This is a genomic window from Streptomyces sp. NPDC104367 (assembly GCF_055583825.1).
The window spans coordinates 22,040-69,413 of record NZ_JBVJND010000045.1 but is presented as its reverse complement, the minus strand read 5'-3'; the positions used below and the strand labels follow the sequence as shown (position 1 = coordinate 69,413).

The following is a 47,374-nucleotide window of genomic DNA, read 5'->3' as shown; positions in this document are numbered from 1 at the left end:
GGCTGCACACCTACAATCACCACCGCGGACACACCGCGCTCGCAGGCAAACCACCCGCCAGCCGCGTCCCCAACCTCACAGGGCAATACACCTAGCCCCGCTCCGCCTCCAGGACGCGGGTGCCCGGTGCGCAGCTCTTCTCCAGTTCGGCGCGTTCGGCTGCCGGAAGCCTTCGGGCTGAGCCGCGGCGGCTGTGGTCGAGGAGGGCGCAGGCGTCCCGCAGCCAGAGCGGGTGGGGAGCGACGCCGACGAACCCGGCCAGGCGGGTCAGTTCCTCGGCGGGACGGTCGAGGAGGTTCTCGTAGGAGAGTGTGGCGCGCCGGTCCGCGGGCAGTCCGGCGAGGAACCGCGAGCCCTCGGTGACCAGTTCGGACCACAGGGCGCCGAACGTGCGCAGCGGGATGTCCCGGTCGCGGACGAGGGCGGGGTCGAAGCGGTCGGCGAGCAGCGGGGCCAGGTCGGCGGGCAGCGCGCGTACGTGGTCGTCGGTCAGGTCGGCGAAACTGCCGATGCCGGCCCGTGCCTTGATCTCGCGGAGCAGGGAGATCGTGCGGTATCCGGGGTGGCGGCTCATGGACAGGGCGCAGTCCGGTCCGTCCCTGAACATATGCACGAACCCGGCGTGGGGGAACGCGGCCCGCAGCCCGGGTGCCCAGCCCGTCGAGTAGCCGGACCGTTCCACGACGGCGGTCCGTCCGAACCGGTCGCACAGCAGGCCGAAGAGGGCGCGGTGGTGTTCGGGGGCGGTCCGCTCGGGCCAGCGGACCACCCGTGCGCCGAGTTCGTCGAGCAGGGCGTCCGGGTCGTCCGTGAGGTGGGGCAGCACCATCAGGGAGAGCGCGGGGATGCCGGTGGTATCCGCCGCGTATCTGCCCGGGCGGCGCGTGTAGAGGAACTCCGGCAGCGGCAGCCCGCTGCGGATCATCCGCTCGAAGTGCGGGGCGGGCCGGACGAGCGTCTGCCAGAACTCGCCGCCGGACACCCTCCCGTCCGGGAAGGCCGCGTCGCCCACCGAGGCCATGAACTCGTTGAGGCTCAGCACGTCCGGGTGGGCGTTGAGGATCCGCGACAACGCGGTCGAGCCGCTGCGTCCCGTACCGACGACAAAGGTCAAGGCCCCCACGATCGCCTCCCACACTCCACCGGCCCCACTCGGCCGCCCACCGTACGCCCTGCCCAACTCCACCGGGGCGCATCAGGTTGCGCACCCGGCCGGCCGACCGGGGCGTCGGTGTGCGGGAAGTGCAAGGGGCGGATGTCCGTGTCCGTCTGAAGCGGCCTTGGCGGCCCTGCCGATTTCATACGTCGTGCTGAAAGCGCGTCGGCTCTCCGAGCACCAGACGGGCACTCTCGAAATCGGCCAGCCGGACGGCAACCGTGGCTACGGCAAGGCGTTCGGGAAGAGCAGCGGAGAACTTCAGGCCGCGTACGGCGCGGCGGTCCACGTCGGGCAGGACGAGGTTCTCGCCGACATTCTCACAGGCCACCCGCCAAGCGGCCGGAGTGAGGTTCTCACGCAGACGGAGCCAGCTGTCGGTGGGCCGTTGCAGGGGGTCGGTGACGGACTGGAGGGTGGCCGCCAGCGTGGCGTTGGCGCGGTAGCCGGCCCAGGTCCACCAGCGGACGTCGGAGCCGACGCGAGTGATCAACGTACCGCCCGGATGGACGGTGTCAGGTGCGTCGCTTTCGCGCTGTTCGGCCAGGCATGCCTCCGCACGCCGGGTGAGGGACACCGGCGGCATCGCACCCAGCAGGACCTCACGCATCGCCCGGGTCAGTGCGTACGACAGTCCGGCGACACCGCCGTTCATCCACTTGGCGATTCCACCACCGTCGGCCGGCTCGACGAAGACGCGTTTGCGGAGCCAGTCGATGTAGGTGACCTGCCAACTGCGTCCGCCGAGCAGCAACCGTCTGGGGCCGGGGCGCTCCTCCGTGAGCACACTCGGGTCGGTGCGCCCGATCTCCGTACGTCCGGACAGGACGGTGAACTGCGGTGGTGCGGTGAAGGAGGCGGTGAGTTCGATGAAGTGGCGTTTGCCGAAGCGGCGTTCTGCCTCGGGGCCGACGAACAGCAAGCCGCCGTCGGTGTCGAGGAAACCCTCCTCCGTGAGAAAGCGCAGGATCGGGGCGGCCGACCTGTCGAAGGGGGCGAGCCCGTTCCATTCCCGGTCCCACAACTGGTCTCCGAGCTTGTGCTGTTGCAGGGTGACGGCGAGCAGTTGCTGGGCCACCAGGTGGCGCGGCTCGGGAGGCGGGACGACGGGCTCCACCCAGCCTCGTGACCACAGCAGCAGCAGACCCGCCGCCTGCAGCAGCGTGTCCTTCCGCGTGGCCAGGAACAGACAGTTGCGTACCGTGCCCGCGCGCCGACCGGTGCGTCCGATGCGTTGGAGGAAGGAGGCCACCGAAGCCGGTGAGTCGATCTGGATGACCCGGTCCAGATCGCCGACGTCGATGCCGAGTTCGAGAGTGGACGTGGAGACGATGACGCAGTCTCGTGCCTCGGCGAAGGCTTGTTCTGAGCGGGTGCGTTCGTCGACCGAGAGGGAGGCGTGGGAGAGGAAGACGGTCACCTCGCGTGCCCGGAGCGCGGCGCCCAGTTCCTCGACCTGGCGCCGCGAGTCGCAGAAGACGAGCCGTTTCTCCCCCCGGTGCAGCGCCGCGATGAGTTTGGCCGCGTTGTCGAGCGAGCCGACGTAGTCGAGTTCCACTTCGCCCGCAGGCCTGCTGGACGGTTCGGGACTCGGTTCGTCCTCGTCTCCGCTGCCGCCGGTGACCGGCAGGTGCACCCCGGGGGCGATCACCTGACCGGTGCGGCTGCCGAAGCCCGCGCCTTGCAGCCAGTGCAGCAGCTCCGTCGGGTTGCCGACGGTCGCCGAGAGCCCTACGCGCTGGATGGCGCGCCCGGTGACCCGTTCCAACCGTTCGAGCACGGCGAGCAGGTGCCATCCCCGGTCGTCCCCCGCGAACGCGTGCACTTCGTCGACGACCACGGTCCGTAGGCCCCCCAACAAACGGGCGTGATCGGTCTTCACACCGATCAGCATCGCTTCGAGCGACTCGGGCGTCGTCAGCAGGATGTCCGGCGCTTCGGCCCGGATCCGTTGCCGTTGGGATTCCTTGGTGTCGCCGTGCCAGAGGGCGGCGCTCCGCCCCAGCCACTGAGCGTATGCGTCGACGCGGCCGACCAGGTTGTTGAGGAGTGCCTTGAGCGGGCAGAGGTACAGCACGGATGTGCCGGTCCACCGCTGCTCGGCCATCGCCGACAGCAGAGGGAAGCAGGCCGCCTCGGTCTTGCCGCCGGCCGTCGGGGCCAGCAGCACGGCGTCCCGTCCCTCCATCAGCGGCGTGATCGCCGCCCGCTGAAGGGGGCGCAGGTCCGGCCAGCCGAGAGTGTTGACGATGTGGTGCAGGACGACAGGATCGAGCCGGTCGAGTACGTCGGCATCCCCGTCACCCGGTTCGTTGCCGACCGGGAGTCCCGCATCCGCCATCACAGCTCCAGGTCGATGTCGTCGGCCGACGCCGTGCCCCCGGCGGACGCGGCGGCCAGATTCCGCTCGACGTCGGTGAGTTCGCTGCCGGTGACGGTGAGCCGGTAGTGCTGCCGGGGGTCGAAGTCGTCGAACTGATCCACGCGGTCGAGCACGTCCCCGACGAGCTTCTTCAGGAACAGCCGAGGAGCCACACCCACCTTCCCGCCCAGCGCTCCGCCGACGGCCTCCGCGAGATCGGCGACGTATGCGTCGTCGACGACCTTCCTTACGCGCTCTGGTGATTCCGCGGCATCGGCGTACAGGTCACGGATGGTGATGCCGAGCCCGACCAGCGACTCCTGGTTGAAACCGGGGAGCCTGATCTGCACGGCGCGAGGATTGTCGAAGCGCGGGTCGGTGGTGAAGTCGGTGGCCAGCCGCTGGGCGAGCGGGGCCAGCCGCTGCACACCTTGCTGACCGTCGTAGAAGGCCGGGGTCCCCGTGATGACGAGATAGAGACCGGGGAAGCGGCCGGAGTGCACTTCGTCGATGAGCTGCCGCAGCGCGTTGAGCGCCTTGTCGCGGGCGTCCGACCGGACCCGCTGCAGCGTCTCCACCTCGTCGAGGACGACGAACAGCCCGGTGTGCCCGGAGTCGCGCAGCACGGTGAGGAGCCCCTGCAGGAAGCCGAGGGCTCCGAAGTGGTCGAGGTCGCCGCGCACCCCGGCGGCCCGGCGGGCGGAGGCCGCGACGTGCGGCTGGCCACCGAGCCAGGCCAGGACGGCCGCGGCGGTCGCCTCGTCGCCGTCCGTGAGGGCGGCCCGGTAGCCGCGCAGAGCCGTGGCGAAGAACGGAGCGTGCCGGGAGACCTCGGCGAGCCGTGCGACGAGCAGTTCCTCCACCGCGCCCGGGAGTTCGTCCTCGGTCGCGCCGGCCGCGAGGGCGTCTTCCTCCAGCGCGTAGAACCAGGCGTCGACCACGGGCCGCAGCGCGCTGGGCGGAAAGCTGGAGGTGGCGAGCCGTTCGGTGAGCCGCCGGTATACCGTCTCCAGCCGATGCAGTGGTGTCTCGTTCTCCGAGATCTGGATCTCGGCCACAGCGAAGTTGCGGCGCTTGGCCCGCTCACCCAGCCAACGGGTGAAGAACGTCTTGCCGGACCCGTACTCGCCTCTCACCGCCTTGAACACGGAACCGCCGGACGCCACGGCGTCCAGTTCCGCGTCCAAGGCTGCCTCGAACCGGTCAAGTCCGGTGGCCAGCAGATCGAGCCCGCTGTCGGGCACGGCACCTCGCCGCAGCGCGTCGACGACGGTACGGCGGCGGGCGGCGCTCACCTGAGCGGGGCGCTGGGATCCGGTGGTGCTCACGGCGACCAGTCTTCCATTTCCGCGGACCCCGTTGAATCGGTTGACGGTCACCCGGACGCACTGCTGGAATCACTCTCCGTACATACGCCAGGGTGGAGAGTGGGACGAACGTGGCGGCACTGGACAATGTGAAACTGAAGGACGTACTAGCGGACGTGGCTTCGGGCTCCTTACAGTTGCCCGACTTCCAGCGGAACTGGAAATGGGACGACGACCGGATCCGCGCGATCATCGCGACGGTCACGCTGGACTATCCGCTCGGCGTGGTGATGACGTTGCAGACCGGCGGCGCCACCCGGTTCCGTTCCCGGACGCTCACCGGGGCGCGGCCGGACGGGGACCCGGCCGCGGACCTCCTCCTGCTGGACGGGCAGCAGCGCCTCACCTCCCTCTTCCAGGCCTTGTGGCTGGACGCCCCCGTGGAGACCGCGGATGCCCGCGGCAAGGCCATCGAGCGGTGGTACTACGTCGACATCGCGAAGGCCGTCGGTCCGTCCGCGGACCGCGACGAGGCCATCCTGTCCGTCCCGGCGGACAAGGTGCTCCGCACCGATTTCAATCGCACGGTGGTGCTGGACCTGACCACCACGGAGAACGAGTGCGCGGCCGGGCTCTTCCCCCTGCACCTCGTCTTCGACGCACAGCGTGTGAACCAGTGGATGATGTCGTACATCAAGGCGGACGAGGACCGGAACTGGAATCTGTGGGGCCAGTTCGACGAGTCGGTGCTCCAGCAGGTCCGGGCCTTCCAGGTACCGATGATCCGGCTGGCCGCCACCACCTCGATGGACGCCGTCTGCGCGGTGTTCGAGCGGGTCAACACCGGTGGCGTACCCCTGAACGTCTTCGAACTCCTCACCGCGACCTACGCCGGGGATCGCGAGTACGTGGAGCGGACCGGGGACTACTACCAACTCCCCGAGGTATGGCGGGAGATCAAGCAGCAGCTGGCGGCCAAGTATCCGGTCTTCGGCCGTCTGGACAGCGGCATCGAGAACGGGCTGAGCAGTATCGATTTCCTGCAGGCCATCGCCCTGGTACGCACTTGGGAGCGGAAGCAGACGCGCGCGGGGGCGACGGTGTCGTGCAAGCGGCGGGACCTGCTGGACCTTCCGCTGGACGACTTCGTACGCCTGGCACCGAAACTCGCCGACGCCTTCGCCTGGGTGGGCGACTTCCTGGAACGGCAGTGCATCGTCCGCCCGAGTGACCTGCCGTACAAGACGCAACTCGTCCCGCTCGCGGCCGTCCGCGCCATCCTCGACACCGCGTTGGACGGGCTGGGCGCGGAGGAGAAGACCGAGCAGTGGTACTGGTGCGGGGTCCTCGGCGAGATGTACGGCGGCTCCACCGAGACCCGCTTCACCCGTGACGTCGAACAGTTCGTCCCCTGGATCGCACAGGACGACCGGGCTCCCGACACCGTCACGGACGCGTTCTTCTTCGCCGACCGACTCGACAGTCTCACCACCCGCAACAGCGCCGCCTACAAGGGGATCTACGCCCTCTTGATCAAGCAGGGGGCGGTCGACTGGCACTACACGGACAGCCCGCTCAAGCCGGGCAGGCTGGACGAGTACGGTGTGGACGTCCGGCAGATCTTCCCCAGGACCTGGTTCCGGCGTGGCAACAGTGGCGGCCTGCCCACGAACTCCATCGTGAACAAGACCCCCCTGTCCTACCGCGCGGCGATGGACATGACGGGGGCGCCGGCGTCCTACCTGTCCACCATGGTCGCCGCCTCCGACATGCGACCCGAGTGGTTCGACGACGTGCTCACCACGCACCTCATCGATCCGGACGCGCTCCGCGACAACGACTACGAACGGTTCTACAACGACCGTTCCAGGCAGTTGCAGGACCTTGTGCATGCAGCCATGGGCAAGCGGACCATGCTCCGTGACCTCTCGGAGGGCGACGCCCGATGACCGCCACACCGGGTGGGCAGGATCTTGCCGCGCTGAAGGGCAGGACCGTGCCGGTGCAGGACATCCTGGACCTGTTCCAGGTCAGAGTCCGCGACCACCGGACGGTGCACCGCATCTCACAGGCGCTCACGGACGCCGGACTGACGACGCTGCCGGACTTCGCCGTCTGCGGCCCGCGCAGCAACGTCGACGTGGTACCCCTCGCGTCGATCCCGGCACAGGCCACCCCCGCCGACGCGGAGGAGGACGAGACCGAGGAAGCCCTGCCGTCGACAGCCCTTCCGCAGCGACTGCTGCTCGGCGACATCCCCGCGGCGCGGCGCGGCCTGGTCTCCGTCGGCCCTGGTACGCCCCTGGCGCAGACCACGTTCCTGATGCGCACGAAGAGCATCGCGCAGGTCCCGGTGACCACCGGCATGGCGCAGATCCACGGGGTGGTCACCTGGGGGTCCGTCGCCAAGATGTACGAGGCGGGCAAGCCGCCGACGCTGGACAACGCGATGGAGAAGGACTCCCTTCCGGTCGCGGACGCCCGCCAGGAGTTCTTCTCCGCTCTGCCGGTCATCCGCGAGCACGGCTACCTCCTGGTCCGCGGCGACGACGGCTGTCTCTCGGGCCTCGTCACCGCGGCGGACGTCACGGACCGCTTCGAGGGCTCGGCCCGGCCCTTCTTCATCGTCGGGGAGATCGAGTCCCTGCTGCGCCGGTGTCTGGGTGCGGCACTGGACCAGGAGGCCATCAAGGCCGTCCAGACGAACAAGAAGCCCGAGCGGCGCACCGGCCAGGTCTCCGACCTCATGTTCGGCGACTACCTGAGGCTCCTGGACGGCGACCAGCCGAAGACATCGCTGGCGCAAGCGGCCGACGCCAACTGGGAAGCCCTGAAGTGGCCCAACATGCCCAGGGAACAGTTCATCGGCCGCCTGGAGCGAGTGAAGGACATCCGCAACCGGATCGCCCACTTCGACGAGAAGCCGCTTCCCCAAGACATGCTCGACGAGCTGACGACCTTCGCGAAGCTGCTACGGGCGTTCGTGTCGTAGGGATACAACCGGAGAGCATCCAACTACGTTGCTGCAAAAGCAAGTTGATGGATACTCTCTCGCCTTCCTGCGGTTCTCGGTTCCCGGAGGCCCTCTTTGACCGACTCGCTGCACACGCGCACATCAGCAACCAGCTGGTTGCGGGCTCCGTAGGACCCGCACGTTCGCGACTCTCACGACCAGCGGAGCCACGTTCATGGCCGTCCTCGCGGCGGGCCTGAACGTGCTCAAGCACGTCAGGCGCGACGCGTAGTGTCCTCGGGGCGGGCCCGCTTCACAGCGGGGCCGCCCCGAGCTGTCAGCCGCTTCCGAGGGCGAACTGTTCGCGCAGCAGCGCCTCGTGAAGCCGTACGGTGCGCCCGTCCGGCAGGGTCTCGAGCACCTGTACGCCGTCGTAGTTGAGGAGTTGCCGCAGGACCGCGGCGAAGCCGTCGCCACGGGTGGTGGGCATACCCACCCGCTGGGCGAGCGCTGTCACGGGCAGCGTGCCGCCCACGTCGACCAGGGCGGTGAGCGCCTTGTGAACCTGCTCCTGCTGCGGTTTGCGGGCCAGACCGTCGAGCTGCAACTGGTACGTCTCCGAGGCGAGCAGCGCCGTCACAAGCACCTCGGTCCGCGATACGACGGTCGGGGTGAGCAATGCATCGTCTCCCCCGGACGTCAACGCCACGTCGAAGAGCGCGTCGGGCAGTGTCCCGGGTTCAGGCTGTTTCCTCCTGGGCTTGGCGGTCCCCTTCTTGGGAACCGCGTCGGCCGTCTGAGCCGACCGCTCGTCCGGTACCGCCCTCCCCGCCTCCTCCGGAGCCCACCAGGTCGGTCGCTGGTCCCCCAGCTCACGCCAGTCCTTGGGCGGTTCCGCACCGAACGGCAGGAACGCGAGCACCGGAATGGTGAACTCGGCCAGGGAGGCCCCGCCGTGGTAGCCGGCTTTGAGGGCGGTGTAACGGGAGTCGGCATCCCAGAGCGCGACGATGGACGCGCCGGGCTCGGGCCACACCACACGAGGTCCGCAGAGGGCGATCTCCTGTTCGCCGAGCGGGCCGTCCGCGGGCAGGCGGTGCCGGGCGGACGCGGGCTCCGTCGCGGCGTCCACCTTCGTCCCGTGCCGGTCGACGACATGCCCGTGGTCGCTGGTGACGACGACCGCCATGCCCTGGGCCGCCGCCACCCGGAGCAGGTCGCGCAGCCCTGGCACCTCGTCGACCCGCCAGGCTCCGTCGCCGAGTTTCTGTTCCTTCGCGAGGCGGTCGTCGATGGCGTTGAGGACCACGGCGACATGGGTTCTGCCGTCGGTGAGTGCTTCCGTGAGCCCCGGGCCGAAGGTGTCGCCCGCGCTCTCGGTACGCAGGTCGTCCTTGTGGAAGACGGCGGCCGGGGCCCCGCCCCACAGTTTCAGCGCGGGGAAGAGCCGCTTCTCGTCGGCCTGGGTGCCCTTCATCAGGGTGCCCGCGAAGAGCGATGTCCGGGACACAGCCGTCACGGTGGGCAGAGCGGCAGCCATCGCCCGCCGGAGTGGGCCGCCCTCGGGCAGGGGGTCGAACTCCGCCCAGGAACGGCGTAGTTCCTCGCCGAGTTCGTTCGCTATGGCCGCGCTCATGCCGTCGAGCACGAGCAGCAGTACCCGTCGCTCCTCACCGCGCCGGACGACGGGTCCCACCACTCGGTCGAGGAAGGTCTCGACGGTGAGCATGCTGCCGGGCCGGGTGCCGTCCTGTGTCCAGCCGGCCAGCGAGCGCACGAAGGAAGCGTCGATCTGTCGCCGCCGGTCCCGGGCGCGCGTGCCCAGGGTGTCGTAGGCGGTCTTGAGGACGGGGTCCGGGTCGCCGCCGGCCTCGATGTGCTCCAGGGCCAGGTCGGCCCAGCCCGTCTCGGCGACGTGCCGCTGTATGGCGTCGGCGACGGTAGGAGCGTCGGCGGCCGGATCGGTGGCCAGCCAACGGGCGAGTCGCTGCCCCATCCGCGCGCGCTCGATGCGGGCGGACTCCTCCGGATCGCAGGCGAGTCTGTGGTCCGCCAGGCGCAGTACGGCCTCTGCCACCTCGGCCGTACCACCCCGGGCGAGGGCCTGTCCTACGGCGGTGAACCGGGCGTCGAGTCCGCCGCGCAGGACGGGGCTCGCCGCGACGGCTGCCTCCGCGCCGAACTGGCGGGCCAGCGTGGCCCCCCGTTCGAGCACGATGCCGGTGGTGCGGCGCGCCTCGCGGGTCTGGTCGCCGTCGGCGCCACCGCTGCGGAGTCCGGCCGTCAGCAGCGTGATCACGTACTCCTCGGCGAACTGTCCGAAGACGGCCACCAGAGCGTCGAGTTGTTCGCCTACCGCCGGAGGCTGGTCGCCGAAGTAGCGTTCGGCACGGCCACGCGCCTGATACGTCTCCGGGGCAGGCTCGGCGTGCTGCCAGAGCGCCGCACAGACAAGGCCGAAAGCGGCGGCGTCCGCGCCGCGCTCGGCGTCGACGAGGGCGAGCAGGGCGCGTCCGGCGGGACCGGCCTGGTCCTCCTCGCCGAGGAAGGCGGTCAGTCCGGCGCGCTCGGGTCCGCGCAGCCCCAGCAGCCGCTCGGGGGCGCCGGGACGGATCGACCAGTGCAGCAGGCTCTGCGCGTCGAGCCGGTCGTCACCAGGCCGTCGCGTGCCGCCCTCGGTGTCGTAGCGGCCGAGGCGCAGGCGGCGCTGGGCGAGCGCGGTGAGGGCGTACTGCCGGGACAGCCAGCCCCCGGGTACGGGCGGCCAGCCGCCGGGCGGGGTGGCGTCGAGCAGGGCTTCGGCGGCCCAGTTGACGTCCTTGAGTCGCGGGTCGATCTGCCGGGCGCCGAACGCCTCCCGTACGACGTCCCAGCTGTCGACCGTGTCGATGCGCAGCTTGTGGACACGGGCGAGGATCGCGGGGTCGAGTTCGATCTGCTCACGGTCGGTGAGGACGACCAGGACGGCGGGGCCCGGACGCCGACCGGCCAGGTGGTCGAGGACGAGTTCGTGGACGGCGAGCGGCGAGGGCGCCACCGCGACACCGGCCGTCCGGCCCTCGCCCCAGGCCGGTTCGGCGGGGCCTTCCCACTGGGGCGCGGACCGCAGCAGCACGACCCGGCGCCTGCCTCCGCCGCCCCCGGTCAGGGAGGCGGCGAGGGAGGAGTGCGAGGAAAGGTACTGGGTGACGGTCGCGGTGTTCAGCCGGACGGCACCGGGCGCGGCGGTGACGGTGTCCGTCATTCGACGACCTTCCAGCTGATCTCGATGGTCGCGTCGGGGTGACGGGCGGCCAGTTCGGACAGTTCCGCCTGGAGGTCGGCGGCGGCGCGAGCCGCGGTCGTACGACGGCCGCCGGAGGTCCGCGCGGTGCCGCCGGAGGAAGAGGCCGGTGCGGGTGTCTGCTGCGGGGTGTAGGGGATGCGCGGGTCACTGGTCGGCGTGTTCAGCGACAGGTCGTCGGCCGTGGGCTGGGGTGCGACGGGAGCGGGCGGCGGGATGGCGGCGGCCTGGCTGCGCTTCACCAGGGCGACGACCTCGCGCTGGGTCCGGGCCAGGGCGTCGCGCAGGTCCGCGGTGCGCTGGTCGTCGCGGGCCACGTTGCGCAGCGAGTCCAGCAGTGCCGCGCCCTCGGGGCCCAGTCCGGCGGCCAGCTCCAGGGTGCTCCAGGGCGCGGAGGCGACACCCTCCGCGACGCTGCGCGCCTGCTTGATGGAGGTGCCGTACCGGTCGGCGCTGGTCTCGCCCAGGTCGAAGGAAGCGAGCGCCTCCACGGTCTTCTTCGCTCCGGCCGCGCCCTTGCCGGCCTCCGCGGTGAGCGCGTCCAGCAGTTGCAGGGAGCGGCGGGCGAGGGCGAGCCGTCCGGTGTCGGCGGTCTGGTCGAGGCCGAGGAAGGAGGCGTGGGACTCCAGTTGGTGCACCAGGTCGGCCGCGTGGTCCCGGTGGGCGCGGGCGGCCTCGATGATCTGGCGGGCGAACTGGTTGACCATCCGGCCGCGTCGCAGGGCGGGCGCCTTCTGTCCGAAGACCGTCTCGAAGCGCTGCCGTGCCGTGTCCCAGTCGGGCTCGGCGGGCAGCGGCTGGCTGCGCAGCGCGTCGTGGTCCTTGATCGCGGACAGCTCGGGCGCGGGGTCGAGCACGGTACCGCCGCGCACCCACACCCGGTCGTCCATCTCGGCGAAGGCGGCGACGACGAGCCGGGCGAGGAAGTCGGGCAGGCCACGCGGGTCCGGCTTGTCGGTCCAGTCGGTCAGGGTGATCAGGGACAGGTCCCCGGTCACGCCCTGGGCGCTGGCGAGCTGCCGGAAGTGGTCGGCCCAGTAGCGGGACAGCTCGAAGTACGCCTCCTTCTGCTGCCCGAGGCGCAGCGGCCCGGCGATCCGCTGCATCAGCTTGCGGTCGGCGGCGGGGACCTCCACGCGCCCGTCGCGCGCCTCGGCGGCGTCCCTGACGTGGACGAACACCTTCTTCGTGTCGGTCGCCTTGACGGCGATGCCGGTGCCGTCGGCGTCGAGGTCGGGATGCGCCGGGTACTGGTGGACGAGCAGCTTGCCCGCGACGTGCCGGATGCCGTCGTGCAGGCTCTGCCCGAAGGACAGGGTGAGCCCGTCGACGTCGGGCAGCGCGACGAGGTGGTCGTCGAAGTCGGGCACGACGTCGGCGGCCTGCTTCTGGGCAAGCCCGTACGCCTGCTTGAAGGCACCCCTGACCTGCTTGAGCAGTGCCTCGCGCTGGGTTTCGAGCAGACCCTTGGCGCGGCTGCGGTTGTCGGCGTTGAGGTGGCCGGCGTACTGGGTGTCGAAGCGGTGCTCGTCGGCGAGGGCCTTGTCGATGACGACGAGACGCCGGAAGTCGGCGAAGCGCTGCGCGGACAGGTGCGCGGGGAGCCAGGCGACGGTTCGGGACCGCTCGCCCTGCTGGCGCTCACGCAGCCGCCGGATCCGGTTGACGTCCTCGACGGGCCCCCACTCCCCCTCGTCGAAGGGGAGGTCGATGGCGATGCGCCAGTGGCCGTCCTCCTGCGGCATCAGGTCGTGGTCGGGCAGCTCGTCCTCGTCGGCGACGTTGCCGAAGACGATCTCTGCGGTGCGGGCGGTACCGCGCCAGGTGAAGCTCAACTGATCACTCAACTGGCCGTGCTCGACGCCCAGTTCCTCGGACAGCAGGCGGCGGGCGAGCGCGACCCGGTTGCCGGGGTTGTCGTTGACCTGGGCGTTGGCGATGACGGAGTCCACGTCGACGCCGGACAGTTCCAGCCGTACGCCGGGGTTGGCGTCGGTGCCGGTCTCCTTGATCTCGGGGAACCTGGCCGCCCACTCGGCGACCTTGTTCTTGATGATGCCGACCTCGGCGCCGGGGATGGGCGCGAGAACCGACCCGTGGTTGAGCGCGCCGAGCCGCCGGATGGTCAGCTCGGCCAGGGCGGGCACGCTGGGCGCGAGCGCGGACAGCAGCAGGGTGCACACGAGCCGGTTGTCGCCGACGAACATCCGGCAGCGGGTGGCGCGCTGCGGGTCGGCGATGGACTCGGGCCGGTTGACGTACTGCTCGACGTCGTCCTCGGTGATGTCGTACGAGGTGAGCAGGTACGGCCGCAGCTTCGTCTTGTACAGCTTGTCGGCGGCCTCGAAGACGACCTTCAGGCTGTCGGTGAACGGCTTGTCACCGCCCTCCGCGATCACCGGGTAGAGGTCGCCGACGGGGATGAGCTGCCCGAGGCGGATCTCGTTGCGGTGGTCGGCGAGGAGCTGGCCCATCAGCTTCAGACCGGTACGGGAGCGCTGCAGCGCGGACGAGATGTGGACGAGGGTGTCCATGAACGCCGGCGAGAAGGGGTACGTCAGCCGGAACGACTCGGCGTCCGCGCCGGTCGTGCCCTTCTCCGAGCCGAGAAGCGTGTCCCACACCTGGGTGCCGACCCGCTTGGTCTGTTCGAAGGCCGCGTCGACGAGCTGTTCCGCCTCGGGGTCCTTGGCCCTGAGGAGGCGGGCGTGGGCGATCTGCGGGAGGTTGCGGTCCTCCAGGGTGATCTTGTCGAACCGGCCGGAGGCGAGGTTCAGGGTGTCCTGGATGGACGACTCGGCGGCACCGGAGACCTCTTCGCCGACGAGTTCGCGCAGGTCACGCTGGCGCGCGATGAACGAGACGACGGGGATGGCACGGCGCGCGTCACCGCCCTCGACGAAGTTGGTGATCTTGCTGGCCTCGCGGGCCACGAACTTCTGGTCGTGGATGAGGGTGGCCAGCCAGAGGATCAGCTCGTCCATGAACAGGATGAGTCCGTCGTAGCCGAGCGACTTGGCGTGCTCGGCGATGACGGACAGACCGGCGTCCAGGGAGATGAAGCCGTGCTCGTCCTCGATGGCGTTCTTGGCGAAGCCGGGCAGGAGGTTGGTGCTGGCATCGTTGACCAGCTTGGCGCGCAGTTCGGCCGGGGTGGAGGGGTTCGTGAGGTTGAGCGGGACGCCGGCCTCGTGGTTCTCCTCGGCGGCGAGCGCGGTGTCGAGGAGCCGCGGGCTCCAGGCGAAGCCCTCGCCCCACTCGTCCTCCTCCCCGTCGTCCGCGCCGCCGGCTCCCAGCCCGCGGATGACGGCCTCGTCGCCCATGTTGGCGCGCATGGCGCGGATGTCGGCGAAGAGGGAGTCGGTCCGGTACACCTGCGGGGTCGGGGCCTGCGGGTGCAGCTTCTTGACGTGCGTGACGTATCCGCCGAGCACGCGCTGTTCGAGGGCCTTGGCGCCGAGCATGTGGTACGGCACGAGCAGGAACGTCTTGCCGTCCGTGGTCAGCCACTCGTGCTTGGTCAGGACCGGGTCGAACTCGGTACGGGCACGAGCGGCCGGGTCGCCGCTGAGCAGCGCGTACAGCACGGCCATGAAGTGCGACTTACCGGAACCGAACGAGCCGTGCAGGTAGGCGGCCTTGGAGCGGTGTCCGTCGAGCGAGGACTTGATGAGGGCAAGCGCCTCGTCGAAGTTCTCCAGCAGCCGCTCGGTGACGACATAGTCCTTGAGCGCGTGCTCCGCGCCGTCGGGTGTCGTCGCCTCGGCGAGGGACAGCACGAAGTCCGAGGTGGAGATGGACTCCTTGATGTCGATGACATCGCGGAGGAGTGGCGGCTGAGCCATTGCGGGTCTCGCTCTCCCTGGCAGTTTCCGGTGCTGCTGCACGTACTCGATGTGGTGCGGGCGTACCGTCCCGGCCGGAAGCCGGTTAACGGCCCGGGTCGCAGCGGGGGACCCGGAGGCACGGACGACCGGTGGGCGGTGCGACGTGCCGGTGGCCCTGGCCGGTGGCGAGGAGCGGACCGGGCACGTACCGCCGGGCGGGAACGACGTTCACGGCATCGGTCAGGTCAAGGGAGACGGGCTCGCGGCGCTTGCACTTTATGTCCCCCTCGTACTGAACGATCACCCGTACGGCCTGCGCATAGCACCCTACATCGGTACTCCGGCCGCCCCCGTGGCGTATAGCCCCGTGCACCGTCCGTTGCATCGCGCTGCCGTCCGCCGGGCGGCAAGCGCCACCGAGGTGACAATCGTCGAGTTCACACGGCCGGAAACCGCTGCCCGATCTTGCACCGGATGTGATCTCGGTTACCTTCGGACGAACTGAACGGAGGTCCGCGATGACTAGAGGCTGGGAAGCCGATCCCTCTTCGCCGCTGGTGCGCCGCCTGGGCAAAACCCCTACCGAGCTCGGGACCACGGGCGGTGAGGCCGGGTGCCCGGACATCTGGGAACTGGAAAATGGTGACATCGCCGTCGTGGGCCGTGACCTCACCGCTTCTTATCTGCCTCACCTTCCCCCCGGACTCACCGTCGCCCCGGACGAGCGGATCGTCGTCATCCCCCGCAGGACAGCCGCCGCGGCGAAGCCGGACATCCCCGATGCATAGCCCACGGGCCGTCGGCCCCGGTCGGCACCTCGGACTGGACGCCTACCTCGAGGACTTCGACCGTCATTTCTGGCGTTCCGGCCACGAAGGGTTCTGGAAGCTCGAACGTCAGCAGAGCTTCCGGGAACCCGGGGTGGAAAGCTGGGAAGCGTTCCGCCAGGGACACTGGGACGAGTCCCTGGCACTGATCGAGGGTCAGCGGAGTCATTACGAGGAGTACTTCCGGCGCATCACCGGAAGCGGGTTCTCCCTCCACCGCGTCCGTTGCGTGGAGGAGCCCATTTCCCCGTACCTCCAGTGGGAACTCCACCTGCTGCACCTGAAGGCCCAGTACGGGGAGGACACGAGAGTTCTCAGCGGGGACGGAATCCGTCGGTACGAGACGGACCACCCTCTTGTGGAGATCGTCGTCCTCGGTTCTTCGGTGATGTACGAGGTCGTCTATGACGACGAGGGAAACCTCGCCGGCGGCATTCGCTTCGGTGATCCGCATGACATCACTCGATGCCGGCAGGCAATCCAGGAGATGCACCGGTCCGGAGAGCCGTTGGACGACTTCTTCAGCCGTCGCGTCGCCCGGTTGCCTCCGCCGACCGTGACCAACGAGCGAGTCTGAGCTGCCATACCCGCAGTTCGGAGGAGACATATGCGCATCATCCTGATCTCATACTCCGCACAGGGGTTCGCCCTCCTCCACGGTGTGTGTGAGCGGGCCGGGCACGAGCCCGTCGCCTATCTGCACGCTCGGTCGCTGCGGCCGGGCGGGCCGACCCGCCCCGGTGCGGGCGACGTCGTGGGCCAGATCGTCGACGCGCTGCCGGACGGGACGGATCTGCTGATTCCGGGCCGGAAGAGCATGCTGCCGCACCTCGTCGAGGGATATCGGGCCGATCTCATCGTCTGCTACGGCTTCCCCTGGAAACTGCCGTCGGCGGTCCTGCGGGCGACGAATCTGGGTGCGATCAACGTGCACACGTCGATGCTGCCGAAATACCGAGGCCCTCTTCCGGTCAACTGGGCGATCAGGAACGGCGACAGGGAAATCGGTGTCAGCGTCCACTGGATGGAGAGCGAATTCGACTCCGGTGGGGTCCTGGCTCAGGAGGCCGGGATCGCGCTGGGAGACGATGTCGTCCCCCGGTTGTTGTGGGAGGAGGTCGACCGATACATCGAGCGGCTTCTGCCTCTCGCGCTCGCTCAGGCCGTAACCGGTTCTCCCGGTGCACCGCAGGAGGAGGCGGCGGCCACGTACGCGGGGTGGATGGAACCCGAGTTCTCCCGGATCGACTGGAGCACGGCCAGGGAAGAGATCCACAACCAGGTGCGCGCCATCAGGTTCGGCAGTTCCGGACGATCCGGCCCGGTTGCCGTGGTGGCTGACCGTCGGCTGGAGGTTCTGCGTACGTCGTTGCGGCCCGCGGATGGAATCAAGGTGATGTGCGGGGACGGGCCCGTGTGGATCACGGAGTCCGCACCGGTGGCGGACTCCGCATCCTGAAACGGACCCCGAACGCCGCGGGTCAGGTCAGGTCGGGTGGCGTCGCCTCCGCCAGGGAACTCCGGTACCGCGCGAGCTTGTCCCGGATCACCGTCGTCCACGGGTGCTCCGGACCGAGTACCCGCTCGCGCCATTCTCGGACGATCTCCGCCTGTTCGACTGCTTCCCGGTACTCGCCGACCGCGTGCAGGACGCTGCTGAGCAGGCTTCGTGCCGCCAACGTGATGGGGTAGTCCGTTCCGAAGCGGTGTTCGTGTGCCGCCAGCGCACGGCGGGCCAACGGCAGTGCTTCGGAGTGCTGTCCGGTGTTGAACAGCGCCCCCGCGCAGTTGACTTCGGCCGACAGCGTGATCGGGTGGTCGGCGCCCAGCTCACGGCGGCAGTCGGTGACCAGGCCCCGTCCCGCAGGTGCCTCACGGTCCTGGTCGGGCCCTGGAGGCAGTTCGAGCAGACACGCCCTCGCCTCCAGCGTCAGCGGATGCCACGGGCCCAGCAGCGCGGCCCGGCCCGCCGCCGCCCGGTGCATCAGCTGCACCGCTTCCGCGGACCGGTCGATCCAGGTCAGCGGGCGGGACAGGTGGAGGCAGGTGGTCAGGGTGTCCGATGCCTCGGAGCCGCAGACCCGTTCGAGGTCGTCGAGCAGTTCACGGTGGAGATTCGCCGCCTCCTCCAGACGTCCCAGACGGTCGGTCGCCTTCCCGATCCGCTGCCGCAGGCGCAGTACCAGGACGTGGTCGTCGCCCAGTCGCCGTCGCACGAGATCCGTCGCTTGTTCAGCCGCGGCCAGCGCAGACGCGTAGTCCCCGGAACGATGCTGGGCCGTCACCAGACGCAGGGCGCAGGTGGCAGCGGACTCGGCGGTGCCGACCGCGATCTCGGGCCAGGTGGCCACGCGGCGAAGCAGCGCCAGGACATGTGGGGCCAGGCCCGTGAGTCGGTCGTCACGCAGACCGCGTTCCGGTGAGGCGGGCAGGGAACGCAGCAGGAGCCCGGCCGCCGCGGCAGCGAGCCGGTCGCGTTCGTCGGCCGGGGTGACGCGTGCGACGCTGTCGAGCAGCACCCCGTGCGTGCGCAGGCAGCGGATGTCACCGGGAACGAGTTCGGTGAGCGAGTGGTTGAGCAGTCCCCGAAGCGCCAGTTCCATCCGGTCGGCGGGCAGGGGCAGGTCGAGCCGGGCGTCGGCGAGCAGCGACAGGGGCAGCGGATCGTTCGACCAGCAGGCCAGCAGACGGAGCAGGGTGACGGCCTCGGGCAGGCTCTGCCCGACGAGCGAGTTCAGCGAGAGCTGCCACGTTCCGCTGACCAGATGGCGCGAGTCGTCGCCCGCGCCGGTGGCGCCCCGGTCGATCAGTTCGATGGGATCCGGACGCTCCCGCAGACGACGCCCGTACTCCTCCATCGTCCAGGGATCGATCACCTGGTGGGCCAGGAACCCGCCGGCCAGGGTCAGGGCGAGCGGCAGGCGGCCGAGACGGTCGGCGATGGCGGCCGCGTCCTCGGCGGAACCCGTTCCGGGGGCCAGATCGGACAGGACCTGGGCCGCGTCCTCACGCGGCAGGACACCTACGTGCAGCAACTCGGCGGCGGGCCACCAGTGGCCGGCGGCCTGCCGTGTGGTCACGACGACGGTTCCGCGCGGGCTGGTGCGCAGCCACCCGCCGTCCCGCAGCACCGCCGGGTCGTCCGCGTTGTCCAGCACCAGGAGCCACGGCAGGTCGGACCGGTCGAGATGATCCCAGACCAGGTCTGCGGCCGCGCGCAGGCCGTTGCGTGCGGCCATCAGCTCACCGTCCCTGGCACCGCGGTCGGCGGCCACCGCGAGCATCCCGGCCCGCAGGGATGCCTGATCGGCGGCATTGACCCACAAGCCCAGCCGACCACTTTCTCGGGTGGCGTGTTCGAAGAGTGCGCACGCCACGGCCGTCTTGCCGCAGCCTCCCAGGCCATGCAGGACGAACACGGTGTTTCCGGCGCCCTCGGTCACCGCCTCCTTCAGCCGTCCGACGAGTTCGCTGCGATCCCGGAGAATCGCCGGTGCCCGGCCGACGGGCGGACGCCGCACCGAGTCCGGGCCGGTCCAGGCGGCTCCGTGATGGTGGTGCTCGATGATGTGCTGATCGCCGGAAGCCTGGTAGACGCGCCCTTGATCAGCGGCCCGACCCTCGTTACGGCCGGTCACCGCTGGTCGACGTTGAGGTCGCGGCCGGCCTGGTAGACGCGTGCGCTGCCGGAGGCGGTCGCGCGTTGGGTGACGGTCACGGTGGCGGGTGCCTCGGGGGCGAGTTCGGTAAGCAGAGAACGCAGTTCCACCGCCAGCTCCGGGTGGGCGACCAGGAGACGACGAAAGCGGCCCCGCCACTCCATCGCGATCTCCCGCTCGGTTTCCCCATCACCGTCGGCCTGCGCGTCCAGGAGGTCCCGACGCGACGCGTCGAGCTGGGCGGCCACGTCCCCTTCATGGTCCGGACGGGCACGTCGCCACAACGCGAGCACCCCGTTCCGCACACCGTTCCACGCGTCGGACGCCAGCAGCGTCGCGACCGTCGTCCCGGCGGTGCCCGCTAAAAGGGTGATCTCCGCGTCCATCCTCTCCCCTCCCACGATCCGACCCGGGCTACAACTCTAGAGCCGACGCAGTGTCAGCACACAGGGCCGCCGGAGGTACGTCGCGCCGTCGTCGTCAGTCCGGGGCGATCACTGCTCCATCTTGACGGCGGTGGTGTCCGCGCCGTGCTGTTCAGCGTGCGCCGTGGCGGAAGGCCCTTGGTCTTCGACGACTTCCACGACCTCGCCGACCAGGACTTCCCCGTCCACCACCCGGTGCGACGGTTCCGCCAACGGCAGGCTGGCGAGGTGCTTCTTGAGCCTCTTGGCCATCGGAAGGTAGGTCGCGAAAGTGAGTCCGCCGGAGACAGCGGCCCCTACGAGGGGTATGGCCTTCGAGACGGTCTTCGCGAACGACTGCTTCGTCATCTGCACGCCGAGGTATGCCGCGACCTTTTTCACTATCGGGTAGACGACACCCTGGGTCAGCGCCTTCTGGGGCAGCTTCTTGGCGACCTCCTTCGACATCATCCCGGCGACCTTCCCCACGGCCGCGTTCGCCGACTGGGTGCCGAACATCACGCCGAAGAACAGCGTGAGCACTCCCATGGTCGCGTCGTCGAGGTCGTCGCCGTCCTCGGAGAACAGATCGGGCCAGCTGTAGAGGTACGCGAGTTTCTGCGCGATGCGCACCATGTGGCCGAAGTACTGGGCCACGTCCGCAGGCACAGTGGCGGGAAGCGCGAAGACGCCGGGTATGCCGGCGGCGGCGGAGAGGGCGCTGACCTTGGCTGTTTCGTAGCGGATGGAGTCGTTGGCCACCTTGTCGAGAATCTCGACGCTGATGCCCGCCGCAGCGGGGGTCTCTTCTATCGCTCTTCGGATGTCCTCCTCGGAGCAATGGCGAGCCAACGCACTGCGGAGGTACGCCTCCCTATGGATACGCACGCCCGGGAGCTTCGCTGCCGCCAGCAGCACCGCGGAGAAGCGCGAATCGGGGTTCTCGACCTCTTTACCCTGTTTCATGGCAGGAACCTACAGTAGCTCCGCGCCCCAAAGGCCTTACTTGTCAGCTCTGTTGGGACCTCGTTATGCGAGTGAGGGTGGCGTGTGGGACGGGTCCCGTCACGATGTCGACTTCACCCGGAAAACGCCCTCCGCCGAGACTCGTGCTCGGCGAGTAGGGCGCGAGGACTGCTGAAGGTGCCACAGCGACGGACACGCGCAGGACCCTCGACGATCACATGCCCACCGAAAGGCCCTGACCGCGTGCCTCTTTTACAGAGGCCGCGAACGGCACGTTCAGCACGGTCGGGTGAACGATGCCACGGGCGCGGCAGCCGCCCTCACCGAAGGCGCCGTCGTAGTCGGCACACATGATGATCAACCATGAACATGCATGCCACTACGTCTGCTTGGCATGCGAGACGAAGATCGTCCAGGCATCCCGCTGGATGACCACGGTTCGCCGATCGGGTGCTTGGGTCGGTCAGGGCTTGTACTCGGGGTGGGGAACGGCGGCGGCCCACAGCAGATCCCGCAGGCGCACGCACTCGGCCACGGTGTCCGGTTCCTGGACGATCTCCGACCCGAGCACTCTGCCGTCTGAGTCGAAGTGCCCCACCGCGAGGAGGCGGTTGTCGTACAGCCACCAGTCGTTTCCACCCACGGGAAGGGTGACGTGCTCAGGCAGGCGGTGTCGGGGCAGCCAGCGGATCTCCTCGCCGGCCTCCTCGTTGAGGACGGTGGTGGCGTGCTCCCCTCGGATGTAGGGGGTGTGGGGCTCGGTCACCACGCGGACGCGTCGGACCGTCTTCCCTGCGCCGATGACGCGCCTGATGAGCTGCGTCCACGGTTCCATGTAGGAGTAGTCGACGCTCTCGCCGCGGAGCCAGCTCGTGAAGGGACTGGCCTCGTCGGGGACGGAGTAGTCGTCCCTCAGCTCCAGATGGAATGCGTCCTGCGCGAAGCTCTCAAAGAGCTGGTTGCGCTCGGCGCTGGAGATCAGCTCCACGCGGTTCCTCCAGTAGGGCGGTGCTCGCGGGCTTGGGGACCTCGACCGCGGTCTCGTAGTCCGGAATCTCCATCTGCGCCAGGGTCTCGGGGACGGTGACCTCCCGGTCCTGGACGACGAACGTACCGCCCGGCGTGAGGATCATGATCAGGTCCTCGATAAGGCTGCCTCCCCGGTCGGCAGGCCGTCCTTCGCGAGGTGCTCGAACAGCTCTGAGGGAACCGCCAGCGCTGTTTCCCTCTCCGGGATCTCAAGCTGCGTTGACAGGTCATTGACTGGACTTGGGAGACGGCCCTGGCGCCGACGCGAAAGGGTCTGGTTACCCGCTTGAGCGACATACAGGGCCCTCGGCCAGCACGCGGATGTCGAGGGCCCTGCGTATGTCAGTGTGCAGCGAACTCTACGAACGTGGTCCACGCCGTGGGGTCTACGGCGAGTGCGGCGCGGGTTGTGTCCTTTGAGTCTCGGACGTGGACCGTGCCTATCCCAGCCGCAACCTCAACGCACTGGCCTCCGTCACCAGCGCTGTGACTGCTCTTGAACCACCCCAGGCCATCGGAGGCAGACCTGCCTTTTTCCCCACTCATCTCTCTCCCAGCAGCTTCTCGATCAACGCCAGTGATTCTGTCGGAGTGTGGGCCTGCGCGCGAAGAATCCCGTACGTACGCTCAAGCGCTCGCACCTTGACACGCTCCGTGTGGACACGGCTGTCGCCTTGTACCTCCGTGTACGCGATCCTGCGCCCATCCTTGGTCTCCATCAGGGTGAACGCGCCAGCGAGTCCCGCATGTTCCTGACGGGACAAAGGCATCACCTGAATCACAACGTTGCGCTTCTCGGCGATCAACATGAGGTGCTCCAACTGGCCTCGCCAGACAGCCTTTCCGCCGAGCGGCCGAAGCAAGACAGCCTCTTCGATCACGAAGCTCAGATGCGGCGCCGGGTGCCGGGTGAAGATCTCCTGCCGTGCCAGTCGTGCGGCGACCCGCTGCTCGATGAGCGCTTCATCGAGCAGCGGCTGCCACATGGCGAACACCGCTCGCGCGTAGTTCGCAGTCTGCAACAGGCCGTTGACCAACTGAGTGTCATACACATGAAACTCAATCGCCTCGGCCTCCAACTTGGCTGCATCCCGAAAGAACGCCGGATACTGAGCCCGAGCCACTTCCTCCTTGCCAGCGCTCAACACCCCACCTGCCTCGAGCACTTCATCCACCTTGTCGATGAACTTCGGCGGCGGAATACGTCTCCCCTGCTCGAACGACGCGATGGTCGAGGACGAGTACCCGGTCAGCGACCCGAGTCCCGCCCGGTCCATCCCCACTCGCTCCCTGAACAGTTTCAGCTGCCGCCCGAACATGCACAACATGCCCGCGCCGAACTCGTACTCCGACTGCTGAACCCCGTCGTCCACGCCGCAGCTCCTCCCGTACGGCCATCACAGTCAGCGGACCCCGTCCGGCCAACGCACGGCCCGGATACCGGTCACGCCCGACACCACCTACAAGCGCACCGCCCACGTGTACAGCCCGCACCCGTCAACGCGTCGCTCCTGGTCAACGCTACGGACAGTCCGCGACCGTTGACCGCATGAAGTCAGCAACTCCCCCGAACGGGCATATGCCGCAGCACCTCACTCCCGAACACGAGTTCACCATGCGCTTCACCTCAACCCCGCGCGGCGCCCGCCTCGCCCGCCGACTCGTCTCCCACCGCCTGAACGACTGGGGCCACCCCTACACCACCCCGGTCAACGAGACGCTCACCCTCATCACGGCCGAACTGACTGCCAACGCCGTACGGCACGGGCATGTCCCCGGCCGGGACTTCCATATCCAACTCACGCTGGCTGAGGGCAGCTTCCGCATCGAGGTGACAGACACCCGCGCCGAGAAACAGCCCTCACCCACTACCTCGATTCCCGACTCCTTGTCCGAGTCGGGCCGCGGCCTCCACCTCGTCGCCGCCCTCGCGGATGACTGGGGTGTCACCTCTCGCCCGGCCACCCCTGGTAAGACCATCTGGGCCGAGCTGCGTGTACCGACCGGAGGCCACCCGGTCATTCACCCGGTGGCCCCCCGTCCTGCAGACTCGGCATCGGCGTACGAGCACAACACCGATTCGGTTACGGCTACTTCTTCACTGCGACGCGGCGGCCACGAGTTGCGGCCTGGGGGCGCCAGTTACGGAGGTCGTCGTCGGTGAGTCCGTGCTCGCCCTGCTTCTGCTGGCGGTATCCGGCGAAGAAGTCCGCCGGGGAGCCGCTGTAGAGCATGTCGAACTCGTTGTGCCACTGGGATAGCCACGGCTGGAGTTCCAGCAGGCCGGCGAGGAACGGCGTGATCTCCTCGGTCGACAGAGCGGTGTTGGTGAAGTACGTGGCGAGCGCCTGCGCCTGCTCCCGGTGGTCCCAGCCAGCCCAACCGTACAGCTCGGGGGTGGCGGCGTTGGTCTGCCCGTAGGAGACGAACCGCTCCTTGGGCACGTCGAGCTTGCCGCGCGCCTTCCAGAAGGAGGCGCGGAGGAAGTCGGCCGAGGTGTACTTCGGCGGCACGGGGATGGAGTCCCGGATCTTCCGCTTGGCGGGCTCGTCGAGTGCCGCGTCCTCCTTGCGTTGGAGGTCCCATACCTCTTCCCAGTCGCCGCGCTTCTTGAGGCCGGAGGGCTTGTAGCGCAGGGCGGGGAGGAACGGCACGTGCTCGTCGGTGATCAGCTCAGTGATGACCTTCGCGAGCTCCTTACGGGGCGCGTAGAGTTTGGCGACGGAGACGAAGTCCTCGTCTCGGGAGAGGACGTCGGCGAGGCGTGCCAGGGTGAGGATGGTGGGCTGACCGTTCTCGTCGAACCAGAGGTCGCGGTTCTCCATGCGGTCAAGCAACCAGGAGCGGAGGGCCTTCTCCTGGAGGGCATCCCATCCCTCAGTGGACCAGCGACGCTTGTACTCGGGACGCTCGACCATGCCGATGGCACGGTTCGACTCGATAGCGTCGATGCGCTTCTGGACGATCTCGCGGTAGGGGGCGGGCCATCGGGCGGGGATCTCGGTGATGGGGGTGGAGTTGTGCCGCTTGAACCACTCGCCGCTGGCCTCGCCAGCGGCTACTCGGCGCGCGAGGAGAATCTCGAAGGCCCGCTCACCGAGGGCGAGTTCGTGGATGTTGCGGTCTTCGGGATTTTCGGAGACACGGAGATCTTCAGAGTGGAGGTTGTAAAGAGAGTAGACCTGCCAGTCCAATTCTTCTTGGAGAGCAATCATGCGGGCGCGAGTGGAGTGCCAAGTAGCACGGGCTTCGCGGAGAATGATGGCGGTGGGCGTCTCTTTGGCAGCCACAGCTGCGGGGCTCGCAGAGGCACTTTGCTGGGCGAGGGCATCTAGGGAAGCGGCGACGTCGGTTGGGTAGGTGGCGGGGAGAGGGAAGTCGTCTAGGTTGGACCCAGTGAACTCGTAGCGTTCCTCCCAGGCTTCGCTCTGAATCCCACGTCCCAGTCCGCTGCCGCCCTTACCTTGGCTTACCTGCTTGAGCCAAAACCCAGCCGTGGAGCTGCAGAGCAGCCCGAGCAACCGCAAGTGGTCCTCCTCGCTAGTCCCTTCTGGCAGCGTGACCACCGGCGCCGAACGGTTGAACACCTTCCCGCCCCGGTCCAGCACGAAGTGGTTGTGGGTTGCCACGAAGGCGAATGGCATGGAGAACCGTGCTCTGAACCGCTTCGGAAAGAACATGCTGTGGTCGAACCAACGCAGCCCACGCTGCTCGGGCGTATGCCCGAAGTCAACTCTCCGCCGCAACACAGTCCTGTTAGGCCAGAGGAACGACGCTTCACGTAGACCAAGCTCACGAGGGTCACCCTGACTGTCATAGGGCATATAGGCTGTGTCCGGCGCCTCAACAGAGTAGTCGCGGACCCCATCGCCCAGAACGGCTGGGGCGCAATGGTCAGCGATGCCACGGGTCGTGGCAGCCGACTCGGAAAGGAAATAAGCGGGGTCCAGGCCAGTGTGTGTCGTTCTGCCGATCACATCGATGGCGCTGGCGAGAGTTCGAATGCCCGACGACTCGAGCTGCTCGACCATTTCGAGGCCGCCGTCGGCAAGAATCCATGGCTGCTTACCGAAGTACTTCTTGCGGTCCAGGTCGTCCACGGACACCCACTGGCCAACTGAGCCCGGCTTGTCGATCTGTTCAACAATCGCCCGCCAAACCAGACCTTCCTCCCCGCTCTCCGGCGTGGCAGGCTCTCCCTGCACGCTACGAACGGTCCGGATCACTGCCGATCGCGCGTCCCCGCCCCTCTGCTTGCCAACCAGGATGACCGTCGGCGTCCCGTGTCCCGGAATGTGCGCACCCGATGTGTCAATGACTTCGGTCAGTTCAACCGCGTGCCCGAAGTAGCCCTCGATGAGCTTGGCCCCAAACTCACGCTTCATGAAGGAGTTAGCGGTGATCTGTCCAACCAGGCCAAAGCCTCGTCCTTCAATATCCCCACGCTTGGCGAGTTCGAAGAACCGCTGGGCAAACGGAACCGAGAGCGCGTAGGCGCCCGCACACGCCGGATAAAGATCCCGGTAAAGCTCGTTGAGCTTGCTGTCCTTTACCGTGATGTACGGTGGGTTCCCCACGACCACGTGATACCGTCCCGACCTCAGGATATTCGGGTAATCCTGCACGTCCTCTGTGGCGTACTTGAACTCCGCCAACTCATCCACGAAGTCCTCGTCCGCCTCGCCGAACAGGTTGCCCTGCTGGGAGCGACGGGACTTGATCAGTGAGTCCCCAACCGCCAGAGATACCTGCCAATCGTACTTCGCCGCCTTCCCCAACGTCCGCACACCACCCGCCGCCATCGCCGCAATCAGCAGCCGGAACCGCGCAACAGCCACCGCGAACGGGTTGACATCGACACCGTGCACCGACCTCAGTGCGGCCGCAACCCGCTCATGAACATCCTTCCCCGGCTGCCCCTCCCCCCACAACCGCACCAACCGCCGAAACGCCCCCAACACAAAGTGCCCCGACCCACACGTAGGGTCGATCATCTTCAGTTCCTCGTACCCGAACTCCCGCACCGCAGGATTCATCGTCCGGTCGAGGATGAACTCCTCCACGAACTCCGGTGTCTGGAGCAGCGCATATGTCTTCCGCGCAGCCTCACTCAGGTCCTGGTACAGGTCCCCCAGGAACCGGGTGTCCCACCCCTCCGTGCCGTCCTCGTTCAGCGGGTCGGTGAAGTCGTGGACGAGGACACCCCCCTCATCCCTCCCCCGCCAGAACTCAACCAACTCCCGCGCACCATCATGCGACAGCGGAACCTGGTACAGCGGGTTGTGCCGCTTGTCGAAAAGCAGCCGACCAGCCTGCCCCTGCCCCAGCTCCTCAAAAGCCTTCTCCAGCCACCCCCGGTACGTCGGGTCCTCGTCCGCCTCCACATACGCGTCGTACCGAGACTCCGCCAGCTCCCGCCGATCCCCGTCCGGCCCCGTCAGATATGGCTCGGGAATCAGCCGGTTGTCCTCGCAGAACCGGACGAACACGGTCCCCAGCACCCACGCCACCGCGACCTGCGTGACCCGGTCGTCCAGCCACGAGGTCCACGTCGCCGCCGTACGCCCCAGCTTGCGCGCCTGGTCGTACTCGGCCCTCAGGCGCGCACCAACGTCCCCCAGCGCCTTCACCTGTCGCCCGAGGTCGGTCTCGACCGCCTTGACCTGCTGCTTCAGATCGTTCAACAGAGCCTTGCGGTCGATCACTTCGCGTCTCCCTCGACACCACTGGCACTTGCCACAACGTCACCGGACCCCCGATGGGCGTTGCCCACCCACGTGTCCGGAAGCTGAATCCACTCCCCCAGGCCGGCCTGGTACGGCACGGCCACCTGCCCGAGCCTCGGCTCGCGCGAGGGGTCGCTCTGCGGGACCAGGAGCCACAGCCCCCGCCCGCCCCGCCGGGCCGCCGATGCCAGCCGGTCCAGGACGCCCATCGCGTCGTACCGCGCGAACACCCCGGCCTCCGTCAGCAGCACAGGACCGGCCCCGGCCCCGCCACGGTCACCCAGCAGCTCCGCGACCCGGGGCTCCACCGCGCCCCACGCCGTCCGCACGTACTCCGCGAACCGCACCGCGCCCTTCGAGCCGGGCTCGGCCGCGTCCGCCTTGAGCAGGGTCTCCCAGGTCGGCTTGGTCCCCGGCGTGACCTGAGCGTGCAGAGCCTCCAGGAACAGTTCCGTCACCGACAGCGCGTCCGCGCCCAGCCGCTCGGTCCCCAGCTCCCGTACCGCGTCCCGCACCAACTGCTGCCGTACGGTCAGCACCCGGTAACCGTCCCGCCAAGCCGACGCCAGCAGCCGTTCCTCCGCACTCACCGCGCCCGCGAGCTGTGGGTCGTCGGCGTACCGCGTCACCGCGCCCGTACGCGTCGACTGCCGCCACGCGCCCGTCGTGAGGTAGCTGGACGTGTCGTCCACCCGTGTCGGCAGGTACCGCAGCACACCCTCGCGCTCGTGCATGCTGAGCGACAGGTCGAATCCCGCGTCGCGCAGGGCCTTGGTGAGCGGACCACCAGTCGGCAGCTCATGCGAGGCACCACCTCGCCCATCGACCACGACCAGCTCAGGAAAGCGAGCACGGACCCGCTCGTGCACGGCTTCGCCGGTCAAGCCTGGCTGCTGTCCTTCCGGCATACCCTGAGTCCGGCGGACCAGCCCCGCCTGCGTCAGCCGCAACGCCCGGACCAACGACAAGTCACGCGGGTAGATCTCCAGACGCGGAGTCGCCGCGGCGTTCACCGACGCCGCAGCCGCCAGCTCAACCATCCGGCGCTCGTCCCACTCCACCGCCCCTGGGGGCACCGTCAGCGCGCCCAGTTCGGCCAGCACAGTCGCCGCCGTCGGCAGGGTGTCCAGCCTGGCGAGTCGGTCAGCCGTCTTGCCGAGACGAGTCGCGTACTCCAGCAGGCCCGGCGCGGTCGGGGTGTCCGGGCCGTCGGTCTCCCGGACATCGAGCGCGAGCAGGCCCGCTCCCAGGGACTCGTCCGTGGCCTTGCGGTTGGGCTGGTGCTGGAACTCCGCCTCCTGCGGGACCAGTTGCTCGACCTCCACCACGGCCCGTACGGCCGCAAGCGCCATCGCCCGCCGCTGCTCACGCCCCGCGAGATGCGTACCGCGACGGACCGCCAGGGCGTCGGCGATCTCCACCGCCGAGGCGACCCGGCCCATGCTCACCAGCAGGCCGACGATCTCCTCGCGCAGCGCCTGGACGGCGGGCTCCGCCTTCCAGCGCTTGCGCTCCTCCTTGAGCATCTGCGGGATACGGCCGTGGCTCAGCCCGAGCCCGTCGGCGACGTCCTTCTGCTTCGGCCAGACGCCGATGTCCGGCAGGCCGCCGTGCTCGTCGGGCAGGCGCAGCAGCAGCCGCACCATCTCCGCCTTGTTGCGGTTGGAGCCGTTGTTGTTGACGGCGGGCACGAAGACGGTGGCGAGGGTGTCGAGGCTGACCGAGCGCAGTGTGCGGGCAGGCAGCGTGCCCGCCGACTCGCCCGTCGCGAGGTGGCCCACCAGGGCTGACTCGGCAGCGGTGAGCTGGTCCAGCTCCTCCTTGGCCTCCGCCCGCCCCTTCGCCGTCAGCGGGGACACCGGCGCCTCGCGCAGCAACTCGCCCCATTCGCGCTGCCGCTGCTGGACCTCGTTGCGGGTCTTGGCACCCAGTCCAGGTGCGTTGACGAGCTTGCGGCGGCTGTAGTCCAGCAGTTCGCCGACCGTCGTGATGCCCAGGCCGTACAGGAACGACTGGGCGGCCGGCGTAAGACCGGAGACGGTCAGCGGAGTATCCCGCGTGACCTCGGCGGCCAGCCGGTTCCGCTGCTGCTCGGCGCTCTCCGGCTCGGCGTCCGCGATCGCCGCGGCGGCGGTGCCCTCGGCGGGCAGCGCCTCCCCCGTCGTCGTGGCCGCCGGGGCCGACGCGCGGGTGCGGTGGCTGGACGGGACCGTCTGGGACGCGTCGAGGAATACCTTGCGCCAGGCGTCCCGCATCGGCTTCAGCTCGGGGTACCGCTTCCCGGCGTCGCGGTGCAGAGCCTTCTGGAAGAAGGAGACCAGTCCGTCCCGTACGGCCGGGTCGAAGGCCTCGGCCGCGATGGTCGGGTACGGCCACTCCTTCGCGTCGGTCATGCGGGGCAGGACGCTGCCGTCGCCCCACTTGGGCAGCTCGCCGGAGGCCATCTGGTGCAGGGTGACGGCGACGGCGTACCGCTCGGCGTGCGAGTCGTACGAGCCGCGGGTGATGACGTCGACGAAGGGGTCGAGGTAGCCGTCGGTGCCGGCGTCGGTGCTCTTCGCGGGGTAGCCGGCGAGGGAGAAGTCGATGAGGACGAGTTCGCGGGTGCGGTTGGGGCGGACGCGGATGGCGATGTTGTCCGGCTTGATGTCGCGGTGCCAGACGCCCTCGCCCTCCAGGAAGTCGACGGCGCCGAAGAGGTAGTCGCCGTACGCCTCCAGCTGGTCGACCTGGAGACGGCCGTTCTCACGGAGCTGGCGGGCGACGGTCTCCTCGCGGCGGCGCGGGCGACCGCCGGCCGCCTCGGTGCCCAGACCGCCCTCGTCGCGCTCGTCGCCGACGTACTCCAGCACCAGGACCGTACGGCCGCCCATGTGCAGCGGCTCGGGTTCGACGAGGCGGATGATGCCGGAGTGGGGGCGCAGGCGGCCCATCGCCTCGGCCTCGCGGGCCAGGATCTCGCCCCGATTGTTGGAGAGGGCGACCTTCAGGACGGCCAGCGAGCGGGTCCTGTGGGCCTCCGCCTGGAGGTCGCGGACGAGGAAGGCGCGGCTGGTGGAGCCGGTGCCGAGGCGGCGGCGGATCTCCCAGCGGCCGGCGAGCACGTCACCGGCGACGGCCTCCAGCGGATCCTTGTCGGCGGGCGGCTCGTCCTCCTCGCCGGGCGTTTCCGTGCCGGTGGCCGACTGGGCCGGGGCGGTCAGGGAGTCCTCGACGACCTCCAGCAGCTCCAGGAACTCGGCCACACTGGAGAGACGCTGGCCGGGCCGGTAGGCGGTCGCGGCCTGCACCAGCTCGTCGACGTCCTCGGACAGGCCGTCCACCAGGGAGCTGGGGCGCAGCCCCTCGCCCGCCTCCAGGCGCGCCAGCAGCTCGGCCTGGCTGGCGGCCGGGGCCTTGCCGGTGACCAGCAGGTAGGTGAGGACGCCGAGGCCGTACACGTCGAGGTAGACCGGGTCGGGGTTGAGGGCGGTCAGCTCGGGGGCGAGGTAGGCGTCGGCGTCGTCGGCCAGGTGCGTCACGGACAGGGCGGTCGGCGCGAAGCGGGTCATGCCCTGACCCTGGCCCTGGGAGGAGTCGCCGCTGCGCTGGGTGGCGATCTGCCAGTCGGAGATCTGCAGCTGCGGGGTGAGCCAGGCGGCCTCCTCCCCCACGGCCCGGCCCTTGCCGCCGCGCGGCCGGGGGACGACGAGGACGGAGCGGGCGGCGAGCGCCCGGTGGTGGATGCGGCTGGAGTGCGCGGAGCGCATGGTCTCGGCGAGCTGGCGGACCAGCGCCATCCGGCCGAGGATGTCCAGCTTCTCGCCGTACTGGACCAGGTACTCGTCCAGTTTGAGGGTGGCCGGGTGGTAGTCGAAGATCAGGGCGGGGCCGGCGGCGTGGCCGGAGGGGAAGTACTGCTTGAGTTCGACCGCGCCCGGGTGCTTGAAGCGGCCGAGCACCGCGGCCTCACGGCGGGCGGCGTTCTCGACGGACTGGCGCAGGGAGGCGTCGGAGCCGCGTTCGCTGAGGTAGATGCGGACGCGGGCGGCCTCGGGCAGGTCGCTGTGGCGGGCGAGGTAGTCCGCCCAGGTGGGGCCGGAGTCGAAGGACTTCCGCTCCAGCTCGTACGGGCCGACCTTGTACTGGGCGTCGCTCTTGCGGATGCCGATGTTCTTGAGGGCCGCCTCGATCTCGCGCGACGCGATCGCGGTGATACGGCGTCGCTCGTCGTTCGGGGGCTGCTTGAGCATCTCGACCAGCTGGTGGACGGTGTAGACGCCGTTCTGGTCGTGGGCGGGCAGTCGTACCCGGAGACCGTTGTCCGTGAAGCAGACGGCCTCGGCGACCCAGACCCGCTTGTGGCCGGGCAGCGCGAGCAGGCCGGCGAGTTCCTTGGCCTTGCGGTTGACCAGGTGCAGCGGGTTGCCGTGCGTACGGCGACGGCCACCGGGCATGGTCTGCACCCAGGTGCCGTTCTCGGCGGTCACCGAGCCGTGCCAGTCCTTCAGCTCGATCATGCAGGCGCCGCCGGGGGCGACGACCAGCAGGTCGACCTCGCGGACGTGGCCGGTGTTCGCGGTGAAGGTGAAGTTCGACCAGGCGCGCCAGGGGTCGGAGTCCGGCAGCTTCTCCCGGATCGCCTCCAGGCCGCGGCGTTCATGATCGAACTCGGACTCGGTGACCGTGACCCACCGGCCTTCCCGCATGCCTGTTCCCCGCTTCTCGTGTCTCGCAAGGGCCGCCGTTTCCGTGATCAGACCCTCGACACCGATCCTAGTGGCTGTATGTGACATAAAAAGAGACGGTGTAGGACGGAACCAGGGAGCATTCCCGGTTTATCGCCTGAATCCGGCGGCCTGTCATGCGCAGACCACCCATACTCTGCAGCCTCGACTGCCCCTTCGGGCGAAAACGCGCGAACTCCACCGCGTCCAAAATCGATCTCCGTCAACCGGTGTGTGCACTAACGTGGTTACCCGCTGCGCACCTTCCCGGAGGGTACGTCGGCGGTGTTCCAGGTGCCGGTTCTCGGCGATGAGCGACGAGTGGTCTCCACCGCGTCCTGTACGCGGTGTGACTGCGGATGCCCGGTAGGGCGATCCCTGCCATTCCCAGCTCACGCTCTGGAGTGGAAACCGATGAACCCCGTCGAGTACAAGCCTGCACGTCGTGACCGGATTCGTCAGATTCTGGTCGACGTCACGGTGGGCGTCGTCATCAACCTGTTGGTGACGGCCCTGACCGAGGCAGCGCGCCTGGTCAGCTGACCGGCAGGTGGCGGGCTTGGGAGAGCCCGCCACTCCATGTGCTGGTCCTCATGTCAGAAGAGATGCATGTCTCCGGGTGGGGCGTCCTTCTTCTGACTCTTCCTGCGGCGGCGCCGCCCTCGGGCAGGACGGGGCAGATGTGGCTGTCGCGCCTGCTCCGGCAGGTTCTCCCAGGTGGGTCGCAGGCCGTGGATCGCGACGTCTCCGACGAGTCCCTTCAGGTAGTTCCGGGTCTCCTCGTCCGTGGAGTAGAGCACGGTCGCCCGGCTCGCCCTGGTCATCAGCACGTGGTACGCGTGCCGGACGAGGCGGGCGAACTCGTCGTCGTCCACGCTCTTCGGCTTGACCTTGGGATCGAACGACCCGGGAACGGCGACCCGCTTGACGCCCGTCTCCTTGTCCTCCCGGTCCTTGCCCCGGCGGAACACCCAGCGGTCGCCCCGGCGCACCATGTCGTCGCCCATGATCACGCCGCACCAGTCCCACTCCAGTCCCTGCGCGGTGTACACACAGCCGATCTGGCCGAGGCCGTTCTCGTGCACGGACCAGATCTTGGAAGGGGGGACGGTCTTGTTCTCACAGAAGGAATCGCTGTCCGCGTTCCACGGCCGGTGCCAGTCGCCGATCCGGACGTCGGATTCGAGCCGCTTCTCCTTGCCCAGGGGTTTCGTCCAGGGCCAGCAGTATCCGGCGACCATGCGCGCGGAAGCTCCCGCCCCGGCCTCGGAACGGATGATCCGCTCGAGCTCCTCGGGGGTGTCCACGACCTCGACGTGCATCAACCCGTCCGGGGTCCACGACTCCGGCTCCGCGTCCGACACCCCCAGCGCGCCCCGCACCCAGCGGATGTATGCGTCGCTGCCGCCGCACCGGAACTGTTCCCGCAGGCAGTAACGGACCAGCTGGGCGTCGTAGCGCCGTGCAGCGTCCTCCACGAGAGCGACGGTGCCGACCTCCTGTGGACGCACGGACTGGCCCTCATCAAGGAAGAACACTGTCAACCGGGAGGCGTCGAGAAGCTCGTCCACCTGGGGCTTCGTGCCCCAGTCCTCGGGTTTCCAGAAGCGGTTGGTGGAACGGTCGCGCAGGCGGTGGGCCTCGTCACAGATCAGTACGTCCAGTGGCGGGTCGGGCGGGGTGACGAAGTTGCTGAAGTAGGTGAAGCTTTCCCTGAACTCCCGGTCGCCGTAGCCGACATGCTCCTGGAGGGCGCCGTTGAACGCCCTGCTGCCGCTCGCATACTTGACCGTTCGATCGTCGGCCTCCAGTTCGGCCTTGAGTTGGAGGCCGATGGCGCTCTTACCCGTGCCGGCACCGCCCGTGACGAGGAACACCACCCGTCGTTCGTCGGGGATGAGCGCGGGCCGACGGGGATCGGGAAGCACCTTGGCGGCAGCGTCGAGGATCTGGTCCGCGACCTTCTTCTGACGGCCTCGCAGGGTGAAGACCGTGTCCGCGCCGCTGGAGCGGATCATGGCGTCGAGCAGCGGAGTGTTGCGCAGGCCCATGCTCCGTAACAGGATCTCGGCCGCCGAGTCCGCCCCGTCGGCGGCGAAGCTGCTCCGCAGGTCCGACAGCAGTTGTGCACGGCGGTCGCCGGTGTAGACCCGGGCGTATGAGCCGGTCGGTGCGTCCACGCCGACCAGCGGAAGCACCGAGGCGTCGGTGGCATTGTGCAGATAGGCGAAGCCGCCGCACTCGAAGTCCAGCCCGTACAGCGGACCTCTGTCACTCGTGAACGCATCGTAGTATTCGCGCAGTTGCAGCGCGGGATGCTTCTTCTCCCCCATACCGGGGACATGCACCAGGTCCGCGGTGGCCCGCTCCACCCGGGTCACCGTCGACCACCGTTTCAGCTCGACGAGCTGCACGGACAGCCCCTTCTCCTCGGGATGGTGGCCCACGAGGACGACGTCGATGAGCCGCGGGGCCCCGGCGCGGTCGGTCTCATCGAGCGTGGCCGCGCACTCGACGACCATCTCGACGTTCCCGCGATCGGCGGCGACCAGGTCCTCGGCGAGGTGCACCAGGCTCTCCGCCCAGGCGGAACGCTCGGTCAACGACGCGTCGGTACGAAGGAAGTGCTTCCACCTCGCCGCGAGGTGGGGCACCATCCGGCGCCGCGAGTTCAGAGTGAGCAGATCCTGCGCCGACAGCCTCAGCAGGAGCATGGACACGAGGTGACTCCCCCAGTGCACGAGTGACTCGTGCGGGTGGGGGCATGTCCTCGCTCAGGGGAAGCCCGTCGGGCCGCAATTGGTACGGCGATCTTAGGGACCGCAGAGACCCCTGCGAGGCCGACGCGCCAACTCATGGCATGTCACGGGCAAGTTGGCGGAAAAGCTGCGGCCTTGAGGCCTGTCGTTCACGTCGTGGCTGCGACACGCCGCTCAGCAGCCGCCAGATCCCGCAGTTTCTCCTGGGTTTCCCGGTCCGAGGAGTAGACGACCGTGCCGACCATGCCGCGGGTCAGGAGCACCTTGTACGTGTTGCGGATCAGGCGGTCCACGTCGATGTCGGGGGTGGACTTCTTGAAGACCGGATCCTTGGACGCCGTCCGGTCCGTGACCCAGCGGTCGCCGCGCCAGAGCAGGTCGGGACCGATGATGACGCCGGACCAGTCGTACTCGAAGCCCTGGGCGGTGTAGACGCAGCCGATCTGGCCGAAGCCCGCCGGATCGGTGGCCCACAGGGCGGCCGGGGGTGCGCCGGAGACGGCACGATCGCCGCGCAGGTTCCACGGACGGGCCCAGTCGCCGATGACAACGTCGGGCGACAGCGGGTCGCCGGGCTTGGGTTCCGGGGACCAGCGCCAGCAGTAGCCGGCGGACATACGGGCGCCGTAGCCCTGGGCACGGCGGGCCTGGAGGAAGTCCTCCATCTCCTGCGGGCCGTCGGCGACCAGCAGTTGCATGCGACCGTCGGGTTCCCACCCGACCGGCCCGCCCGGCTCCAGCCCGAGCAGGCGGACCACCCAGCGCAGGTAGGTGTCGCTGCCGCCGCAGCGGAACTGGCCGTCCAGCGGGACGACATGGCAGGGGATGTCCCGCTTCGCCGCCGCCGCCTCGATCTCGGCCACCGTGCCCATCTCGCCGGGCCGGACGACCTGGTGCTCGTCCAGGAAGAAGACGGGTACGTGGGCGACGTCGATGAGTTCGTCGATCTGCGCGCGGCCGGTACGGTGCGCGGCGCGCGTGTAGCGGTTGGCCGAGGTCTCCCGGATACGGTGTGCCTCGTCGCAGATCACGGCATCCAGGCTGTTCTTCTCGGCCGTCATGAAGCTGTTGAAGTACTTGAAGAGATCCTGCACTTCACGCTTGCGGGCGCCGGCGACCTTCCTCATCGTCTTGGTGAACGACTGCGAGCCGGTGGCGTGCAGCGCGGAAACCCCACGCCGGTAGAGCTCGCCGAGCAGTTGGAGAGCGATCACGCTCTTGCCGGTGCCGGGGCCGCCCGTGACGATGACGACCTCCTTGCGATCGGCGCGCTTCGCCTTCTCCACCGCGTTGAGCACCATGCGGTACGCGACCTGCTGCTCGTCGAGGAGCACGAACTGGGTGCGGTCACGCACCTCCTCAGCCGCCACGGACATCAGCTGCTTCGACGGAGCCGTGACGCCTGCCTGGAGTTCGTCGGCCGCCCGGGCCCCCGGGTGCTTGTCGCTCAACCTCGAACGAAGGTGATCGAGGAAGGCGCCTCGGCGTTCCGCGGTGAAGAGCAGGCCGTTGCCGTCACGTTCGATCTCCCTCAACCCGCTCACACCGAACTCGGTGGCGTTGTGCAGATACGCCACTCCGGCCATCCGATCCGCGTGTTCGGCCACCGCCCCGTTGAAGTTGACGAGGTACTCGCAGTAACGGCGCACCTGCTCGACGGGGTTGAGGACCGGATGAGCGTAGGCGTCGACGTGGCAGAGGGTGGGGTCGTCCTCGTGGGGCAGTGCCTGGCTCCACTGCTTCAGCTCCACCACGACGTAGGACGGCTCCCCCGTGCCCGGATGCACTCCGGCCAGCACGACGTCAGCGCGCTTGCTGTTCAGCGGGAGCGAGTACTCCAGCATGACCTCCACGTCGCCGAGGCCGGCGTCGTTGAGCGCGGCGGCCAGGACAGGGAGGCTTCGCTCCCAGGAACGTATTTCCGAGGTGCCGGGCCGATAGCCGTGCAGGTGGACGAACTGGTCGGTGAGGCGCAGAAACAGCGAACCGTCGAGTGTCATGACGGCGACCGTTCTCGCGGACGCGCGGAACAGCAAGGACTTCCCCCAGGCAGCACGAAATGACTCGTGCGGGTGGGGGCATGTCCTTCGAGACTCCACCGGGGTGGAGCGGAAGCCCGTCGGGCCGCGTTGATGATGTGATCGAGAGTACCTGGCGGTACCGGCAGCCGTACGGCTTCCGTGACCGCGCCCGTGGGGTCGGCTTGTGGATCCCGGGCCGCACGCGGTCCCGTTCGGCCTGCGGGTCTCCCCGGTGACACAGCCCACTTCGTACTGCATTCCAAGATGTCGTCTCGTCTATTGACTGGCATATCACCCCCTTCTAGGGTGAGGGCACTTCTTGAAAGGACGGACCGCGTGAAGCCTGCCGCCCTGATCGGCGTCTTGCTCGTGTCGTGTGCCGGCCGCCGGACCTACGACGAACCGCTCAGGTACTCCCCGCCCCGGGAAGGACTGCGCCCCGGCACGGCCGTCGGCGTGCCTCAGACCCCCTTCTGAGGTACCGCGTCGCCCCGCGACGCACCGCCGCCGCGCCGGCGTCCGCCACGTCCGCGCGTCATGGCCGACCGACATCGGACAGGGCCTTCCATCACCTTCGCGAGGAGTGCACCACCGTGACCACCACCGCCCCCGTAGAGCAGGTTCCCGGACCGTCCGCCTGGCGTGGCGACGAGCTGTCCAGGTCCACCGACTGGATCTACGTCCTCAGTGACGCCGAGCGCACCGAGCTGGAGGAGCTGGGCCGTCGCTTCGTCGCCGACGACCCCGACCTGCGGACCGTCACCGCAGCCGACTACCCCTTCGACGCCTGCCGCGCCCTCAACGACGAGTGCGCCCGGCAGATGGACGCCGGCCGCGGCTTCATCCTGGTGCGCGGACTGCGCACCGAGGAGTACGGCGACACCATGGCCGGCGCCGTCTTCTTCGTGATGAGCCTCCACCTCGGCCAGCCCATCGGGCAGAACCAGCGCGGCGACCTGCTCGACCACGTCATCGCCACGTCGAACAAGACGCTCGACGACGAGGGCGCGCTGCCCTCCCGGGTGCGGGACCGGCTGCCGTTCCACTCGGACAGCTCCGACGTCGTCGCCCTCATGTGCCTGCACGGCGCCAAGGAGGGCGGGGCCTCCAGCCTGGTCAGCGGCACCACCATCTACAACGAGATGCTGCGCCGCCGCCCCGACCTCGCCCCCCGGCTCTTCGACACCTACCACTGGGACTGGCGCCGCCAGGACCCCGACTCCCCCGAGCTGACCTACAGCTCGCCGATCATCAGCTACGTCGACGGCGTCTTCAGCACCTACGCCGGCAGCACGATGATCTTCAGCGCCCAGGAGTACCCCGGTGTTCCGCAGCTGACGTCCGACCAGATCGAGGCGATCAACCTCTTCGAGGAGATCTCGCAGGAGTCCGGTCTGCCGATCGACATGGACTTCCAGCCCGGCGACGTGCAGTGGCTGCTCAACTACGCCGCCCTGCACTCGCGCACCAGCTACACCGACCACCCCGAGCCGGAGCGCCGCCGGCACCTGCTGCGCATGTGGCTCAAGCGGGACGTCGGGCGCCCGCTGACCCCCAAGTTCGGCAAGCACGTCGTCGTCCTGGGCGAGCCCACCGTGCCGCCGCTGCCGGGCGGCCGGTTCACCATCGCCGAGGCCGTCACCGTCAACGACGACTGGGGCGCGTGACCCCCCGGGGCCGTCGGTCCCGGGAGCGGCGTTCCCGGCACTGACGGCCCGACGGGACGACGGGACGACGGTTCCCCAGCGTGATACGAGACCGCCGCGGCCGGTTCGCACCGGGCGCGGCGGTCCTGTGTCGTGGGGCAGACCCTCACGTCCGCCGTCTCGGCCGTCCGGGCAGGGCCGTCACCGGCCGCCTTCCCCGGCGTCCTCGCGCACGCGCACCTTCGCCGCCGTCCGGGCGGTGAGTTCCGCGGCGTCGACCCCGGGGGCGGTCTCGACGAGGACCAGGCCGTCGTCCGTGACGTCGAGGACGCCCAGGTCGGTGATGATCCGGTCGACGCAGCGCCTTCCGGTGAGCGGCAGGTCGCACTCGGCCACGATCTTCGGGGTGCCGTCCTTGGCGGTGTGGGTCATGGTGACGATCACCCGGCGGGCGCCGTGCACGAGGTCCATGGCCCCGCCGATGCCGGTCACCATCCGCCCCGGGACGGCCCAGTTGGCGAGGTCGCCCCGCTCGGAGACCTGCATGGCGCCGAGCACGGCCGTGTCGATGTGGCCGCCGCGGATCATGGCGAACGAGAGGGCCGAGTCGAAGAACGCGGCGCCGGGCACGACGGTGACGGTCTCCTTGCCCGCGTTGATCAGGTCCGGGTCGATCTCGTCCTCGTACGGGAAGCGGCCGGTGCCGAGGATGCCGTTCTCCGACTCCAGGACGACCTGGACGCCCTCGGGCAGGTGGTTGGGGATCAGCGTCGGCAGCCCGATGCCCAGGTTGACGTACTCGCCGTCGCGCAGTTCGCGGGCGGCGCGGGCGGCCACCTCGTCGCGTGTCCAGGCCATCAGAGCCCCGCCTTCCCGGGACGCGGACCCGGCGTCACCGTCACGTTCTCGATCCTCTTGTCGGCGGCCTGCTCCGGGCTGAGGGCCACCACCCGCTGGACGAAGACACCCGGCAGATGCACCTGGTCGGGGTCGATCCCGCCCGGCTCGACCAGTTCCTCCACCTCGGCGATGGTGACGCGGCCCGCCATGGCCGCCACCGGGTTGAAGTTGCGGGCGGACTTGTTGAAGACGAGGTTGCCGTGCCGGTCGCCCCTGGCCGCGCGCACCAGCGCGAAGTCGGTGGTGATGCCGTGTTCCAGGACGTAGGCGGTGCCGCCGAACTCGCGGACCTCCTTGGGCGGTGAGGCCGTGGCGACGCCGCCGCGGCCGTCGTAGCGCCAGGGCAGTCCGCCCTCGGCGACCTGGGTGCCGACCCCGGCCGGGGTGTAGAAGGCCGGGATGCCCGCGCCGCCGGCCCGCAGCCGCTCGGCGAGGGTGCCCTGCGGGATCAGCTCCAGCTCGATCTCGCCGCCCAGGTACTGGCGGGCGAACTCCTTGTTGCCGCCGATGTAGCTGCCGGTGACCCGGGCTATCCGGCCCGCCGAGAGCAGTACGGCGAGGCCGCAGTCCAGCGCGCCGCAGTTGTTGGAGACCACGTCGAGTGCGGTGGCGCCGGACTCGTACAGGGCCTGGATCAGGATCGACGGGATCCCGCCGAGCCCGAAGCCGCCGACCGCGAGGGACGCCCCGTCCGGGACGTCCGCCACCGCCTCGGCCGCGGAAGCGACCACTTTGTCCATCCGCCCGCCCACTTCCTTGTCGGGACGCACACGGCGCCCTTCGCTGAGATCGTTCGCTGAGATCGTTCGTCGAGATCACTCGGTGAGATCACTCGGTGAGGTCGTTCGATGAGATGCGCCGGCGGGAGGTGTCACGCCGGCGCGCAGAGTCCGGGAGCCGGTCCGGCTACTCCGGGACCTCGTTCAGCAGCCGCCCGTAGACGCGCGCGTACGCCTCCAGCCGCGCCAGCGACAGCGTGTCGCGGCGCGGATCGCCGGCGGCCGGCCTCGGCTGGGGGCCGAGGCGTACGGTGTCGACGCCCCGGGCGCGCAGTTCCACACCGTCGGTGGAGCCCGTCCAGCCGGTGACCGGCGGCGGCTCGGCGCCGAACTCGTCGCTCCAGGCCGCCCTGGCGGCGGTCACCACCGGGGCGTCGGACGGGGTGGCCGCGGCTGCCGCGACCGGCTCCACCGCCACGTCCACCGTGCAGTCCCGCAGTGCCGACCGTGCGCACCGCGCCCGCAGGCGGCCCGCCAACTCGGCCGCCAGCGGCGCCGGTTGCACGGGGTCACCGGCGACGACGTAGAGGCCGATGCGCAACTGGGCGGGCAGCAGGTCGGGTTTGTCGGGCCATCCTCCGCCGATCGCGCCGATGCCGCACGCCCGGCCGGTCTGTCCCTGCCGGGGGTCGGCGGCCAGGTAGGCCTCGCGCCAGCGGGCCAGTTCGTCCAGGACGACGCCCGCGTGGGCGACGACTCCCCCGGGCGGTGTGGCGGACTCGGCCAGCATCGCGACGCCGGACCGGCCGGTGACCCGGACCGTCAGGTAGAAGGCGCCCGGCTCGTGCCACAGCAGGGTGGGCGGGCCGCACTTCGCCACGATCGCCGAGCGCGGCAGCGGGTGGGTGTCGGCGTAGGCCTCCAGGCCGGTGACCGGGGTGCCGTCGCCGCCCGTGCCGCGGCGGTGCGTACCGGAACCGGCGAGCAGCAGCCGCCCCCGCCGCGACCGGGCGAAGGCGACCAGGGCGGCGGCGGCCGGGCCGCGGGCGACCCCGATCCCGAAGCCGCTGACGGTGTCGCCGTCCAGGGCGAGCGGGCCGACCGGCGCCGCGTCACCGGTGACGAGCAGGTTGACCGCCGCGGCGCCGTCGTCCAGCGAGGTGTCGAGATGGGAGTAGAGCAGCGGGCCGTCCCCGTGGGAGGCGACAAGGCTGCCGCCCTCGGGGCCGTGCTCCAGCACCTGCCAGTCGGTGTGCGGCCACCGGTCGGCGCACCAGGCCCGCAGCCGGTGCGCCGCCGTCCGTTCCCGCCCGCGCGGGGCGGGAACGGTGTCGAGCAGCCGCAGGACGTCGAGCAGCGGCTGCCTCAAAAACGTCCCCAGTCGTCGGAGGCCGGACGCCACACGTCGATGTTGCGCGGGTCGGCCGGCATCCTGCGGGGCCGGTGGGTCTCGTGCTCCTCGGGCGTGAACACCCGGTGCGCGTCGCAGAGTTCGAACCGGGGGCCGAAGCGCGTGTCGTGGAGGTAGAACGCGATCGACGTCGACGCCGAGTGGTTGACGATGTCGGAGGCGATCGGCGCGCCCTTGTACAGGGCACGGGCGCGCATCCGCATGACGTGGTCGAGGCTCTTCATCGCGAAGCACAGGTGCGCGACGTAGTGCTCGCTGTTGTTCTGGACGGCGAGGCTGTGGTGGTAGCGGTCCTCGCCGCGCAGGAACGTGGTGGAGCCGACGACGTAGTCCGAGGGCAGGAACTTCAGGACGTTCTGGTAGAAGTCCAGCGTCTCCTCGTACTTGGCGGTGGCGATGAAGGGGTGCACCAGGTCGAGCGGCCGGATCTCCAGGTGCGGCGGCTCGGCGTACTCCTGGAACTCGGTGAACAGCTCGACGACGAGGCCGTTGGGGTCCTTCACCGCGAAGCCGTTGTCGCACAGCGCCCGCTGCCGCTCCTGGAGTCCGAGGACTTCGAGGCCCGCGTCGAGGACGCTCTTGTGGAGCTGCTCCAGGACCTCCTCGCTCGCCACGCTGTAGCCGACGGCGGTGGTCCATCCGTCGGTGCGCTCGGGGGCGTGGATCAGTTCGATCGCGTGGTGCTCGATGTCGGCGCGCAGGTAGGCGTACTCGTCCGTGCGCTGTTCCAGCTGGAGTCCGACGTGGTATTCGAGGAAGTCGATCGTGGCCTGCATGTCCGGGACCTCGATACGGGCGTACTCCATGCCGTACGGGCCGTGCGGGCGGGTGCTCACCGGCGGTGTCCTTCCTGGCGCGAGCGAGGGCCGCTCGGTGTACTCGAACGAGGTGATGGCCTGTCCGCCGATGACCGGCCGCCAGCGGGTGCGCACGAAGGTCTCGTGGGTCTCGCTGCCGAGGTAGGCGAGCAGGTCGTCGCGGCTGTCGAAGTCGACGGCCATGGTGTGGGTGAAGGTCCGGTCGCGGGTGCTGATGTTCTCGCCGAGGAGGAAGCCGCGCATGGCCGGGTAGCGGTCCGGGAAGGTCCGCAGCTCGGCCAGGACGGACTCGCGGGTGGCCTGGTCGGTCCCGTCGGCGAAACGGAAGGACAGGGTGTGTCGGATCATCGGGTCGCCTTCCGTGGCCGGCTAGAGGATGAAGCTGAGCCGGGCGCCCGCGGCGAGCGACTCGTGGCCGAGGCGGGAGCGCCGCAGCCGGAACCGGAATCCGTCGTCGGTGGGCACCAGCAGGTGCTCGTACCAGCCGACGTAGGCGTCGAAGTGGCCGTCGCGGGCGCGGTGCACGACGAACGAGGCGGACACCCGGAAGGAGTCCTCGGTGTGCTCGGACAGCCGTACGTTGGAGACCAGCCGGTGGGTGCGCGAGTGCGGGTTCTCGGCGTGGGCCTTGCGGGACTTCAGCCGCTTGACGCGGGCGCGCAGCAGGTCCCAGTCGTCGTCGACGAACGATCCGGTGGAGTGCGGCGACCAGCCCGCCCGGTGGTCGGTGGTCGGGATCTCGAAGCGGGCGCCGGGTTCGAACAGGGCGAGCCAGCCGTCGTAGTCCCACCGGTCGAGGATGTCGGCCTCGGTGTAGAGGAAGTCCTCGACCTCGGGGCGGGTGACGGTGCGGCCCGCGCAGGGCACGGTGTGGGAACCGGGGTTGCGGAGAGCGGTCATCGCACGTCCCTTCCGGACAGGAAGGACGCCGGCCGGTCGCCGTTGACCTCCAGGGCCTCGTCGATGCCCATGGCGTCGACCCAGTGCCGCCAGAAGCCGCGCATCGCGCCCTCGTCGGTCGACCTGCCCTGTACGCCCTTGACCTCGTCGGCCATGCCGCGGGACATGTCGCTGTAGTCCAGCTCGGGCGCGGCGGTGCCGGCCGTGGCCTGGATGCCGCGCTGGACGGCCTCGTACGCCTCGATGTCGTCCGGGGTGGCGAGGCCGCCCGGGCCGACGAAGCTGACGACGGTCTTCATGCGCAGGGCCCGGGTGTCCGGGTCCTCCTCGCGCGGGACCAGCTGCCAGGCGCGGACGTCGGTCCGGTCGGGCGCCACCGGCTCCAGCTGCCGGATCGAGAGGCCCTCGATGTCGAACAGCAGCAGGTTCGGGAAGACGAAGAGGATGTGGCTCTCGTCGGCGACGTGGTGTGCCCGTTTCTCCCCGAGCCGTTCGGTCATCTCGGCGCGGTGGCGCTCGGTGCGGACCTTCTCGTCCTCGCCGAAGCGCGGTTCCCAGATCATGCTGATGCGGCCGCCGTGGCCGGTCAGGACCAGCAGTCCGTGGCCGTTGCCGAGGTCGTAGGCGTACTGGTTGTCGTCGCTGACGGCGTAGCCGCTCTCGCGCAGGTAGCCCACGAACGTGTTGTGGGTCGGCGCGAAGTGGTAGCCGTCCATGGCGTTCTCGACGGCGAGCTTCCAGTTGCCCCGGACGCTGTAGAGCTGGGTGCCGGGCAGGGTGGTCATGCCGCCGACGTGCTGCTGCTCGATCATCGTCATGTAGTCGGCGGCGTCGCCGAGGTGTTCGAGGAGCGGCGGGACGTCGGGGTCGAAGGAGACGAAGACGTACCCCTCGTGGATCTCCAGGCGCGGTACCGCGCGCAGCCCCATCGAGGCCCGGAAGCCGTCGCTCGACTCGTAGGCGTCGGCGTCGGGGATCGCGGCGACCTCGCCGTTGTTGCGGAATGTCCAGGCGTGGTAGAAGCACTGGAAGAGCCGGGTCGAGCCCTCGGTCTCGCGGCACAGCACCGTGCCGCGGTGCGGGCAGGAGTTCAGGAACGCGTGCACCTCGCCGGCGGTGTCCCGGCAGAAGATCAGCGGCCGTCCGCCGAGGGTGCGGACCTTGAAGTCGTTGGGGTTGGGGATCTCGGTCTCGTGACCGAGGTAGAGCCAGGTGTGCATCCACACCCAGCCGCGTTCCCGGGCGAAGATCTCCGCGCTGCGGTAGGCCTCTCGGTTGACCCGGAAGGTGAGCTGGTCCCAGTCCTCGACGATCATCGGCGCTGGGACGGTCCGGGGATTGCTGCCCATAGGGAGTTTGCCTCTCACAAGTCCCGACCCGAGTGGCGCGCTGTGAGACGCCATCTCGCATGTCGCAGTAGCGTCCCCTAGCACAGTCGCGCTGTCAAGGATTCAACCGACGGTTGACACGCCTGTCCGGTGTCGTCATCATCCAATTTCACATTGAAAGACACCGTCTCGCATTCCGTGCGACCGTGTGAAGGGCAGAAGCTCGTGCCGTATGTCATCACTCAGGCCTGCGTCGACGTCATGGACAAGTCGTGCATGGAGGAGTGCCCGGCCGACTGCATCTACGAGGGCGACCGGATGCTCTACATCCAGCCCGACGAATGTGTCGAGTGCGGGCGCTGTGAACCGGTGTGCCCGCAGATCTCGATCTTCCACCACGAGGATCTCCCGGAGCAGAGCAGGGAGTTCGAGCGCGTCAACGCCGAGTTCTTCACGCTCGGACTCGGCGGCGAACCGCTCGGCTCGCCCGGCGGGGCGCGCAAGGTCGGCCGGGTCGGCCACGACCACCCGGACGCGGTCGCGTGAGCGGGTCCTCGGCGCCGGACACCGAGGTCTCGGTCGACCTGCTCGTCATCGGCGCCGGACCGACGGGGCTGTACGCCGCGTACTACGCCGGCTTCCGCGGGATGAGCGTCGCGGTCGCCGACGCGCTGCCCGAGGTGGGCGGCCAGATCGCCGCGCTCTACCCCGAGAAGCTCGTCTACGACGTGGCCGGTTTCCCCGCCGTCCGCGGCCAGGACCTGGTGGACCGGCTGGCCGAGCAGGCCGGCCGGTGGAACCCGGTCTACCTGCTCGGACACGGGGTCACCGACCTCGACGACACGGGGACGGGCATCGTCGCCACCACCGACGCGGGCGCCCGGATCAGCGCGGGCGCGGTGCTGGTCTGCGGCGGCATCGGCAACTTCATCCCCCGGGAACTGCCGGTGGGCTCCGAGTACCTGGGCCGCGGCCTGCGCTACTTCGTGCCGCGGCTGGACGAACTCGCGGGCCAGGACGTCGTGGTGGTCGGCGGCGGGGACTCGGCGCTGGACTGGGCGCTGTCCCTGGAGCCGATCGCCGCGTCGGTGACGCTGGTGCACCGGCGCACCCGGTTCCGGGCCCACGAGCGCAGCGTCGAGCAGGTCGGGAACTCGACGGTACGGGTCCTGACGCCGTACGAGGTCGAGAAGATCTCCGGCGAGGGCGCCGACGGGGCGGTCTCGGAGGTGGTGGTCGCCGGCTCCGACGGCGACCGGATCACCCTGCCCGCGCGGTCCGTCGTGGCCGCGCTCGGCTTCATCGCCGACCTCGGCCCGATCGAGCGGTGGGGGCTCGAACTGCGCCGCCGGCGCATCCTCGTCGACCGCACGATGCGCACCAGCCGGGAGCGCGTCTTCGCGGCCGGTGACATCGCCGACTACGACGGGAGGGTCGGCCTCATCTCGATCGGTTTCGGTGAGGCCGCCCTCGCCGTCAACCACGCGGCGGCCCTGCTGGATCCGGCGCGCTCCGTCACTCCGGGACACTCCTCCGACGCGTGAGACCACGGGGCCGGGAGGGGCGCCCTACGCTCTTCCCGGCCCCGTGGTCCGAGGCGGTCGGCGGCCGACCAGAACCTGAGTACGCTTTCCCGCACGGCTGTGAGCCGCCGTACCATTTCTCCATCCGATACGGCGTCTCGTCCGTTATTCCATTTCCTCTCCCCGAGCTCGAACAGGAGCGATACGACCATGGTCACGAAGGTGCAGCGCGGCACCGGAGAGCAGAAGGACGGTCCGGACCGGACCGCACCGACCATCCAGACGGTCGAGCGTGCCGCGCTCATCCTCGGCTCGTTCACGGTCGGCAAACCGCACATGAGCCTGAACGAGATCACCGCACGGCTCGGTGCGAGCAAGGCGACCGCGCACCGCTACACCAAGGCGCTGCGGGCGGCCAACCTGCTGCGCTACGACGAGCGCACCTCGCTGTACTCCCTCGGCCCCCAGGTGCTCACCCTCGCCGCCGCGGCGCGGGCCGGCCTGCCGATCGTCGCCGCCGCCGAGCCGTACATGGAGGGCCTGGTCCGGCGGATCGACGAGACGATCGTGCTGTCGGTCTGGGACGGAGAGTCGGCGACCGTGGTGCGCTCGGTGGACAACACCGACCACATGGTGCGCATCAGCGTCCGGGTCGGCTCGCGGCTGAACCTCACGTCCTCGGCGCAGGGCCGGGTCTTCCTCGCGTTCCTGCCCCCGGAGCAGGTGCCGGCGCTGCCGCGCGCGGTGCGCCGGTCGGCCGAGCTGAACGAGGAGCTCGACGCCATCCGCAAGCACGGTCTGTCGGTCAACTCCCCCACGGTCAACGGGGTCCGCACCATCGCGGCGCCGATCTTCGACGGCGACAAGATCAGCGGGACGCTCGCGATCGTCGGCACCACGGCCACGGTCTCCGACGACGTCTCGTCGCCGATGGCCCTGGCGCTGGTGGAGACCGCCCGGGCGCTGTCGCAGCGGCTGGGCAACTCGGAGGACGGGCCGGGCGGCGACTGAACGGGTCCCGGAACGGCTGACGTGGTTGTGGGGCCCCCCCCGGGGGGGGGGGGCCCAACCCCCACCCCCGGGGGCGGGCCGGGGGGGGGGCCCGGGGGGCCCCCGGGGGGCGGAAGATTACGTTTTATACCAC

Annotated in this window: 34 protein-coding genes; 11 read left to right on the top strand and 23 right to left on the bottom strand. The window is 69.4% G+C overall.

Annotation, left to right across the window (positions count from 1 at the left end):
- Positions 1-91 precede the first annotated feature (91 nt).
- The 3 genes from ACZ619_RS41260 to brxD form a co-directional block, all read right to left on the bottom strand.
- Entirely contained in the window at positions 92-1,123 is a 1,032-nt protein-coding gene (locus ACZ619_RS41260) for a sulfotransferase (RefSeq protein ID WP_469610724.1), read from the bottom strand.
- A gap of 175 nt (positions 1,124-1,298) precedes the next feature.
- The gene (locus tag ACZ619_RS41255) at positions 1,299-3,497 is read right to left on the bottom strand and encodes a DEAD/DEAH box helicase (RefSeq protein WP_469610722.1); all 2,199 of its coding nucleotides are present in this window, start codon (positions 3,495-3,497) and stop codon (positions 1,299-1,301) included.
- Positions 3,497-4,846 carry a BREX system ATP-binding protein BrxD gene (gene brxD / locus ACZ619_RS41250; RefSeq protein WP_469610720.1) on the bottom strand — a complete coding sequence of 450 codons (1,350 nt, stop codon included), beginning with the start codon at positions 4,844-4,846 and terminating at the stop codon, positions 3,497-3,499. Before brxD ends, ACZ619_RS41255 begins: the two co-directional genes overlap by 1 nt.
- 110 nt (positions 4,847-4,956) lie before the next feature.
- Between brxD and ACZ619_RS41245 the strand changes: the two genes are divergently transcribed.
- Both ACZ619_RS41245 and ACZ619_RS41240 read left to right on the top strand, forming a co-directional pair.
- Complete coding sequence (locus tag ACZ619_RS41245) at positions 4,957-6,774, top strand: GmrSD restriction endonuclease domain-containing protein (protein ID WP_469610727.1); 1,818 nt, start codon at positions 4,957-4,959, stop codon at positions 6,772-6,774.
- Positions 6,771-7,817, top strand: a complete 1,047-nt coding sequence (locus tag ACZ619_RS41240; protein WP_469610718.1) for a CBS domain-containing protein — start codon at positions 6,771-6,773, stop codon at positions 7,815-7,817. The genes ACZ619_RS41245 and ACZ619_RS41240 overlap by 4 nt, the downstream gene beginning before the upstream one ends.
- A gap of 298 nt (positions 7,818-8,115) precedes the next feature.
- Here ACZ619_RS41240 and pglZ read toward each other — a convergent pair whose 3' ends face one another.
- Complete coding sequence (gene pglZ, locus ACZ619_RS41235; protein ID WP_469610716.1) at positions 8,116-11,022, bottom strand: BREX-2 system phosphatase PglZ; 2,907 nt, start codon at positions 11,020-11,022, stop codon at positions 8,116-8,118.
- Positions 11,019-14,906 (bottom strand): BREX-2 system ATPase PglY, encoded by a 3,888-nt coding sequence (gene pglY / locus ACZ619_RS41230; RefSeq protein WP_469610714.1) that lies wholly within the window; start codon positions 14,904-14,906, stop codon positions 11,019-11,021. The genes pglZ and pglY overlap by 4 nt, the downstream gene beginning before the upstream one ends.
- A gap of 500 nt (positions 14,907-15,406) precedes the next feature.
- On the opposite strand from pglY, the gene ACZ619_RS41225 reads away from it, so the two are divergent.
- From ACZ619_RS41225 to ACZ619_RS41215, 3 genes are read left to right on the top strand one after another with little or no spacing between them, the layout of a single operon-like run.
- Complete coding sequence (locus ACZ619_RS41225; RefSeq protein ID WP_469610712.1) at positions 15,407-15,676, top strand: hypothetical protein; 270 nt, start codon at positions 15,407-15,409, stop codon at positions 15,674-15,676.
- The gene (locus ACZ619_RS41220) at positions 15,669-16,292 is read left to right on the top strand and encodes a DUF6879 family protein (RefSeq protein WP_469610710.1); all 624 of its coding nucleotides are present in this window, start codon (positions 15,669-15,671) and stop codon (positions 16,290-16,292) included. The genes ACZ619_RS41225 and ACZ619_RS41220 overlap by 8 nt, the downstream gene beginning before the upstream one ends.
- 30 nt (positions 16,293-16,322) lie before the next feature.
- Entirely contained in the window at positions 16,323-17,174 is an 852-nt protein-coding gene (locus tag ACZ619_RS41215; RefSeq protein WP_469610708.1) for a methionyl-tRNA formyltransferase, read from the top strand.
- Between the two features lie 22 nt (positions 17,175-17,196).
- On the opposite strand, the gene ACZ619_RS41210 is transcribed toward ACZ619_RS41215, so the two are convergent.
- The 8 genes from ACZ619_RS41210 to ACZ619_RS41175 all read right to left on the bottom strand — a co-directional run bounded on the left by ACZ619_RS41210 (position 17,197) and on the right by ACZ619_RS41175 (position 23,146).
- Entirely contained in the window at positions 17,197-19,353 is a 2,157-nt protein-coding gene (locus tag ACZ619_RS41210) for a tetratricopeptide repeat protein (RefSeq protein ID WP_469610706.1), read from the bottom strand.
- Positions 19,350-19,760: a hypothetical protein gene (locus ACZ619_RS41205; RefSeq protein WP_469610704.1), complete on the bottom strand. Its 411-nt coding sequence runs from the start codon at positions 19,758-19,760 to the stop codon at positions 19,350-19,352. The genes ACZ619_RS41210 and ACZ619_RS41205 overlap by 4 nt, the downstream gene beginning before the upstream one ends.
- A 108-nt stretch (positions 19,761-19,868) precedes the next feature.
- Positions 19,869-20,744 (bottom strand): hypothetical protein, encoded by an 876-nt coding sequence (locus tag ACZ619_RS41200; RefSeq protein ID WP_469610702.1) that lies wholly within the window; start codon positions 20,742-20,744, stop codon positions 19,869-19,871.
- Positions 20,745-20,958: 214 nt separating this feature from the next.
- Positions 20,959-21,096, bottom strand: coding sequence for a hypothetical protein (locus ACZ619_RS41195; protein ID WP_469610700.1), 138 nt, complete (start codon positions 21,094-21,096; stop codon positions 20,959-20,961).
- A gap of 111 nt (positions 21,097-21,207) precedes the next feature.
- A complete protein-coding gene (locus ACZ619_RS41190; protein ID WP_469610699.1) occupies positions 21,208-21,732 on the bottom strand; it encodes a DUF6879 family protein in 525 nt (174 codons plus the stop codon).
- Positions 21,692-21,877, bottom strand: a complete 186-nt coding sequence (locus tag ACZ619_RS41185) for a hypothetical protein (protein ID WP_469610697.1) — start codon at positions 21,875-21,877, stop codon at positions 21,692-21,694. Before ACZ619_RS41185 ends, ACZ619_RS41190 begins: the two co-directional genes overlap by 41 nt.
- A gap of 238 nt (positions 21,878-22,115) precedes the next feature.
- A complete protein-coding gene (locus tag ACZ619_RS41180) occupies positions 22,116-22,319 on the bottom strand; it encodes a DUF397 domain-containing protein (RefSeq protein WP_469610695.1) in 204 nt (67 codons plus the stop codon).
- Positions 22,316-23,146, bottom strand: coding sequence for a helix-turn-helix domain-containing protein (locus ACZ619_RS41175; protein ID WP_469610693.1), 831 nt, complete (start codon positions 23,144-23,146; stop codon positions 22,316-22,318). The genes ACZ619_RS41180 and ACZ619_RS41175 overlap by 4 nt, the downstream gene beginning before the upstream one ends.
- Before the next feature lie 176 nt (positions 23,147-23,322).
- On the opposite strand from ACZ619_RS41175, the gene ACZ619_RS41170 reads away from it, so the two are divergent.
- Complete coding sequence (locus ACZ619_RS41170) at positions 23,323-23,937, top strand: ATP-binding protein (protein WP_469610691.1); 615 nt, start codon at positions 23,323-23,325, stop codon at positions 23,935-23,937.
- On the opposite strand, the gene pglX is transcribed toward ACZ619_RS41170, so the two are convergent.
- Together pglX and pglW are read right to left on the bottom strand one after the other, a co-directional pair.
- On the bottom strand, positions 23,864-27,478 hold the full coding sequence (gene pglX, locus ACZ619_RS41165; protein WP_469610689.1) for a BREX-2 system adenine-specific DNA-methyltransferase PglX: 3,615 nt from the start codon (positions 27,476-27,478) through the stop codon (positions 23,864-23,866). The genes ACZ619_RS41170 and pglX overlap by 74 nt on opposite strands.
- Positions 27,475-32,187, bottom strand: a complete 4,713-nt coding sequence (gene pglW, locus ACZ619_RS41160) for a BREX system serine/threonine kinase PglW (protein ID WP_469610687.1) — start codon at positions 32,185-32,187, stop codon at positions 27,475-27,477. The genes pglX and pglW overlap by 4 nt, the downstream gene beginning before the upstream one ends.
- A 432-nt stretch (positions 32,188-32,619) precedes the next feature.
- Between pglW and ACZ619_RS41155 the strand changes: the two genes are divergently transcribed.
- Positions 32,620-32,748, top strand: a complete 129-nt coding sequence (locus ACZ619_RS41155) for a DUF6408 family protein (RefSeq protein WP_469610685.1) — start codon at positions 32,620-32,622, stop codon at positions 32,746-32,748.
- A gap of 53 nt (positions 32,749-32,801) precedes the next feature.
- Here the strand turns inward: ACZ619_RS41155 and ACZ619_RS41150 are convergent, their stop codons facing one another.
- Positions 32,802-34,919, bottom strand: coding sequence for a DUF2075 domain-containing protein (locus ACZ619_RS41150; RefSeq protein ID WP_469610726.1), 2,118 nt, complete (start codon positions 34,917-34,919; stop codon positions 32,802-32,804).
- A gap of 194 nt (positions 34,920-35,113) precedes the next feature.
- A complete protein-coding gene (locus ACZ619_RS41145; RefSeq protein WP_469610683.1) occupies positions 35,114-37,000 on the bottom strand; it encodes a DNA/RNA helicase domain-containing protein in 1,887 nt (628 codons plus the stop codon).
- A 578-nt stretch (positions 37,001-37,578) separates the two neighbouring features.
- Here ACZ619_RS41145 and ACZ619_RS41140 point away from each other — a divergent pair.
- Positions 37,579-38,652 carry a TauD/TfdA family dioxygenase gene (locus ACZ619_RS41140; protein WP_469610680.1) on the top strand — a complete coding sequence of 358 codons (1,074 nt, stop codon included), beginning with the start codon at positions 37,579-37,581 and terminating at the stop codon, positions 38,650-38,652.
- A 180-nt stretch (positions 38,653-38,832) separates the two neighbouring features.
- On the opposite strand, the gene ACZ619_RS41135 is transcribed toward ACZ619_RS41140, so the two are convergent.
- The 6 genes from ACZ619_RS41135 to ACZ619_RS41110 all read right to left on the bottom strand — a co-directional run bounded on the left by ACZ619_RS41135 (position 38,833) and on the right by ACZ619_RS41110 (position 44,728).
- Positions 38,833-39,489, bottom strand: coding sequence for a CoA transferase subunit B (locus ACZ619_RS41135; RefSeq protein ID WP_469610678.1), 657 nt, complete (start codon positions 39,487-39,489; stop codon positions 38,833-38,835).
- Entirely contained in the window at positions 39,489-40,271 is a 783-nt protein-coding gene (locus tag ACZ619_RS41130; protein WP_469610676.1) for a CoA transferase subunit A, read from the bottom strand. The genes ACZ619_RS41135 and ACZ619_RS41130 overlap by 1 nt, the downstream gene beginning before the upstream one ends.
- Before the next feature lie 166 nt (positions 40,272-40,437).
- Positions 40,438-41,619: a hypothetical protein gene (locus ACZ619_RS41125; protein WP_469610674.1), complete on the bottom strand. Its 1,182-nt coding sequence runs from the start codon at positions 41,617-41,619 to the stop codon at positions 40,438-40,440.
- A complete protein-coding gene (locus ACZ619_RS41120) occupies positions 41,616-42,827 on the bottom strand; it encodes a Dabb family protein (protein WP_469610672.1) in 1,212 nt (403 codons plus the stop codon). The genes ACZ619_RS41125 and ACZ619_RS41120 overlap by 4 nt, the downstream gene beginning before the upstream one ends.
- 21 nt (positions 42,828-42,848) lie before the next feature.
- On the bottom strand, positions 42,849-43,379 hold the full coding sequence (locus ACZ619_RS41115; protein ID WP_469610670.1) for an aromatic-ring-hydroxylating dioxygenase subunit beta: 531 nt from the start codon (positions 43,377-43,379) through the stop codon (positions 42,849-42,851).
- The gene (locus ACZ619_RS41110) at positions 43,376-44,728 is read right to left on the bottom strand and encodes an aromatic ring-hydroxylating oxygenase subunit alpha (protein WP_469610668.1); all 1,353 of its coding nucleotides are present in this window, start codon (positions 44,726-44,728) and stop codon (positions 43,376-43,378) included. Before ACZ619_RS41110 ends, ACZ619_RS41115 begins: the two co-directional genes overlap by 4 nt.
- Before the next feature lie 204 nt (positions 44,729-44,932).
- On the opposite strand from ACZ619_RS41110, the gene fdxA reads away from it, so the two are divergent.
- The 3 genes from fdxA (at position 44,933) to ACZ619_RS41095 (ending at position 47,241) form a co-directional block, all read left to right on the top strand.
- Complete coding sequence (fdxA, locus tag ACZ619_RS41105) at positions 44,933-45,253, top strand: ferredoxin (RefSeq protein WP_469610666.1); 321 nt, start codon at positions 44,933-44,935, stop codon at positions 45,251-45,253.
- The gene (locus ACZ619_RS41100) at positions 45,250-46,251 is read left to right on the top strand and encodes an NAD(P)/FAD-dependent oxidoreductase (RefSeq protein ID WP_469610664.1); all 1,002 of its coding nucleotides are present in this window, start codon (positions 45,250-45,252) and stop codon (positions 46,249-46,251) included. The genes fdxA and ACZ619_RS41100 overlap by 4 nt, the downstream gene beginning before the upstream one ends.
- 189 nt (positions 46,252-46,440) lie before the next feature.
- Positions 46,441-47,241, top strand: coding sequence for an IclR family transcriptional regulator (locus ACZ619_RS41095; RefSeq protein WP_469610662.1), 801 nt, complete (start codon positions 46,441-46,443; stop codon positions 47,239-47,241).
- Positions 47,242-47,374: the final 133 nt, after the last annotated feature.

Bases quoted from the DNA above. Each gene is read 5' to 3' on its own strand.
- ACZ619_RS41205 (WP_469610704.1), bottom strand. From the start codon at position 19,760: ATGGACGCGGAGATCACCCTTTTAGCGGGCACCGCCGGGACGACGGTC.
- ACZ619_RS41110 (WP_469610668.1), bottom strand. From the start codon at position 44,728: ATGGGCAGCAATCCCCGGACCGTCCCAGCGCCGATGATCGTCGAGGAC.
- ACZ619_RS41220 (WP_469610710.1), top strand. From the start codon at position 15,669: ATGCATAGCCCACGGGCCGTCGGCCCCGGTCGGCACCTCGGACTGGAC.
- pglZ (WP_469610716.1), bottom strand. From the start codon at position 11,022: ATGACGGACACCGTCACCGCCGCGCCCGGTGCCGTCCGGCTGAACACC.
- ACZ619_RS41130 (WP_469610676.1), bottom strand. From the start codon at position 40,271: ATGGACAAAGTGGTCGCTTCCGCGGCCGAGGCGGTGGCGGACGTCCCG.
- ACZ619_RS41200 (WP_469610702.1), bottom strand. From the start codon at position 20,744: ATGAAACAGGGTAAAGAGGTCGAGAACCCCGATTCGCGCTTCTCCGCG.
- ACZ619_RS41180 (WP_469610695.1), bottom strand. From the start codon at position 22,319: ATGAGTGGGGAAAAAGGCAGGTCTGCCTCCGATGGCCTGGGGTGGTTC.
- ACZ619_RS41195 (WP_469610700.1), bottom strand. From the start codon at position 21,096: ATGTGTGCCGACTACGACGGCGCCTTCGGTGAGGGCGGCTGCCGCGCC.
- pglW (WP_469610687.1), bottom strand. From the start codon at position 32,187: ATGCGGGAAGGCCGGTGGGTCACGGTCACCGAGTCCGAGTTCGATCAT.
- ACZ619_RS41150 (WP_469610726.1), bottom strand. From the start codon at position 34,919: ATGCTCCTGCTGAGGCTGTCGGCGCAGGATCTGCTCACTCTGAACTCG.
- ACZ619_RS41120 (WP_469610672.1), bottom strand. From the start codon at position 42,827: ATGATCCGACACACCCTGTCCTTCCGTTTCGCCGACGGGACCGACCAG.
- ACZ619_RS41155 (WP_469610685.1), top strand. From the start codon at position 32,620: ATGAACCCCGTCGAGTACAAGCCTGCACGTCGTGACCGGATTCGTCAG.
- ACZ619_RS41240 (WP_469610718.1), top strand. From the start codon at position 6,771: ATGACCGCCACACCGGGTGGGCAGGATCTTGCCGCGCTGAAGGGCAGG.
- ACZ619_RS41135 (WP_469610678.1), bottom strand. From the start codon at position 39,489: ATGGCCTGGACACGCGACGAGGTGGCCGCCCGCGCCGCCCGCGAACTG.
- ACZ619_RS41255 (WP_469610722.1), bottom strand. From the start codon at position 3,497: ATGGCGGATGCGGGACTCCCGGTCGGCAACGAACCGGGTGACGGGGAT.
- ACZ619_RS41225 (WP_469610712.1), top strand. From the start codon at position 15,407: ATGACTAGAGGCTGGGAAGCCGATCCCTCTTCGCCGCTGGTGCGCCGC.
- ACZ619_RS41215 (WP_469610708.1), top strand. From the start codon at position 16,323: ATGCGCATCATCCTGATCTCATACTCCGCACAGGGGTTCGCCCTCCTC.
- ACZ619_RS41185 (WP_469610697.1), bottom strand. From the start codon at position 21,877: ATGATCCTCACGCCGGGCGGTACGTTCGTCGTCCAGGACCGGGAGGTC.
- ACZ619_RS41115 (WP_469610670.1), bottom strand. From the start codon at position 43,379: ATGACCGCTCTCCGCAACCCCGGTTCCCACACCGTGCCCTGCGCGGGC.
- ACZ619_RS41170 (WP_469610691.1), top strand. From the start codon at position 23,323: ATGAAGTCAGCAACTCCCCCGAACGGGCATATGCCGCAGCACCTCACT.
- pglY (WP_469610714.1), bottom strand. From the start codon at position 14,906: ATGGCTCAGCCGCCACTCCTCCGCGATGTCATCGACATCAAGGAGTCC.
- ACZ619_RS41095 (WP_469610662.1), top strand. From the start codon at position 46,441: ATGGTCACGAAGGTGCAGCGCGGCACCGGAGAGCAGAAGGACGGTCCG.